Consider the following 55688-nt stretch of genomic DNA (forward strand, 5'->3'; position numbering starts at 1 on the left):
CCACCCCGGGGCCGGGCCGGGTGTCGATCCTGGAACGCCGCCGGGACAACGGAAGTCGGGCCGGGGCCTGCTCGCGGCCGGCATCGTGGCCGCCATGCTCGTCTCGGGTGGGCTCGGTGGGTGGATCGGTGCGACGGTCGCCGGTGGATCCGCGGCGGGGTTGTCCTCGCCCATCAGCGCGACCCAACCCGAGGGGACGGCGCCCGACGGCACCGTCGAGGCGGTGGCGGACAAGGTGCTGCCGAGCGTCGTGTCGATCGACGTGCGTTCCCAGACGGGCCGCGGCGAGGGGTCCGGGGTGGTGTTGACCGCCGACGGCCTCATCATCACCAACAGCCACGTCATCGGCGCAGCTCAGGCCGGGGGCCAGATCCAGGTGCGCTTCGACGACGGCTCCAAGGCTCCCGCGAGCGTCGTCGGCACGGACCCGGCCACCGACATCGCGGTCATCAAGGCGGAGACCTCCCGCCCGCTCACCCCCATCGCCCTGGGCACCTCGGCGACGTTGACCGAGGGACAGGCCGTGGCCGCGGTGGGGTCGCCACTGGGGTTGTCGGGCACCGTCACGACCGGCATCGTCTCCGCGCTGAACCGCCCGGTGCGGGCCGGCGGCGCCCAGTCGGACCAGAGCACGGTGATCGACGCCATCCAGACCGATGCAGCCGTGAACCCGGGCAACTCGGGCGGCGCGTTGGTCAACATGAACGGCGAACTGGTCGGGATCAACTCGGCCATCGCGTCGTTGGGATCGGGCAATTCGGGATCGATCGGCCTGGGCTTCGCCATCCCGGTGGACCAGGCCCGGCGGATCGCCGACCAGCTGATCAAGCAGCAGTACGCGACCCGCGCGGTGCTCGGGGTCTCGGTCAGCGACTCGCCGGAGGGCGACGGCGCGCTGGTGCGTGCCGTCGAGCCGGGTGGGCCCGCCGAGCGCGCGGGGATCGAGCAGGGCGCGGTCATCACCGGGGTGGGGGAACGGCTCATCGAGGGCGGCGACGCGCTCGTCGCGGCCATCCGGTCCCAGGCACCGGGGGACACGGTGACCGTCACCTATGCTTCTCGTGAGGGCGATTCGCCGAACACCGTAGACGTGATGCTGGGAGAGGCCAGATGAGCACCAGATTTGACCCGCGGGCTCTGCCCGGAGGCCGCAAGCTCCCCACCGGTATGGACTTCGACCCCGCGGCCGTCGAGCCGGTCGAGCCGCAGATCGCCGGACGCGCCATGGTCGTGGTGGTGACCGACCGCCTCAACGAGCGGGAGGACTCCATCGGTCCGCTGGTCACGGAGCTCCTCGAGGAGGAGGGGTTCCTCGTCGGTGGTGTCGTGGGCGTGGCGTCGGACGAGGCGGAGGTGCGCAAGGCCCTCGAGACGGCGGTGGTCGGTGGATTCGACTTCGTCGTGACGGTGGGGGGCACCGGGGTCGGTCCCCGGGACATCACGCCCGAGGTCACCGAGGAGATCCTCGACCAGCGACTGCCCGGCATCGCCGAGGCCATCCGGTCGTCGGGTCTCACGGCCGGCGCGGTCGACTCGATCGTCTCGCGCGGCTACGTGGGGGTGTCCGGCAGCACGGTGGTCGCCAACCTCGCGCCGAGCCGCGCGGCCATCCGCGACGGGATGGCGACGCTATGCCCGCTCGTCTCGTACGTGGTGGCGCAGTTGTCCGCCTTCGACGAACTGTGACGGATCCGCGGCCGGTGGACCGGGCGCGACTCGACGAGGTGTTCGGGGAGACCCTGCCCGAGACGACCTCGGACGAGGCGCGCACCGCGGACAGTCGGATCGACGACGACTGGTGGCGCGATCAGCGTCCGCCGCATCACGGCTGACTCCACGGCGACGAAGCGCCACCGCCGGCAGACGCCGACGCCCCGCCGGCCATGACGGCGCCGACGGGGCGTGGGACGTAGACCGTGGAACGCGGACCGGAGTCGATCAGGCGTTGCTCGACGGACTGTCCGGCTCCGACGGGTGCGTGAGCGGGCGACCGGCGAGCAGGTCGCGGATCTCCACGAGGAGGTCGTTGTCCGAGGCGGGGGCCTCGATGCCCTTGCGCTTGGCGGCGGCCTCCTTCATCTTGTTCATCGGCCCGACCAGGACGAAGTAGATGATGGCCGCGATCAGCAGGAAGTTGATGATCGCGGTGATGAGCATCCCGAAGTCCATGACGGTCGCGGGATTGTTGTCCCGGAGTTGGACGGCGAAACCGATCTCGTTGTTCCCGCCCAGCAGAGCGATGAGCGGGTTGATGATCGCGCTGGTGAACGCGTCGACGATGGTGGCGAACGCGCTACCGATGACGACCGCGACCGCCAAGTCGATCACGTTGCCCTGCATGATGAATTCCTTGAATCCCTTGAGCATCGTGCGCCCCTTTCCCAGGCGGGTTCTTTCAGATCCGGCGACGATACCACCCGGCCAAGTCTCCTGACCTCATCTCAACCGTGGACCACGACGGCCAGCGGGGTCCCGGCGGCCGTCGCGGCGAGGCGGGCGGCGTCGGCCTCGGGGACCTCGACGAGGAGCGAGCGGGCGCCGGAGCGTCCCACGGGGGCGTCCCGTACCCGGGCGGCGTGGGCGGCGAGGGCGGGTGCCTGCCCCGGGGCGAGGTCGGCGGTGCCGACGAGGTCGACCAGGTCGCCGGGTCGGAGCAGGTCGGCCACGGTGGGGTCGGCGAGCGGGACGGGCACCACCCGGACCGGCCCGCGCGCGGGATCGTCGCCGGGCCCCGCGTCTGCGGCGGCCGGGGCGGTGGGGTCCGCCGGGTCCGGGGCACCGGATCGGTCCACGAACGGTGCGGCCACCACTAGCGCGGCCGCGAGCCCGATCCGAACCGCGCGGCGCCGCCGCCACCGCCCGGGTGTGGTCACCGAGGCGATGGTGCGGCGCATGGGGTCCCCCGTCGGTCGGTGCGCTCGACTCGAGCGCCGGGTCGGTGGGCACCGGGCGGGCCGGTGCCGTTCGATCAGACCGTAGCGGCGCGGCGGGGCGGCCATGCCGCTCCGGGCGCGCGGAGGTGCGACGCCTGTGGAGACGGCCGGGGGTGTGGATAACCGCGCGGGGAGAACCGGCGGGCGGTGCCCCGGCAGGTGACGACGACGGTGCCGGTTACGACGACGACGAGGTCGACGACCCCGAGGAGGAGCCCGAGCCGGTGGATGCGCCGGAGCCGGAGCCCGAGCCGGATCCCGAGGAACCGGACGTCGAGGAGCTGCTGTCCGACGAGCCGGAGCCCGAGGAACCGCTGCCGGACGAACTGCCGCCCGATCCCTTGCCGGCCGATCCCTTGCCGACCGAGCCGCTGTCGCCGGAGGCCCGGCTGTCGGTGCGGTAGAAGCCGGAGCCCTTGAAGACGACGCCGACCGTGTTGAAGAGCTTGCGTAGCGTGCCGTCGCACCGGGGGCAGACCGTCAGCGAGTCCTCGTCGAAGGACTGCTGGATGTCGAAGGCGACGTCGCAGTCGCGGCACCGGTAGGAGTAGGTGGGCATCGGGCCTCCCGAGGAGTATCGGATAACGCCTTGGCACTCTACTCCGGCGAGTGCCAAGTTCCGAAGTCGAGAACCGCCTCCGGGGTGATGACGCCGTCGACCGGCCGGTCGTGTGGCTCGGCGGGGACGTGGTCGACGACGTTCTCGGAGTCCAGCAGCGCGAGCATCCTCGTGTGCGGGCCGGTCAACGCGAGGGACCGGTCGTAGTAGCCACCGCCCCGGCCGAGCCGGTTCCCGGACCGGTCCACGGCGACGGCGGGGACGAGGACGAGATCGGCACCCGAGATGAACTCCGGCCCGGCGGGCGGGGCCGACGGGACGGGGATGCCGAACCGTCCCGGGACCAGGTCCGCCGGCCCCGCGTACGCCGCCCACTGCAACGGGCCGACCACCGGCGAGACCGGCAGGAACACCCGCGCACCGCACCGGGTGAGTTCCTCGGCCAGACCCCGTCCGCCGGCCTCGTCGTCGTCGGGGACGTACGCGCAGACCACCATCCCGGCGATGACGACGCCCCCCAGGCGCCCGAGGATCCTCCGGTCGCGCTCGGCGCGCACCGGCGCCGGCACCGCGGTCCGGCGATCGAGGACCTCGCGGCGCAACCGCGTCTTGGCGACCGAGAGGGCGACGGTCTCGTCGGTGCGATCGGGCCGGTCGGACTGCATGACCCCAGTCTGCCGCGCGTGGCGCCACCCCGAGGGGGCGGGTGCGAGGTCTAAGGTGGTCGCCATGACGTCCAGTACCTCTGTCGACCCGCAGTTCCGGACCGCCGTCGTGCCGGCGGCCGGCCTGGGGACCAGGTTCCTGCCCGCCACCAAGACGGTGCCCAAGGAACTGCTACCGGTCGTGGACACCCCGGGCATCGAGCTCATCGCCGAGGAGGCCACCGAGGCCGGCGCCGGGCGGCTCGCGATCGTCACCTCCGAGCGCAAGGTCGGCGTGATGGCGCACTTCTCCGAGGACCAGGTCCTCGAGGACACGCTGTCCGACCGCGGCAAGGACGTCCTGCTGCACAAGGTCCAGCGCGCCCCCGGCCTCATCGAGGTCGTGGACGTGCGCCAGGACGAGCCGCTGGGGCTCGGTCACGCGGTCGCGCAGGTGGAGTCGGTGCTCGGCGACGAGGAGAAGGCGGTGGCCGTGCTGCTGCCGGACGACCTCGTCCTGCCGTTCGGGATCCTCGGCCGGATGTCGGCGGTCCGCGCGGCCCGCGGCGGCAGCGTGCTGTGCGCGTTCGAGGTGGATCCGGAGGACGTGTCGTCCTACGGCGTGTTCCGCGTCGAGGACACCGATGACCCGTCGGTGAAGAAGGTGCTCGGCATGGTCGAGAAGCCCGCCGCCGAGGACGCTCCGTCCAACCTCGCCGCGGCCGGGCGGTACGTGCTCGACCGGGCGATCTTCGACGCGCTGCGCCGGATCGAGCCGGGCGCCGGCGGCGAGCTCCAGCTCACCGACGCGATCGACCTGCTCATCGGCGAGGGACATCCCGTGCACGTGGTGGTCCACGACGGTACGCGGCACGACCTGGGCAACCCGGGCGGCTACATCAAGGCCTGCGTGGACTTCGCGCTGGACAACCCGGCGTACGCGGACGATCTGCGCGAGTGGCTCTCGGACCGACTGGGTTCCTGACGAGCGCCGTAGGTGAGGCGGGCCCGCTCGGCGGGCGGTGACTGGTACGGGAAGGGGACACTGGGTGCGCTCCGTCGAGGAACAGCTGGCGCTGGTGACGGCGGCCGCGGTCGCCCCGCGCCCGGTCCGTGTGGCGATCTCCGAGGCGCAGGGTCTGTTGTGCGCCGAGGAGGTCGTGGCGGAACGGCCGCTGCCGGCGTTCGACCAGGCCGCCATCGACGGGTACGCGGTGCGCAGCGTCGACGTGCGCGCCGGCGGGTCCACCGCCCAGGGCGGGGACGGTCCGGCCGGACCGGCGACACTGCCCGTGGTCGGTCAGATCACCGCCGGATCCCGCCAGCCGACCCGCCTCCAGCCCGGCCAGACCGTCCGAGTGGACACCGGCGCGCCGCTGCCCACGCTCGCGGACGCGGTCCTGCCGATCGGATGGGCCACCGCCGACGGGCGTCACATCACCCCCTCCCGCGCCGTCCGCACCGGGGACTACGTCCGACGGGTCGGCGACGACGTCCAGCCCGGGGACGTGGCGGTGCGCGCGGGCAGCATCATCGGACCGGCGCAGGTCGGCCTGCTCGCCTCGGTCGGGCGGGCGAAGGTGCTGGTCCACCCCAAGCCGCGGATGGCGGTCATCTCCGTCGGCGACGAACTCGTCGACGTCGACGGCCGGCCCGGTACCGGACAGGTCTACGACGTCAACTCCTACGCCCTCACCGCGGCCGGCCGGGACGCCGGCGCCGACGTCCACCGCGTGGGCATCGCCAGTACCGAACCGTCCCGCCTGCGCGAGGTCCTCGAGGGTCAACTCGTGCGCAGCGAGCTCGTCGTGGTCTCGGGCGCCGCCGGCGGTGAGGCGACCACCCGCATCCGCCAGGTCATGGCCGAGCTCGGCCAGATCGAGGTCAACCGGGTGGCCATGCACCCCGGTTCGGTCCAGGGGTTCGGGCGGCTCGGACGCGACGAGGTCCCCACCTTCCTCCTGCCGTCCAACCCGGTGAGCGCCCTGGTGGTCTTCGAGATCATGGTCCGCCCCCTCATCCGGATCGCCCTCGGCAAGCGCCAGCCCATGCGCCGCACCGTCCGCGCACGGACCGTCGCGCCGATCTCGTCGGTCGAGGGTCGGCGCGGCTACCTGCGCGGACAACTGATGCGCGACACCGACACCGGCGAGTACCTGGTCCGCGCCCTCGGCGGCGCCCAGGGGTCGTCCACCCACCTGCTGGCCTCGCTGGCGGAGGCGAACTGCCTCGTCGTGATCGACCCCGGCGTCACCGCGGTGCGTACGGGTGACGAGGTCGACGTGATGTTCCTCGCCCAGCGCGGGTGACCGGGCCGGCGACGTGAGCGGACCGTGGAGCGCGTTCGCCGCCGACACGGTGACCCGCCCCGGGTGGCCGATCGAGGCCGGGCCGGTGCGGGTGCGCGCCGGGGTCGTGACCCTGCGCCCGGTCCGCCGCCGCGACGCCCGGGACTGGGCGGCGCTGCGGTTGTTCGAGCGGGACCACCTCGAACCGTGGGAGCCCACCGTCGAGGGGCGCTGGCACGAGAACAACTCCGCGCGCGCCTGGCCCCCCGTCCACGCCCAGCTCAAGCGTTACGCCCGCGCCGGCGCGAGCCTGCCCGCCGCCATCGAGTTGGACGGCCGCTTCTGCGGGCAGCTCACCGTGGGCGGGATCGTCCGCGGCGCGCTGCACTCCGGCTGGATCGGCTACTGGGTGGGGCGACCCTTCCTCGGTGGCGGGGTGGCCACCGCCGCCCTGGCGCTGGGGGTCGACCACGCGTTGGGCCCGGGAGCACTGCACCGGGTCGACGCCACCGTCCGGCCGGAGAACACCGCCAGCCGCGTGGTGCTGGACCGGTGCGGTTTCCGCGAGGAGGGGCTGCTGCGGCGCTACCTCCACGTCGACGGGGCGTGGCGCGATCATCTCCTGGTGGCGCGGACCCGCGAGGAGCACGGCCGGGGCGCCGTCGCGGCTCTGGTGCAGGCGGGTCTGGCGCGACGCGCGTGACCGCGCGTCTGAGTATGTCCTGAGCATCGTGACCTGCGGCGCGCCGTCACTGGACGGGGCTCGGGCCCCGATACGGTGGGGACCTCACCACGACGTCCCGTGTCGGGGTAGACGCTCGAGGAGGCCTGATCGATGTCGAGCTCGCTGCTGATCATCCTGCTGGTGGTGGTCTGGCTGTTCGTCCTCGCGCCGATGCTCATCCGGTCGCGGAATCCCATCCGCCGCACCGGTGACGCACTGGCCCAGACGCGCACGCTCTACTCCGGCGGTTCCGGCCGACTGGTACCCAGTCGTGGCCGTGCCGCCGCCGACCCGGTCCAGGCCGAGGACGAGGACTCCCTCTTCGGTCTGCCCTCCGGGGCGGGCGCGACGGACGCCGAGTTGCTCGACACCGAGACGTGGGAGCACCTGCTCGAGCAGACCCTGCGCCGTGAGGCCGCCGGCCGCCGGGGCGAGGCCGTCCGCCGGGCGATGGAGGAGCGGCGCGCCGCGTTGGCCGGGGACCCGGCCGCCGAGGAGGTCACCTCCGAGATCCCGACCGTCTCCGTGGCCGACGAGCAGGACCCGGTCCGGGCGGTCGCGTCGGTCGACGAGCGGTCCGCCTCGGCCGTGGGCGCCCGGGTCGGCGACCGCCGCTCGAACGGCATGGGTTCGAACGGCGTGGGCGCGGCGGCCGCGGACTCGGCGGCCGCGGACTCGGACGTGTCGGGCGCGGAGGCGGACGACGAGACCCGGCGACCGGTGGTCGTCGACGGCGAGCTCGTCGAGGGCACGGCGGGGGAGCGGACCGCGGCTCGGACCGATCATGCCGAGGACGCCGCGGGTATCGACGAGGAGGCCGTGCTCACCCATCGTGGGCGCCGACGCCCGGCCGAGCCCGAGGTCGAGCTCACCGACGCCGATCTGAGCTTCGCCGAGCGGCGGCGCGGGCGCGGGGCCTACGACCCGATGGCGGACCGCGAGGCCGCCGAGCAGCGGGCCCACGCGCGCCAGCGCACCGCGCTCATCCTCGTGGCGTTGTCCGTCGTCACCGTGATCGCCGCGCTGCTCACCGTGCCCGCCGTCTGGTGGTTCGCCGGAGGCTCCGTTCTGCTGCTCGCCGCCTACCTCACCTACCTGCGCCGCCAGGTCAAGCTCGAGGAGAGCCTGCGCCGGCGCCGCGTCGAGAGGATGCGTCGCGCCCGGCTCGGTGTGGAGTCCCGCGAGGACGACGAGCTGTCCGTGGTGCCGCCCCGCCTGCGGCGTCCCGGTGCGGTCGTGCTGGAGATCGACGACGAGGACCCGGCGTTCGACGTCCTCGATACGTTCGACGATCACCTGGACTCCGACCCCGGGCACCACGATCACCGGCGTCGGCAGCACGTACCGCTGCGGCGCGCGGTGGGCTGATCGACGGCCCGGTTTGGTCGGGGGGCCGACCATCCTGGTAAGGTATTCCACGCTGCTCGAGAGGGCGGCATCGTCGCCCGCGAGGGTGACAACGTCGCCCGCCAGGGCGGCGAGGGGCTATAGCGCAGTTGGTAGCGCGTCTCGTTCGCATCGAGAAGGTCAGGGGTTCGATTCCCCTTAGCTCCACCCAAGGACTACGAGTTCTCAAGGCCGTTTCCGCGCAAGCGGGGACGGCCTTTCCGCTTTGGGGTGAGTTGGCTTTGGGGTGAGTTGGCGCTGGGGTGAGCTGGGGCAGTGGCCGTTCACTCTTTCACCGTCGTCGCACGCTTCTCGGCCGAGCCCGGCGATGTGCTCTCCCTCGCCTCCGACGCCGCGCGGTGGCACGAGTGGGCGCCTGCGCTGTTGCGCGGGCTCGGCCGACGTCACCCCGGCCGCGTCACGGTGCGCGCGCTGCCCGGCGGCGGCGGCGAGCTCGAGTGGGAGTGCTCCATCCGGACGTCCGATCGGTTCGTCGGCACGGTAGTAGCCAGGGTCCTCGAGGCCCTCGTCGCCCTGCTGGCGCGTCGGGTGGTCACCGAGGCCGACCGGCGGATCACCCTCACCCGCAGGCCGAGCCTGCGGGCCCGCCTCCAACGCCTCGGTCTGCAGCTGGTCATCCGACCCGTGTTGACCGTCGCCCCGTTCGACGAGAGGTGGATCCGGGCGATGCGCGCGGTGGCCACCGGCGCGTCGCGGGCCACGGGATCCCGCCGGGTGGCCCGACCGGCCGACGGTGCTCCCGTCCCCGGGCTCTGGATCGACGGGCCGGCGGATGCCCCTGGGTTGCTCGTGTTGCACGGTGGTGGCTATGTCGCCGGCTCAGCGGACACGCACGCCACCATGGCGACCACGCTCGCCCGGCTGTCCGGATCGACCGCCTACGTCCCCGACTACCGACTCGCGCCCGAGCACCGGTACCCGGCCGCCCTCGACGACGCCGAGGTGGCGTTCCGTCATCTCGCCGAGCGTGTCGGTGGCGCAGCGCGGGTCGCCGTCGCCGGGGACTCCGCGGGCGGCGCCCTCGCCCTCGGGCTGCTCGACCGCCTCCGCCGCAGTGGGGAGCGCCCGGCCGCCCTGGCGTTGGTCAGCCCCTGGGTCGACCTGGCCGGGCGCACCGGCCCGGGGCGGCAGGCCGGCGCGGCCCGGTGGAGTGGCGCGTTCGACCCGCGCACGCCGCCGAGGCTGGCCCGCGCCTGTCGCGACGCCTATGCCGGGAACGTCCCGGTCGACGACCCGGGGGTCTCACCCGCCCGGCGCCCCCTCGACGCGTCGGCGCCACCGACCGCGATCGTGTGCGGCGGCGACGACTTCGTGGTCGACGACGTCCGCCGCTTCGTCGAGGCCAGTCGCTCGCGTGGCGCGACGATCGACCTGAGGGTCTGGCCCGGGATGATCCATTGCTTCCCGGTCGTGGCGGGCACCCCGGAGGGCGCCTCAGCGCTGGCCGTGCTCGCGGTCCACATCGGGAGCGCGGTCGGCGGTGCCTCGGATCCCCGACGGGAGGACTGATGGGATCGGGGATCGTGACGACCGCCTGCGGCGTATCTCTCGTGGAGATCGGTGCGGGCGTCTGAAGCGGGTAAGGCCAACCTATGGTCTGCAGGTGGCGGGCGGTAGCGCCGCCCGGCGTAGGGTGCCTGCGGCGAATCACGACAAATGCGCTGGCCAGACAGGGGACGGGGCGGGTGGAACAGGTTATAGTTCTGCTCATGAGTCTCGCCCCCGGAACACCCGCACCCGATGTTTTCAGCCCCGGCAAGATCGGCAACGTGACGCTGCGCAACCGCATCGTCAAGGCCGCGACCTTCGAGGGGCGCTGTCCCAAGGGGCGCATCACCGACGAGCTCATCGAGTTCCACGCCGAGTACGCGCGCGGCGGCGTGGGCATGACGACCGTGGCCTACCTCGCGACCTCCCCCGAGGGCCGCACCGACAAGCACCAATACCACTGGGGAATGGACGACGGTGGCATGCTGCGCAAGCTCACCGACGCCGTGCACGCCGAGGGCGCCGCGATCTCCGCCCAGGTCGGTCACGCCGGGGCCGTCGCCAACGGGTCGTCCAACGGGCTGCCCCCGCTCGGGCCGTCCCGGATCCCGGCGCCCACCGGCCTGGCGATCACCAAGGCGTGCACGGAGGCGGACATCGACCGGATCGTGTCCGACCACGTCCGCGCCGCCCGCGGTGCGTATGAGGCCGGTTTCGACGCCATCGAGGTGCACTTCGGTCACAACTACCTCGTCAGCGAGTTCCTCAGCCCCAAGCTCAACCGGCGCAAGGATTCCTACGGCGGATCGCTGGAGAACCGCGCCCGCTTCGCCCGCCGCATCGGCCGCGCCATCCGCGACGCCATGGGCGACAAGATCGCGGTGACGATCAAACTCAACATGGACGACGGCGTGCCCGGTGGGTTCTGGATCGACGAGGCCCGCCAGGTCGCCCAGTGGCTCGAGCAGGACGGCTCCGCCGACGCGCTGGTGATGACAGTCGGCAGCTCCCTGCTCAACCCCATCTACCTGTTCAAGGGCGCCGCGCCCCTGGAGGAGTTCGCCGCCACCCAGCCCGCGGTGATCAAGATGGGCATGAAGGTCGTGGGTCCGAAGATGTTCAAGGAGTACCCGTACACCGACGCGTACATGTTCGACGACGCCCGGCAGATCCGCGAGGCCGTGGACCTGCCGATGATGCTGCTCGGCGGGATCGTCGACCGGCCGTCCATCGACAAGGCGATGGGGGCCGGTTTCGAGTTCGTCGCCATGGGCCGTGGCCTGCTGCGTGAGCCCGACCTGCCCAACAAGCTCAAGGAGGACGACCGACGCCGGTCGCTCTGCGTGCACTGCAACCGTTGTATGGCCACCATCTACAGCGGCAGCCGCTGCGTGCTGCGCGAGTACGTCCCGCCGATCCCCGCCCGCGGCGGCCACGACACCCTCCAGGCGACGAGCCCCACGCCACCCGTGTAGAGCGGACGCGCCCGCCCGTCCCCGCCTCACGTGCCCCGTCGGGCCGCTACGGTGATCACATCGGGTGGCCCGCCGCTTTTCGATCCGGGCCCGGACGTGGGGGAGTAGATGTCGAGGCGACGGATCAAGAACTACCGGGGCAGGGTCTGTGTGGTGACCGGCGCGGCCAGTGGGATCGGTCGCGCGGCGGCCCTCCGGCTCGCGGGCGAGGGTGCGCGCCTGGTGCTCACCGACCTCAACGCCGAGGGGCTGGCCGCCGCCGAGCAGGCCTGCCGGGACGCCGGTGCGCCCGTGCTCGTCGCCGAGGCGCTCGATCTCACCGATCACGAGGCCGTGATGGCGTTCGGGGAGCGCGTCGTGGCCGACAGTGGTGCGCCCGACGCGATCTTCCACGTGGCCGGCAACTCGGCCTGGGGCCGCCCGGATCTGCTCGAGCACCGAGTCTGGCGGTCGATGGTCGAGGTCAATCTCATGGGCACCATCCACGTGGTCGAGGCATTCGTGCCCGCGATGATGACCGCCCGCAAGCCCGCCGCGCTCGTCCTGGTCTCGTCCGCCGCCGGTCTGCTCGGCCTGCCGTGGCACGCCGCCTACAGTGCCGCCAAGTTCGGGATCCGCGGCGTCGCCGAGGTCCTGCGCTTCGACCTGGCGCCGTACGACATCGGCGTGCACCTCGTCTGCCCCGGCGGCGTCGACACCCCGCTCGTGGAGACCGTCGAGATCGCGGGCGTCGACAGGTCCGATCCCGAGGTGGCCAGGACCGTCGACCAGTTCCGGCGCCACGCGGTGACCCCGGACCAGGCCGCCGAGAAGATGCTCGAGGGCGTGCGCAAGGGGCGCTACATCGTCTACACCTCCCCGGACGTCCGCATCGGCTTCGCCGCGCAGAAGTTCGCCCCGCCGTTGTACCGGCTCGCGATGATGGCACTCCACCGTCGGCTCGCCAAGGCCGGCCGGGGCATCCTCCCGTGAGGGGGATGGAGACCCTCCGGGACGCCGCGATCCTCCTGGCCCGTGTCGGGCTCGGGGTGGTGTTCGCGGCCCACGGATGGCAGAAGTTCTTCACCCTCGGCCTGGGCCGGGTGGCCGAGCAGTTCTCGAGCTACGGCATCCCGCAGCCGGCCGTCACCGCCGCGATCGTCGCCGGAGTGGAGTTGGTGGCCGGGGCCGCCCTCATCGCCGGGCTCCTCACCCCGCTCGCGGGCATCCTGCTCGGCGTGGATATGGCCGGCGCGTTCTACTTCGTCCACGCGACCAACGGCCCGTTCATCACGCAGAACGGCTGGGAACTCGTGGTGGCGCTCGGGGTGGGGGCGCTGCTCGTGGCGGCGGTCGGCGCCGGCCGGTTCAGCATCGACAGGGTGCTGGGCGGCTAGCGCCGACCGGGCGGGGACGGCTGTCGCCGCCCTGGCCTCACCCCGAGGCCATCGCGCGCATCGCGGACACCGGGAGGCCGTCCGGGTACGGGGCGTCGATGCCGGCCTCGTCGAAGGCGTTGCGGATGCGGCGCCGCAGCTCCCGCTCGGTGGCCCACTGGGTGTTGGCCTGCGTCACCGCGGTCATCCGCAGGGACCAGAAGTCCGCGTCCAGCGCGTTCACGCCCTGGAGTTCCGGGCCCGAGATGAGGTTCGAGGCGATCGGCTCCTCGGCCGCCGCCTGCCTGGCGGTTTCGATGGCCACGGTGCACGCCCGGTCGACGTCGGCGGTGTAGGACACGGGGATCTCGAGGAACGCCACGCCGAAGTCCTGGCTGTAGTTGCCGACGCGCTGGATGTCGCCGTTGCGGCAGTACCAGAGCGTCCCGTGCAGGTCCCGCAGTGAGGTGACGCGCAGTCCCACGTGCTCGACCGTGCCCTCGGCCTCGCCCAGGTCCACCCAGTCACCGACGCCGTACTGGTCCTCGAAAAGCATGAACAGTCCGGAGAGGAAGTCCCGGACGAGGGCCTGGGCGCCGAAGCCCAGGGCGACGCCGACGATCCCGGCGGACGCGATGAAGGGCGCCACGTTGACGCCGACGATGGCCAGCGTCTGCAGCACCACCCACACGAGCACGGCGAACGAGACGATCGACTTGAGCACCGACCCGATGGTGGCCATCCGCTGTGCCCGCCGTTCCGCGCGCCGGTGCTCGGTCCGCACGTGTTCCGCGGAGCGTCGTCGACTGTTCTTCTTCAGGCTCGCGGCGGTGAGACCGCCACTCTCGTCGGCGGTGACCTCACCGCGGTCGCCGTCGGGGTCGAGGTCGACCGTGTGCGCGCCGGCGCGCTGGTCGGCCCGTTCCTGTCGGCGGCGCCGCCACGAGGACGGGGACGCGTTCTTCGACGGGGCGGTGATCCGGTCGATGCCCCGGTGGAGCACCCACCGCACCAGCAGCGCCAGCACGAGGTACAGGGCGATCATGACCGGCTTCTCGACCAGCCACTGTTGGGTCACGTCGCTCATAGGGAGATCGGCGAAGGGAAGGGATAGCTCGTTCACTGCCGCGACGGTACTGACCGCACACCGTCGGCGACACCTCGTCCCCGGCCGCGGGGCGCGGGGATCAGGCGGCGCCGAGCCGGTGATCAGCGAGCGCTCAGCGTGGGGGAGCTCTCCGTCAGCGCCAGGAAGGTAGCCAGAGCTGGTGGCTCCACTCGGTCTGCGTGATGGGCATCCCCGAGAGGATGGGCAGCGCGTAGATGAAGTTCACCGCGACCAGCGCGAGGTACAGGCTGACGATCGCACGGCCGATGAGCTGCCGCCGGGGGGAGTCGGTGGCCCTGCCCGCGATCTCGCCCAGCACGAGCGCGATCATCATGACGAAGAACGGCGCCATGACCGAGGCGTAGAAGAAATACATCTGGCGGTCGTGCTGGAAGAACCACGGCAGATAGCCGGCCATGTAGCCCACCAGTGGGAACGCGTAGCGGCCGTCGCGGCAGATGACGGCGCGCCAGAACGCCCACGCCAGGACGGGGATGGCCAGCCACCAGATGGCGGGGGTGCCCAGGAGCATGATCGCGCGCACGCACGAGGTCTCCCCGCAGCCGGCGATGCCCTCGCCCTGTTCGACGTAGTAGAGCATCGGCCGCAGGCTCATGGGCCAGGTCCACGGCTTGGACTCCCAGGGGTGTCGGTTCCCGGCGGAGGTGGTCAGGGTGGAGTGGAAGTCCAGGACCGACGACTGGTAGTACAGCCACGACTGCACCGCGTCGGGCAGCCAGTTGTCCTCGACCTCGTCGCCGACGACGTGCCGGTACACGGAGTTCTCGTTCGCGAACCAGGGCAGCCAGGTGAACATGTGCAGGATCGCCGGCCAGAGGACGAGGGTGAGGAAGGCCGGCACCGCGTCGCGTAGCAGTGCGCCCGCGAGGGGGCGCTGGACCCCGTAACGGCTGCGCAGGGCCCAGTCCCACGCCACGGTCATCAGACCGAAGAAGGCGATGAAGTACAGGCCGGACCACTTGACCCCGAGGGCGAGGCCCAGCATGACGCCGGCTGTGAAGCGCCACCAGCGGAATCCCAGTCGCGGTCCCAGGCTCGACAGGTGGAGCCTGCCCTCGAGGGCGGTCCGGTGCATGCGGGCGCGCATCTGGTCGCGGTCCACCAACAGGGCGCCGGCGGCCGCGACGACGAAGAGCACCTGGTAGATGTCCAGCATGCCGATGCGGGAGGTCACGAAGCTGACGCCGTCGAGGCACAGCAGCAGCCCGGCGACGAGGCCGAGCTGGGTGGACCGGGTCAGGCGCCGGGTGATGCGCATGACCATGAGCACCACGAGCACCCCGGCCAGGGCCGCGGTGAACCGCCAGCCCAGGGGGGAGTAGTCGAAGAGCATGCCGCCGATGGACTGGATCTGCTTGGCGACGGGCGGGTGGACGACCAGGCCGTAGGCGGGATTCTCCTCGATGCCGAGCTGGGCGACGTTGTACGACTGCGGTGCGTAGTGCTTCTCGTCGAAGACCGGGGTGCCCTTGTCCGTGGCCGAGGTCAGGCCCCAGAAGCGGGAGAGGAACGCCAGGACCAGGATGACGCCGGTGGCGATCAGGTCGCGGGTCGTGTCGACCGGGCCGGTGTCGGGGGCGGGCAGCGGGCGTCCTGGTGAGCGCACGCCGATGGTCGAGGTCACAGGCAGAGCATAGTGGGGACCGTGCGCCGGGCGGGGATGCGCCCGGCCACCGATAGGGTGGTCGTCATGACGTCCGGACGTGTCGTGTTGGCGGCCACCCCCATCGGGAACCCGGCTGACGCCTCGGATCGGCTGCGGCAGGTCCTGGCGACCGCCGACATCGTGGCCGCGGAGGACACCCGCCGGCTGCGTTCCCTCTCGACGGCCCTCGGGGTGACCATCGGGGGGCGGGTGATGAGTTTCTTCGAGCACAACGAGGCCGGTCGCGTGCCCCAGTTGATCGAGCGGGTCCGCGCCGGGGACGTGGTGGCGGTGGTGACCGACGCCGGGATGCCGGCGGTGTCGGACCCGGGGTACTCGCTGGTCGTGGCGTGCATCGAGGCCGGGCTCCCGGTGACGTGTCTCCCGGGTCCGTCGGCGGTCACCACCGCGTTGGTGCTCAGCGGGCTGCCGGTCGACCGCTTCTGCTTCGACGGGTTCCCGCCGCGGCGCCCGGGCCGACGCCGGACGTGGCTGGCCCGGCTGGCGGCGGAGGAGCGCACGTGTGTGTTCTTCGAGTCCCCGCACCGCCTGGCCGACACGCTCGCCGAGGCGGCGCAGGTCCTGGGCGCGGACCGCCGGGCGGCGGTGTGCCGGGAGTTGACCAAGACCTACGAGGAGGTCCTGCGCGGGACCCTGGGTGAGCTGGCCGAGCGGACCGCCGGCGGCGTGCTGGGGGAGATCGTCGTGGTGGTCGAGGGTGCCGACGCCGCCGGGTCGACCGCCACCCTCGAGGACCTCGTGGAGGTCGTCGAGGAGCGGGTCGAGGCGGGGGAGCGGCTCAAGGACGCCTGCGCCGCCGTGGCCGAGGGGTCGGCGGTGACCAAGCGGGACCTCTACCAGGCCGTGCTCGACTCACGCGCCTGAGGGGCGGGGCGGCTCAGAGCCAGGGCGCGGGCCCGCCGCCCCAGGTGAACGCCGCCTTGTGCACGCATTCGTCCCATTCGGCGTCCGGGTCGGAGTCGATGGTGATCCCGCCGCCCACCCCGAGTTCGCAGCGGCCGTCCGGCGCCACCTCGAGGGTGCGGATGGCCACCGCCAGGTCGAGGGTGTCGGCGGTCGCGAACCCGTAGGTGCCGCAGTGCAGGCCGCGGGACCGCGGCTCCCAGCCGGCGATGAGTTCCCGGGCACGTTGCTTGGGGGTCCCGGTGACCGACGCGGGCGGGAAGGTGGCGGCCACAAGGGCGTCGTGGTCCACCGAGGTCCGCGCCGTGACGGTGGAGACCAGGTGGTGGACGCCGGGCGCGGGACGGACGGCGAGCAGGTCGGACACCCTCACCGAACCCACGTCCGCCACACGTCCGAGGTCGTTGCGTGCGAGGTCGACGATCATGATGTTCTCCGCGACGTCCTTGGCGGAGGCGAGGAGCTCGGCGGGGTCGCGGTCGGCGGGCACCGTGCCCTTGATGGGGCTGGTGCGGACGTCGTCGCCGGTGCGCACGAGGAACTCCTCGGGCGAGAAGGCCAGCACCGCGCCCCACTCGCCCTCGAGGTACGCCGACCGCGCGGCGGGGGCGCGGCGGGCCAGGGAGAGGAAGGTCTCGAGCGGGTCCGAGCGGAGCCTGCCGTCGAGGCGCGTGCTCAGGCAGGTCTGGTAGACCTCGCCGGCGCGGATCGCCTCGAGGCAGTCCACCACGGCACGTCTGTGCGCGCGACGGTCGGGGGCGGCCCAGGTGAGGGGGATGCCGACCTCGTCGTCGTCGCCAACGCCCTCGTCGTCACCGGCGCCCCCGGATGACGGCGGCCCGTACCGTCGGACCACCTCGTGCGGGTCGGGGGCGGTGCCGTCGCCCCGCCACCGGCCGTCGGGGGCGAGCGTGAGCCTGCCGGTGGCCGTGCCGCGGACCGCCGCGGGCAGGAGGGGGGCGTCGTCCGGTACGTGGTCGGGGAAGGAGCGGAACCCGACGACGACGAGGTCGCCGGCCACCGAGAAGACCTGCTCGGGCCGGGTCGGCCGCAGGTCCACGGACGGGATGATCACCGCAGGGGAATCGCGCCAGTCGCCGAGGAACGCCGCCGGGGGACCGATCCCGAGGGCCCGCGACCGCTCGTGGAGGGCGCGGAGGAGCGCCGGCACGGTGGGGGTGGAATCGGGCACCGTCCGATCGTGCCACCCCGGGGCGTCGAACCCACGCCAGGGTCCGATAAGCGCGTTATTATCTTGCGCTCACCTTGGATTGTTGACAGGGTTCGACGTATGCCAAAGTCACGAGAGAAAGCTTTCGACGCGTCGAATGACGGCCCAGAGGACCCTGTGCGCGGGCCCCGTCCGGGCGTCGACTTCACGGTCCTCGTGCCCACCACGATCATCGCGCTCATCGTGGTGCTCTGGGGCTCGTTCTACACGAATTCGTTCGAGAACGCCGCCGGTGAGGCGTTCTCGTTGGTGGTGGACACGGTGGGATGGCTGTTCATCCTCGTCTCGACCACAGTCGTGGTCTACGCGATCTACCTGGCCCTGTCCCGGTTCGGCGGCATCCGCCTGGGCGGTGACGACGAGAAGCCGGAATTCTCCACGCGGTCGTGGATCGCCATGATGTTCGCCGCGGGTATGGGCATCGGGCTGATGTTCTACGGCGTGTCCGAGCCGCTCACCCACTTCCAGGAGCCGCCGCCGGGGCAGGAGCAGCAGTACGACGTGGCCATGGCCACGACGACGTTCCACTGGACCCTGCACCCGTGGTCGATGTACGCGATCGTCGGGCTCGCGCTCGCGTTGGCCGCCTACCGCTTCAAGCGCGGCCACCTCATCTCCCAGGCCTTCGTCCCGCTCATCGGCGAGAAGCGGGCCGCGGGGTGGATGGGGAGAGTCCTCGACATCGCGACCATCCTCGCGACGATCTTCGGCACCGCCGCCTCGCTCGGCCTGGGCGCCCTGCAGATCCGCGCCGGGCTCAACGAGACCGGCGCGGTCAGCGGTGGCGGCATCGCCCTGGTCGTGGGCGTCATCGTGGTCCTGGGCCTGGTGTTCCTCGCCTCGGCTGCCTCCGGGATCAGCCGCGGCATCCAGCTGCTGTCGAACATCAACCTCATCCTGGCGGTGTCGCTCGCGCTGTTCGTGGCGATCTTCTCCGGCGCGCTGTTCTTCATGCTCGACCTCATCCCCACCACGATCGGCACCTACTTCTCGAACTTCTTCGACATGGCCTCGCGCACCGCGGTGAGCGAGAACGGTGAGGCCGCCGAATGGCTCTCCGGGTGGACGGTCTTCTACTGGGCGTGGTGGATCTCCTGGTCGCCGTTCGTGGGCATGTTCCTGGCACGTATCAGCCGTGGGCGCACCGTGCGCGAGTTCATCATCGGCGTGGTCCTGATCCCCAGCACCCTGTCGGTGATCTGGTTCTCCATCTTCGGAGGCTTCGCGCTTTATCTCGAGGAGGCCGGACGCAGCGTCTTCGGCGACGGGGCACTCGAGCCGCAGCTGTTCAACCTGCTCCGCGAGCTGCCGCTCGCGCCCGTGCTCATGGTGGTGGCGATGGTCCTCATCGCCATCTTCTTCATCACCTCCGCGGACTCGGCGTCGATCGTCATGGGCGGAATGGCCCAGCGCGGCGTGGAGGAGCCGACCCGCTGGCTCGTCATGCTCATGGGATCGTTCACCGCCGCCGTGGCGATCATCATGTTGGTGGCCGGTGACGGTGGCGGCGACGCCCTGTCGAGCCTGCAGAACATGACGATCATCGCCGCCTCGCCGTTCGTACTGGTGCTGATCGCGCTGTGCGTGTCCATCCACAAATCGCTCTCGCGAGATCCCGCGGCCGAGGCGGCCTGACGCGACCCCGGGGGCGCGCCGGGCGTGCGGGTGTACGCCCGGCACGGCCCCCGCGGACGTGACCACTAGTCTGTAGCCCATGGCGAAGACAGTCCTGACCGCGGTCGCATGGCCGTACGCGAACGGCCCCCGGCACATCGGACACGTCTCGGGGTTCGGGGTGCCGTCGGACGTCTTCTCGCGCTACCAGCGGATGGCCGGCAACGACGTCCTCATGGTCTCGGGTACGGACGAGCACGGCACGCCGCTGCTCGTGCAGGCCGAGAAGGAGGGCGTGCCGGTCCAGGAGCTCGCGGACCGCTACAACCGCGTCATCGTGGACGACCTCGCCGGCCTCGGCCTGAGCTACGACCTGTTCACCCGCACCACCACGCGGAACCACTACGCGGTGGTGCAGGAGCTGTTCCGGGGCCTGCGCGCCAACGGCTACATGGTCGCCAAGACCACCACCGGTGCGGTGAGCCCGTCCACCGGGCGGACCCTGCCGGACCGCTACATCGAGGGCACCTGCCCCATCTGCGGTGACGACGGCGCCCGCGGCGACCAGTGCGACAACTGTGGCAACCAGCTCGACCCGGCCGACCTGAAGAACCCGGTCTCCAAGATCAACGGCGAGACCCCGAAGTTCATCGAGACCGAGCACTGGTTCCTCGACCTGCCTGCGCTCGCGGACTCGCTGGGGGACTGGCTCAAGGGGCGGAAGGACTGGCGACCCAACGTCCTCAAGTTCTCGCTCAACCTGCTCGAGGACCTGCGTCCGCGCGCGATGAGCCGCGACATCGACTGGGGGATCCCCATCCCGGTGGAGGGGTGGCAGAATCGCGGCGACAAGAAGCTCTACGTGTGGTTCGACGCCGTGGTCGGCTACCTGTCCGCCTCCATCGAGTGGGCGTGGCGCTCCGGCGAGCCCGAGGCGTGGCGGCGCTGGTGGACCGACCCCGAGGCCGTGTCCCACTACTTCATGGGCAAGGACAACATCACCTTCCACTCCCAGATCTGGCCGGCCGAGCTCATCGGCTACGACGGCCGGGGTGCCCACGGCGGCGAGCCCGGGGCGCTGGGCGCACTGAACCTGCCCACCGAGGTGGTCTCGTCCGAGTTCCTCACCATGTCCGGGTCCAAGTTCTCGTCCTCGCGCGGCGTGGTGATCTACGTGCGCGACTTCCTGGCCGAGTTCGGCCCCGACGCGCTGCGCTACTTCATCTCGGTCGCGGGCCCGGAGAACCACGACACCGACTTCACCTGGGACGAGTACGTGCGTCGCACCAACTCCGAGCTGGTCGGCGGCTGGGGCAACCTCGTCAACCGCACCGTGTCGATGGCGCACAAGAACTTCGGCGAGATCCCGCGGCCCGGCACCCTGTCCGACATCGACGCCGAGCTGCTGCGCGAGGCGGAGTCGGCCTTCGCCACCGTCGGCGCGCACCTCGAGCGCTCGCGGTTCAAGGCCGGCGCCACCGAGGCCATGCGCATCGTCGGCGCGGCCAACCGTTACATCGCCGCCACCGAGCCGTGGAAGCTGGCCAAGGAGCCCGACCAGCGCGAGCGCCTGGGCACCGTCCTGCACACCGCGCTGCAGGTCGTCTCAGACGCCAACACGCTGCTCACCCCGTACCTGCCGTCGGCCGCGCAGCAGATCCACGGAGCGATCGGCGGGCAGGGTGTGTGGGCCGCCGCCCCGCAGGTGCACGAGGTCACCGACGACATGCCGGTCGAGCTCGTCGGAGAGGGGCTGCCCGACGCCGGCCGCAGCTACCCGGTGATCATGGGTGACTACGCCGCCGAGCAGGCCCGGTGGGCGCGCACCCAGATCACCCCGGGCACCCCGCTGGCCAAGCCCAGCCCGCTGTTCGCCAAGGTCGACCCCGAGCTGGCGGAGACCGGCCCCAGCTGGGCGCCGATCCAGCAAGAGGACTGAGGCGACCGTATGGGTAAGCGCAAACCCCGGCCCACCCCCGTCCTGCCCGAGTCGCTACCCGGGCTCGTCGACGCGCACACGCACCTCTACTCCTGCGGTCACCGCACCGCCGACGAGGTTCGCGCCGCCGCCGACCGCGCCGCACTCGCCGGGGTCGCGGCCCTGGTCACGGTGGGCGACGACCTGGCCGAGTCCGAGGCCGTCGTGGCCGCCGCCGACGCCGACGAGCGGGTGTACGCCGCCGTGGCCGTGCACCCCACCCGGGCCGCCGAGATCACCGACCCCGAGCGCGGCGAGCAGGTGCGGGCGCGCCTGCGCGAGCTCGCCGCCCACCCGCGGGTCGTCGCGGTGGGGGAGACCGGCCTCGACCACTACTGGGTGGGGAAGATGGACGGCTGCGCCGACCCGGCCGAGCAGGAGGAGTCGCTGCGCTGGCACGCCGTGCTCGCCGCCGACCTGGGCAAATGCCTGATGATCCACAATCGCGAGGCCGATGACGACCTGCTGCGTGTGCTCGCGGAGGTCGCCGGACCGGGCTCGGGCATCCCGCACGTGATGCTCCACTGCTTCTCCTCGCCGCTGGAGGTGGCGCGAGAGGCGCTGGACCGCGGCTACGTGCTGTCCTTCACCGGCAACGTCACGTTCAAGGCCAACGACCACCTGCGCGAGGCGGCCCGCCTGGCCCCGGCCGGGCAGCTGCTCGTGGAGACCGATGCCCCGTACATGGCTCCCGAGCCGTTCCGGGGCGCCCGCAACGAGCCCGGCCTGGTGGGCTACACGGCTCGGGCGATCGCCGAGGTCCGGGGGCAGACGCCGGAGGACTTCGTGTCTGAGGTCGCGGACACCGCCCGCGCCGTGTTCGGCCTGACCGTCTGACGGGCGGGCCCGCCCGGGCCGACAACCGGTGTGGCGCGTGGTACTCGTGAGGTCCGAGGTGCGAATGTAACGAAACGTGACCTGAATACCTCGTCGTCGTCGGCTCGTTCCCGCATGTCACGAGGGTCACGTTGCCGCGGCGCTGTCCGCTCGTTACGCTATCGTGATGAAACGCGAACGGCTGTACGGCAGTTCGCGGAGCTACCCGAGGAGAGAACCCACAAGTGGTTGACGACGCACGGACCGACACCCCCACGGGCGCCCGACCCACCGCGACCCGGGGCATGCTCGCCCCCGTCAAGCGACTCCACGAGTCCCGCTCCACCATGCTGCGGCTGTCCGTCGCCGGGATGCTCACCACCCTCGTGGTGGGTGGGGTGGCGGCGCTCGACCAGCGCACGCAGTACACCCTCGAGGTCGACGGCGAGCAGGTCGAACTGGTCACCTTCAGCTCCGACGTGCGCGCCGCGCTCGCCGACGCCGGCTACAGCGTCGACGACCGGGACGTGGTGATCGCGCCCGGCGACAGCATCGACGACGGCGACACCGTCACCCTGCTGCGCGCCCGGCCCGTCACCGTCGAGGTCGACGGTCGCAGCGAGCAGGTCTGGACCACCGCCACCACCGTCGCCGACCTCGTGGCCGAGCGCGACGACGTCCCGCCCCGCAGCTACGTCAGCCCGCGCATCGACGCGGACGTCCCGCTCGACGGCACCACCGTCTCCGTGGTGACCCCGCGCGAGGCGCTGCTGTCCGACCACGGCGGCCCCGCCACCCCGATGGCCTCACCCGGTGAGACAGTCGGGCAGTTCCTCGAGCGCGCCGGCATCACCCTCGGCCCGCTGGACACTGTCACCCCGGCCCCGGACGCCCCCGTCGAGCCCGGCACCGAGGTCACCATCACCCGCGTGGCCGTCGCTGAGGAGACCGCGGTCGAGCAGTTCAAGGCCCCCGAACAGACCACCGAGGACCCCGAGGCCACCGAGGGCGAGCGCACGGTCGTCGATCCCGGTGCCCCCGGCGAGCGCGAGGTCGTCTACACAATCACCCGCGTCAACGGTGTCGAGACCGAGCGCGCCCGCGGCGCGGAGAAGGTCCTCACCGAGGCCCGCCCCGCCATCGTCCGCGTGGGCACCAAGCCCAAGCCCGCCGCGCCGGCCGTCTCGAACGGCGGCGTGTGGGACTCGATCGCCCAGTGCGAGTCGGGCGGGAACTGGAGCATCAACACCGGCAACGGGTACTCCGGCGGGCTGCAGTTCGCCGCCGGCACCTGGACCGGCCACGGCGGCGGCCAGTACGCGCCCAGCGCGCACCTCGCCACACGTGAGCAGCAGATCGCGATCGCCGAGAAGGTCCGGGCCTCGCAGGGCTGGGGCGCCTGGCCCGCCTGCACCTCCAAGCTGGGCCTGCGCTGACCGGCCCGGACGCGACCTTCCGCGGGCAGGCCGACCCTCTCGGCCCGCAGGAGGTGCGCGCGCTCGCGGAGGAACTGGGCATCAAGCCCACCAAGACCCTCGGACAGAACTTCGTCCACGACGCCAATACGGTCCGCAAGATCGTCACCGCCTCCGGCGTGGGCCGAGACGACACGGTGATCGAGGTCGGGCCGGGCCTCGGGTCGCTGACCCTGCCGCTGCTCGACGCCGCCGGCCACGTGGTGGCCGTGGAGATCGACCCCGTGCTGGCAGGGCGCCTGCCCCGGACCGTCGCAGAGCGGGCCCCGCAGCTCGCCGACGCACTGACCGTCGTGGGCGCCGACGCGCTCGCGGTCTCCGGCGCCGACCTGGGCGGCCCGGGGGTCCCGCCGCCGACCGCGCTGGTGGCCAACCTGCCCTACAACGTCTCGGTGCCCGTGCTGCTGCACATGCTCGCCGAGGTGCCGACCCTGCGCACCGCGCTGGTGATGGTGCAGCTCGAGGTGGCCGACCGCCTCGCCGCCGCCCCCGGCTCGCGCGTCTACGGGGTGCCCAGCGTCAAGGCCGGGTTCTTCGGCACCGTCCGCCGGACCGGCACCGTCGGCCGCAACGTCTTCTGGCCCGTTCCCAACGTCGAGTCGGGCCTGGTGCGGATCGACGCCTACCCCGAGGCCCCGTGGGACCTGGGCGAGGCACACCGGAAGCGGGTGTTCGCGGTGGCCGACGCCGCGTTCGCCCAGCGTCGCAAGACCCTGCGCGCCGCCCTGTCCGGGTGGGCGGGCTCCGGCGCGAACGCCGAACTCGCGCTGACCGAGGCCGACGTCGACCCCAAGGCCCGCGGCGAACAACTCACCACCGCCGACTTCGTCCGGATCGCCGAGGCGTCGGTGCGGCTCGGGATCGGACCGGCGCACCGCGAGCCGTAGGCTGGTGGTCATGCCCCGCGACGCCTCCACCCCTGCCGGCGCGCGCGCCGTGACGGCCGTCGCCCCCGCCAAGATCAACCTCCACCTCGGCGTGGGGGACGTGCGCGGCGACGGCTACCACGACCTGCTCACCGTGTACCGGGCCGTGGACCTGTGGGAGCGGGTCACCGTGTCGCTGGTGGACGCCGCCGACGACGACAGCGAGGTCGTCGTCACCGGGCCCGGGGCCCCGCAGGTGCCGACGGACCGGACCAATCTCGCCGCCCGGGCCGTCGACCTGCTCCGCGAGGAGGCGGGATCGGACGCCCGGATCGCCATCCGGATCCACAAGGGCGTCCCCGTGGCCGGCGGGATGGCAGGCGGCAGCGCGGACGCCGCCGCCGCGCTCGTGGCCACGGACCGGCTGCTCGGTCTGGGACTCGGCCGAGCGGCGCTGGAGGAGCGGGCCGCGCGGCTGGGCAGCGACGTGCCCTTCTGCATCCGCGGCGGCACGGCGTTGGGCACCGGCCGCGGCGAGAAACTCGCCACGCTGCTGCACGCCCGCGCCGAGCAGCACATCGTGGTGGCCCTGGCCGACGGGGGACTGTCCACCCCGACGGTGTTCGCCGAGCTCGACCGGCTGCGCGCCGAGCGCGACCCTGCTGATCCCGGGCGCGACCCGGCTGATCCCGAGCGGGGCCTGCCGCGCGCGGGCGGGGTCGACCCTCTGGTCGTGGCCCTCGCGGGCGACGACCCCGCCGCCGTGGCCGGGCTGCTCGCCAACGACATGGAGGCCGCGGCGCTCTCGCTCATGCCCGCCCTCCGCCGGACCCTGCGCGTCGGCCGGGAGGCCGGGGCCCTGCACGGCATGGTCTCCGGCTCCGGCCCCACCTGCCTGTTCTTCTGCACCGACCGTGACCACGCGATCGCCGTCGCCGCCGAGATCAGCGAGCACGGCGTCGCCCGCGAGGTCCGCGTGACCCGCGGCCCGGTCGGCGGTGCGCACATCGTCGACGACCCCACAGGAAAGTAGAGATGGCCCCCACCAACCTCATCAACCTCGAGCAGTGCTCGGTCTCCTTCGGGATCCGGCAGGTGCTCGACAACGTCTCACTGGGCGTCAACGCCGGCGACCGCATCGGCGTCGTCGGCCTCAACGGGGGCGGCAAGACCACCCTGCTGGAGATCCTCACCGGCGTGGCCGAGCCCGACTCCGGGCGCGTCTCGCAGGTCAGCGGTCTGCGGATCGCCGTGGTCACGCAGCGCACCGAGCTCGCCGCCGACACGGTGGGCCAGGCCGTGGTCGGGAGGCTCGGCCTGGCGGTTCACGAGTGGGCCGGCGACGCCCGTGTCCGCGCGGTGCTCGACGGCATCGGCATCCACGACCTGGGATTGGACACGCCCGTCGCGGACCTGTCCGGCGGTGAGCGGCGCCGGGTGTCGCTCGCCGCGGCGCTCGTGCAGGATTTGGACCTGCTCGTGCTGGACGAGCCGACCAACCATCTCGACGTCGAGGGGGTCCAGTGGTTGGCGGACCACCTGGTCGCGCGATCGAGTGCGCTCGTCGTCGTCACCCACGACCGGTGGTTCCTCGACACCATCGCCACCCACACCTGGGAGGTGGTCGACGGCCACGTCGAGCAGTACGAGGGTGGTTACAACGACTGGGTGTTCGCGCGCGCCGAGCGCGACCGCCAGGCCGCGGCCACCGAGTCGCGTCGTCAGAACCTCATGCGCAAGGAACTCGCATGGCTGCGCCGCGGCGCCCCGGCGCGGACGTCCAAGCCGCGCTATCGCATCGAGGCGGCCGAGGCGCTCATCAAGGACGTGCCGCCGCCCCGCGACTCACTACAACTGTCGAGCTTCGCCGCGCGGCGCCTCGGCAAGGTCGTGATCGAGCTCGAGGACGTGCGCCTCGACGCCCCCGACGGCCGCACCCTCGTCGACGACCTCACCTGGCGACTCGCCCCCGGCGAGCGCGTGGGCCTGGTCGGTGTCAACGGTTCCGGCAAGACCACGCTCCTGCGCGCGCTCGCCGGTGAGGCCCCCCTCGCCGCGGGCAGCCGCAAGGAGGGCAAGACCATCCGGATCGGGTGGCTGCGTCAGGAACTCGACGACCTGCCGCTGGATCAGCGGGTGCTCGAGGCGATCGAGGACGTCGCCGCCCGGGTGGCGTTCGGCAAGGACGAGCTCACCGCCTCCCAGCTGGCCGAGCGGCTCGGCTTCTCCCCGGCCCGTCAGCGCACGCCCGTCGGCGACCTGTCCGGTGGCGAGCGACGACGCCTGCAGCTCACGCGCGTGCTCATGGCCGAGCCCAACGTCCTGCTGCTCGACGAGCCCACCAACGACCTCGACATCGACACGCTGCGCCAACTCGAGGACCTGCTCGACGGCTGGCCCGGCACGTTGGTCGTCATCTCACACGACCGCTATCTCGTCGAGCGCATCTGTGACTCGGTGTGGGCGCTGCTCGGCGACGGCCAGCTCACCAACCTGCCGCGCGGCATCGACGAATACCTGGAGCGCCGTCGTGTCGCCGGGGCGGCGGGCGACTCGGGCAAGGTGTCGCGCTCCACGCCGGGCGCCGGGTCTGCTTCGGCTGGCGGTTCTGTGGCTGGCGGTTCTGAGGCTGGCGGCGCGGACGGGTCTGCCACGGCTCCCGCCCTCTCCGCAGCCGAGGAGCGGGCGCTCACCAAGGAGATGTCGAAGATCGAGCGGCAGATGGGCAAGCTCGACAAGCGCGAGGCCGAACTCCACAAGGCCATGGCCGATGTCTCGGCAGGGGCGATGGACACCGAGAAGCTGGCCGCCCTGGACCGCGAGCTCAAGGACGTCTCCGCGGAGAAGGACACGCTCGAGGAGCGCTGGATGGAACTGGGCGAGCAAATCGAGGGTTGAGTCGCCCGGCCGGCCGACCTAGGCAGCCGACTGCGACCCCGGTTCGCGCTCTGCAGCGTGGAGTCGCTGTTCCGCCTGAGCGCGCAGGTACCTCCGTTCGGAGGCGCGACGGTGCCGGGTGTGCGGTTGGCGCTGCGATCCGGGTATGCCGTCTCCGGTTCTGCCGGCTTCGGCGGCCTCCTTCTGTAGCCGGGAGCGTTCGGGGTGTCGCGGTGCGCCGAACTCCGCCAATGGGCCGGTGGGGGTGGTGATGACGCGTGTCCCGGGGTCCTTGTCGGGATGGTTCGGACCATGTATCCACACGTAGTCCCCGTCAGTACTCCGGTAGTAGGCCCAGATGCCATCGGTCTTGAGGCGATGGTGGGTGCGGCAGATGCTGCCGAGGTCGTCGCTGGTGGTGTATCCGCCGCGTTGGGGATCGTCGTGGTCGAAGGGGATGATGTGGTCGAGGTCCGTCTTGTCCGCCGGGGTCTGGCAGCCGGGGAAAACGCAGGTGCCGTCGCGACCCCGACAGAAGCGGGCCAGTGCCTCCGAGGGGCTGTACCGGCGGGAGGCCTCACTGTCCGGGTCCGCGAGCGTGTCGATCGCGTCGAGTCTGCGCCTGGCGAATCGCTGCAGTTCATCGGACGTGAAGCGACTGACGGGGCCGTAACCTGCCACGAACAGGCCCCGGAAGTCCGCGTCCCCGTCGTCGTAGGCGTGGATCACGACCCGGCGGGCCGCGGCCATCCCGTCCGGGTCCGTGGGGTGGTCTCCGTCGGGTGCGGGCAGACAGGTCCAGCCGCGGCTCAGGGCGAGGAGGCCGGCGGCCCGGAGCTGCCCGATCGACCGGGGGTCGTCTGTTGCGGCGGTGCGGACCAGGGCTTCGATTCGCTCGGTGATCTCCAGGCCGTCGACGGCTGAGAGGGTCGCGGTGAGCAGCGCGAGATCGCCCGTGACCGGCGTCATCCTCACGTTCTGCTCTCGCCGAGCCTGTTGTGCGCGGGCGTCCGCTCCCACGGGGTCGCAGCTCGCGACGTGCTTGCTGAGCATCTTGCGCAGCGGCCCGATCCTGGGCGGGTGGGTTCGGCGCCTCGTCGGTGCGAGTCCCTCGCTGATGCGGCGGTCGAGTTCCGGCATGAGACGGTCCTCCACCAGGGCGGTCTCCTCGGCGATGGCGTGGGCCGCGTCGACTCCGATCCACCCGGTCGTCAGCAGTGTCGCGGTGAGAGGCAGCCGCTCGGTCAGTTCTATGGCGGTGGCCACCAGCCGAAATGCCCCGAGGCGGGACAAAGCCATCGAGGCGCTCACCATGGTCGCCGCCGTGTCCAGAGGATCGCGTCGCTGGTCGCTCCGGGTGGACCTGGATACGCAGTCGTACGCATAGGCCACGGTGCGGCCTTCGGCAGCGTTGATCGCCCGTTGCGCGAGATAGCCGCGTCGCTGTCCGGGGTCCCATCGGCTGAAGGCCTCGGGCACGACGACGTCGGTGGCGGGGGTCGGGACCGTCGTGAATCCCGGAGGGACCACGAACTGCGAGTGGGCGGTGTCTGTTGTGTTCATGGTTCGACTGTATGTTCGAGGTACGACATGGTCGGGAGAAAAAGCTGGCGCGGTCGTGACCTGCGGTGCCCTGGATGCCCCGTTCAGGGCGCCGCAGGTCAGACGGCACTGCGGTTCAGATGGCACTGCGGTTCAGGCGACGCCTCAGGTCAGACGGAGGCGTGGACTGCAGCCAGTAGCGCGTCAGGGTCCGTGAGGTCCGGCAGGACGGTGTGGGCGCCGGCGGCGCGGAGGTCGTCGGCGGAAACCCTGCCGGTGGCGACAGCCACGCAGACGGCACCCGCGTCGCGCGCCCCGCGGACATCGTGCACGTGATCGCCCACGACCACCGACCGCCCGGGGGTCACGTCCACACCGCGGGCCCGGGCGGCGGCGAGGGCGTCGCGGACGAGGTGGGCGCGGTCCGCGTGGTGATCACCGAACGCGCCGAGTCCGGGATCGGGCAGCCCGTCGAAGCCACAGAGCCGCAGCTTGAGCAGCGCCGTCCGCCGCATGTTGCCGGTGACGATCCCCTGGTGCAGTCGCGGGTCCGCGGCCAGGGCGGCGACAGCCTCGTGGGCGCCGGGCAGGGGACCGCCACCACCGGCCAGGAGATCCTCCCCGAACGTTTCGCAGCGCCGGGCCACGGCGTCCATGAGGGAAAGGACCACCTCGTCGTCGTCGACACCTATCCCGTTGATCTCGAGCAGATCGGTGAGGATCGCGCGGTCGGTCCGTCCGGCGAAGGACGCGCCCATGACGGGGTCGCGGCCGAGGAGGTCGGCGAGCGCCGGGGTGATCATGCGGGTCCCGAAGCCGGCGGGGTCGAGGAGGGTGAGGTCGAGGTCCCACAGGACGAGTACGTCGCTCACGTCCCGAACGTCTCCAGCAGCGGCGCCAGCCAGGTGGTGAGGAAGGTGCGGAGGTCGTCGTCGGAGCGGGCCTCGGGCGAGTCCAGGCACAGCACCGACCAGCCCACGTGCACGCCCACCTCCGCGACCAGGTCCAGGCGGCCGGCCAGTTGCGGGAACCGCTCGGCGGCGGGGACGAGGAGCGCGACCGCGTACTGGCGGGCCCGTTCGGCGGAGCCGGGGTCGAAGATGGGGTTCGAGCCGCCGCCGAGCGTGAGCGCGCGCAGCAGGGGATCGTCGAGGATGCAGTGGCGGCCCACCACCACGATCTCCACGATCAGCTCGAGGGGCGTCGTCGCGGCGTCGAGCACATCGGTGAACGCGCCGGTGAGCATGGTGAGTCGCTCGGAGACGGCCTGCGAGACCAGGTCCTCGCGGCTGCCGAAGATGGAGTAGACGGTCTGGCGGCTGACCTCGGCCTGCTTGGCGACCGCGGCGATCGTGACGCCCCCGAAACCGGCGCGCCCGATGACGGCTCGGGTGGCGTCGAGGATGGAGTCGCGGGAGCGCACCCCGCCAGTATCCCGGACGCCGCCGGACGCCGTGTCTAAGAGACGGCGCCCCTAGAAGACAGCGGTGACGTCGACGGAGTGTTTGCCACCGTTGTTAACCCCCAGGGAGCCTTCGCCGTTGGTGTAGGACGGGCGCATCTCGCCGCGCAGTTCCGCCAGGGCGTAGTCCCAGTCCATCGGCATGGGGATCTTGCGCAGGGGCAGGCCGGCGTCGCGGACGCGCTGGGCGAAGACGCGGGAGGCGACGTACCGGGGCGCGGCGACGAGCTCGTCGGGGGCCTCGGCGAGGCGCAGCATCCGGGAGACGCGTGGGTAGTACTCGCGCTCCATCTCGTGCCAGTCGATCGCGCCGGGGAACCACGTGCGGAACAGCTCCTCGGTGGGTTGTAGCGCCATGCCCTGGTAGATGAGGGAGCCGCCGCCGACGCCGGTGGCGCAGACGGACGTCATGTTCTCGCCGACGGACGCCTCGAGCAGGCCGGTGTGGCGCGGGAGGTCCACGGGGCGGCCGAACACCTCGGCCGGCGAGCGGAACCACAGGGCGCGCTCGTCGGGGGAGGTGGCGCTGGGGAAGGTGGTGGAGTCCGGTCCGGTGGGCCAGTGGCGGCCTCGTTCGACGACGACGACGGCGACGCCCGCCTCAGCGAGACGAAGCGCCGAGATGCCGCCGCCGAATCCGCTCCCGACCACGATGCACCGGTGGTCCTGCACCTCGTGGGGGATCCGTCCGGGTGCGGGGGAGTGGGTCGCGACGCCGGCGGAGTCGGTCGGCTGGGCGGCAGCCGTGGGGTCGGTGGCCAGGGCGGCGATCCCGGCCGCGGCGACGGTGCCGAGGAAGCCCCGGCGGGAGAGGTGCGGCATGGGCGTGAAACTAGACAGTGTTGACGAAAACTGTCAACATCGTCGTCCCGGCCGAGGAGGCCGGGTCGGGTCCGTAGGCTCGGGCCATGAGCAGCAAGAAGGCCTCCGGTAAGAGCGGCAGCAAGAGCGCGTCCAAAAGCGGTGCCAAGAGCGGTGCGAAGAAGAAGGACCTCCTGCCCAGCGGTCTGGAGAAGCTGCCGAAGAAGGCCTACGAGGCCGAGCTCGAGCGGCTGCAGGCGGAGCTGGTCGAGATGCAGGCCTGGCTCCGGGAGACCGGCAACCGGATGGTGGTGGTTTTCGAGGGGCGCGACGCCGCGGGCAAGGGCTCGGCCATCAAGCGGATCACGCAGTACCTCAACCCGAGGCACGCCCGGATCGTGGCATTGCCCGCCCCGACGGAGGTGCACAAGACGCAGTGGTACTTCCAGCGCTACATCGAGCACCTGCCGGCGGCCGGGGAGATCGTGATCTTCGACCGGTCCTGGTACAACCGGGCCGGGGTGGAGCGGGTGATGGGTTTCTGCACACCCGACGAGTACCGGCGGTTCCTGCACCAGGCTCCGATCTTCGAGCGGCTGCTGGTGGAGGACGGGATCATGCTCCGCAAGTACTGGTTCTCCGTGTCCGACGAGGAGCAGGAGCACCGGTTCCGGTCGCGCCATGACGACCCGATGCGCCGCTGGAAGCTCTCGCCGATGGATCTGGAGTCCATCACCCGGTGGGAGGACTACAGCCGGGCCAAGGACGAGATGTTCGTCCACACCGACATCCCCGAGGCGCCGTGGTTCACGGTCGAGTCCGAGGACAAGAAGCGCTCGCGGATCAACGTCATCTCGCACCTGCTGTCGACCGTGCCGTGGGAGAAGCTCGACCCGCCGGAGCTGGAGATCCCCGAGCGGCCGAAGGGTGCGGACTCGAACTACGACCGCCCGCCGCGCGAGGAGTTCAGGTACGTGCCGGACGTGGCCTCGCAGTTGTTGGAGGGCTGAGGCGGCGGGCCCGCATCGGGGGCAGCGAAGTAGGAATTCCTAGTATCCGTGCGACGGTCGGTGGGCGGCCTGACACTATGGGGTCATGAGCGAATTCGTCAGCAGCCGGCGTGATGGCCGGATACAGCACATCGTCCTGGACCGCCCCAAGGCCCTGAACTCGCTGGACCTGTCCATGTGCCGGGCCCTGCACACGGCGCTGGACGAGGCGTCCAAGGACGAGGGCGTCGAGGCCGTCATCACCACGAGCACCTCGGAGAAGGCGTTCTGTGCGGGTGGCGACATCCGCGCGCTGCGCGACGCCGCGGCCGCCGGTGAGCACGAGAGGAACCACGAGTTCTTCTCCGAGGAGTACGCGATGGATCTGGCGTACCACACGCATCGCGTTCCCACGGTCGCAGTGATCCACGGGGTGGCCATGGGCGGAGGCCTGGGAGTCTCGATCAACGGCTCGCACCGCGTGGTGACCAAGAAGGTCATGATGGCCATGCCGGAGACGGCGATCGGCTTCATCCCGGACGTCGGCGCCAGCCACTTCCTGCCGCGCCTGTGCGGCGGCGGCGCGCGCGGCCTGGCCGTGGCGATCTACCTCGGCACGACGGGCGTGCGGATGAACTCCGCCGACGCCCTCTTCACCGGCCTGGGCACCCACCTGATCGACGACGACGAGCGCAACGCCTTCGTCGACGCCGTAGCCGCCATCGGCTTGGCCGACGCGCTGAAGAGGTTCGGTCTCGAGCGCTCCGAGGCGGGGGAGTCCGCCATCGAGGCCCGTATCGAGCGCATCGAGGACGTCTTCTCCCGCGACACCGCGCAGGAGATGATCGCGGCGCTCGAGTCCGGTGAGCAGGACGAGTGGGCCACCACCACGCTCGAGATGTTGCGGTCGCACTGCCCCACGTCGATCGTCGCCACCATCGAGCTGCTGCGTGCCGGCGCGAAGGCGGAGGACCTGCGCGAGTGCCTGGACAACGAGCTGGCCCTGGGCGCCTGGATCACCGCTCGCCCGGACTTCGTCGAGGGCGTGCGGGCCGTCGTGATCGACAAGGACCGCAACCCCACCTGGGACCCAGCGGACCTCGACTCCGTGGACGTCGACGCCATCCGCTCGGCGCTCGCCGGGAACTGATCGGTTTCGCCGCGAGCCGATCGGGATACGCTGAGCGGCGTCCGGTGCACGGGGCGCCGCGCGTGAGGAGGGCCATGAGCACCAGCGTCGACGGCGTGCGGGACCCGGACGTGGGGGCTCCGCACGAGGAACCCAAGGGCTGGGGCATCGCCGGCGTCACGGCGGTGTCCCTCGCGGCCCTGTTCGTGGTGGTGTGGGGACTGTCCGAGCACGCGAGCCTGCTGATGCCGGCGTTCCTGGCGTTGAACCTGGTCATCGCCGCCCAGCCCCTACAGCGGCTGCTGCAGCGGGCAGGGCTGCCCCGCTGGGGGGCGATGATCATCGTCCTGCTGGTGCTCTACCTGCTGCTGGCCGCGCTGGTCGGGATGCTGGTGTGGGCGTTGTGGGTCGCGGCCGAAGAGATCCCGCAATACCAGGACAAGTTCATCGAACTGTACGAGCAGACGATCGCGTTCCTCGGCACCTTCGGCGTGAGCGAGGACCAGGTCACCTCGAGCCTCCAGGGAGTGGACCCCACCACGATCGTCGGCACCCTGCAGAACGTCGCCGGTCAGTTGTCCTCGGCCGGCGGTCAGCTCACCGTCCTGGTCATCGCGCTGACATTCCTCGTGTTCGACGTCCCCGGCATCACGAGGCGTCGCGCGGTCATCGCCCGGCAGCGGCCCCGGCTCGCCGACGCCCTCGGGTCGTTCACGGACGGCGTGAAGTCGTACTGGATCGTCTCCACCGTCTTCGGCCTCATCGTGGCCGTGATCGACACGGTGGCCCTGATGATCCTCGGCGTGCCGCTGGCGCTGGTGTGGGGCGTGCTCGCGTTCGTCACCAACTACATCCCCAACATCGGCTTCGTGCTGGGACTGGTGCCGCCGGCACTGTTCGCGCTGCTCACCGGGGGGCCGGTCGAGGCGATCTGGGTGGTGGTGATCTACAGCGTCGTCAACCTGGTCATGCAGAGCTTCATCCAGCCCAAGTTCACGGGCGACGCCGTGGGGCTGACCCCCACCGTGACGTTCCTGTCGTTGGTGTTCTGGTCGGCGATCGCCGGCGCGCTGGGCGCGATCCTCGCCGTCCCGCTGACACTGGCGGTCAAGGCGTTCCTGGTGGACGCCGATCCCCGGATGGCCTGGCTCTCCACGTTCCTCACGACCCCGGACGCGGACGCCAAGCGGGACCGGCGGCGCGCGGCGCAGCTGGAGGCGGCCCGGTCGGCGTAGTCCCGGCCGGACGGTCAGGCAGCGGGCTCGGTGGGCTCTGCGGGCTCGGTGGGCTCGTCCCCGACGCGGGTGAAGGTGCCCAGGCCGTTGCCGTCGAGGAGTTCCACGGTCACCGTGTCGCCGTCGAAGGTGACGCTGCCGCGGGAGCCGGGCGGCCAGTTCTCACCGACCGGGCTCACGGCGAAGGTGTCGCCGTCCCAGTGGTCGAGCGGCCAGACCTGCGGTCCCGGGCCCACGTCCAGCGCGAGTGCGGGGCCGGCGACCAGCGGATCGTCCGACTCCGGGCCATCCGGGTCCCGGTCAGCCTGTGAAGCGACGCGGCGGATCTCGATCTCGCCGAAGTAGTCGTTGCGGTAGACGCCCACCAGCTCGTCGGCCGGGCGCGGCGGTGCGGGGGCGGAAGGTTGCCGAGTGGAGACCAGGTCGCCGACGGGGGCCAGCAGTGGGCCGAACGCCTCGCCGTACAGCTCCCGCCACTTCAGGGTGGGGTCGCCGAACTGCGCGTAGTCCGCGAATCGCGAATTGATGGTCTCCGCCACCCCGACGGGCGAGGCGTTGGTCAGGGTGATGATGCCGAGGTCCAGCGACGGCATCATGAGCATCGCCGTTCCGGCGCCGAGCGCGAACGCACCGGAGTGACTCCACTCGACGCGGCCGGAGGAGCTGGTGGAGATATTGAACCCGTAGCCGTAGGTCCCGGTCCGGTCCGCCGCGGACTGCGGGGGTGAGGACACGGCCTGCGGGGTCAGAGCCTGTCGGAGTGCGTCGGAGGGGACCACCTGCGAGCCGCCGGGCCCGGCGCCGTCGGCGAGCACCATCGACATCCACCGCGCCATGTCCGAGACCGACGAGCTCAGGCCCCCCGCGGGGGCCTGGGCGTCCGGGTCACGCGCGGGATCGGCCGGGACCCAGTCGCCGGACGACTCGCCCGACTCGTCGGCGGCGGCGCGGACATGGCCGACGACGCGGTTGTCGCGGTCGAGCAGGTCCTCGTAGGAGTAGGAGGTGTCGTCCATGTCGAGGGGGTCGAAGAGCCGCTCGCGGGCCAGCTCCGGCCACGGGGTGCCGGCCGCGACGGCCACGGCTTCGGCTCCGGCGGTGAGCCCGAAGTTGGTGTACGCGTACGAGGCGCGGAATGGTTCCAGCGGCAGGTGGCGCAGTCCGTGCAGGATCGCCGGGCGGTCATACCCGAGGTCCTCCAGGTCGTCGCCCGCGTGCTCGGGTAGCCCGGAGCGGTGCGCGAACAGGTCGCCCACCGTCACGTCGGCGGTCACGCCCGGATCGGACAGGGCGAACCACGGGAGGTGCTCGCGCACGGGCGTCGACCAGTCGATCTCGGTCTCGGCGGTCTCCGCGGCCACGACGGTGGCGCTGACCGGCTTGGAGACCGACGCCATGGGGAACACCGTCCGCGCGTCGACCTCCTCGCCGGTCTCGGTGCTGCGCACGCCGAACCCCTCGGCCAACGCCACCTCGCCACCGTGCACCACCGCCACTGCGACGCCCGGGATGCCCGAGGCCTCGAGCTCCTCCTCGACGATGTCGGTCACCTTGCCGATCGCGTACTCGACCCGGTCGTCCGAGACCTCCAGTCCGGAGTAGGCCGCGGGACTCTGGCCGGGCTCCGGGTCGGGGACCGGGGTGCCGCATGCCGAGGCGGACATGGCCACGGTGAGCCCGAGCGCCGCTGCTCCGGCGATCCGCGGGCGGCGCGAGCGACGGGGAGGGGACGGGTCCGGGGTCATTGCCTCAGGTTAGTCGTCCGGCGCCGCGAATCGCCGCAACAGCGCAGGACGAGCCGGTGGTCAGCGCGCCCGTTCCCAGTTGGCGGTCCACGCCTCGGCGCCGCCCATGAGTTGACGCTCCAGCTCGGCCCGGTCGGGCCCGGCGCGGTGCAGCACGTCGGCGGCCCAATCGGCGTAGAGGCCGTACTGGGCGACCCCGTCGGTGTTGAGGTCGTACACGCGGTCACCGAACCGCCACCGGTCCATCACCTCGCCGCTGGGCGCGGTGAACGGGTACACGAGCGGGTCGCTCGCCGCGCTCGGCCGGGGCTCGGCGAGGGCGGCCAGGCCGTTGACGTCGGAGCCGAAGCCGTAGCCGGTGAACGGCCGGGCGGCGCCGGCGGTGTTCGTGCGCCACTGCTCGAGGAAGCCGGTCTCGAAGTTCTCGGTGGCCTCGGCGGGCCAGGCAAACGCGGCCACGAACCCGCCCTGCTCGTGGACCCGGCGAGTGTTGCCCTGCGTGGCCCAGGCGTGGTCCACGACCAGGCCTGTGTACCCAGCCTCAGCGGCGATGTCGAGGGTGCGGTGGGCGGTCTTGACGCCCATGTGGTCGATGTTGATCACCATGCCGCGGGCCATCATCCCGCGGATCGCGTGCTCGCCCAGTGGCGTCAGCCCGCGCACGTTGCACAGCGGAGCCTCGGGGTAGACGGGCAGTGCCGCGCCCGCCGGGGCGTCCGAGGAGGCCACCGTCAGGCCGTCGGCGACGGGCGTGGAGGCCAGGGGTTGGGCGTGGTCGGCGTCGGGACCGGTGCACGGCTCGGTCTCCCAGAACCGCTGGGTGCCCAGTTTGTTGCCGATGTTGACCGCGAGGCCGGCCAGTTCCTCGTCCATGCGGGCGCCACCGAGGGCGTTGTCGAACTTGTGTACCGGGAACACGGTCGACACGCCCCACGAGGCGAACTCGTCGAGACCCCGGTCGATGTCCTCGGTCGTGCACATCGGCACGTCGTCGACCACCCGGCACCCGAACGGCTCGGATGCCTCGACGCCCAGCGTGACGGCGAGTTTCCCGTCCGCGGCGATCGCGCGGACGTCCTCCGGCGAGCGGGCGATCCGGAACCAGCCGCGCCCGGGGCCACCGTGCTCGGCGTCGATATGGGCCTCCATCCGCTCGAGGTAGTCCACCTGCCGGCGCAGCTGCGCCATCTCGTCGCACGGGGAGCGCGCGGGCACCCCGATCCCGGCCAGGGCCTCGCAGAGCACACGGTTCGCTACGAGGTGGTTGTTGAGTACCCGGAGCCCGCCGCGCCACGCCCGCTCTATACCGGTGTAGTAGGCCTGTTCGTGCAGTTGGGAGTCGTGCGACGGCCACTGCGCGAAGGTGGGGAAGCCCTGAGTCCCGCCGGGCAGGGCGGTGCCCCCGAGCGCCGATTCGAGCAGCGCGAAGTGCCCGGTTCCCGAGTGGCTGGGGCAGTCCGCGAGCGCCTCGCCGAGGCCGCCGGGGGAGAACGGCTCGCCGCAGCGCAGTGCCCCGCCGAACGCCTGCGACGCCGCGAGGTGCGCGTGGGCGTCGACCATTCCTCTGATGGGGGAGCCGTCGGTCGGGGTCGCCGCCCGGGTCGGTGCGGCGTTCAGGGGGGCGAGTAGGGCGACGACGACGAGGAGTGCCGTCGCGGCCCACGCACGGCCTCCGGGATGTGCTGCCCTCGTCGTCGTCCCTTGTGCCACCATGGCGTGACACTAATCCCACTCCTCGGGCAGGGGAGGGGGTTTCGCCCGCCCGGCGGGGCGACCGGCCGGCCGGGCAGGGCTCGCGTCAGAGCTGGCGCGCCACCTCGGAGGCGACCAGGTCGAGGTGGTCCAGGTCGGACATGTCGAGCACCTGCAGGTAGATGCGCCGGGCGCCGATCGCCGCGTACCGGCCGATCGTGTCCACGACCTCGTCCGGGGTCCCGGCGGCGCCGTTGGCTCGCAGTTCGTCGACGTCGCGGCCGATGGCGTCCGCACGCCGGGCGATCTGTGCCTCGTCGCGTCCGCAGCACAGGACCAGCGCGGCCGAGCGGATGATCTCCTCGGGGGCGCGGCCGCGCTCGGCGCAGGCCTCGTCGACCCGGCGGTACTGCGTGGCCACGGTGTCGAGGTCGGCGAACGGCACGTTGAACTCGTCGGCGAACCGGGCGGCCAGGGCCGGGGTCCGCTTCCTGCCGTGACCGCCGACGATCACCGGCGGGCGCTGCTGCACGGGCTTGGGGAGGCCGGGGGAGTCCAGCATCTCCACACGCTTCCCGTGGACGGAGACCGTCTCGCCGGCGGGCGTGGACCAGAAGGTCTCCAGCGCCCCGAGGGTGTCCTCCAGCAGGTCGAACCGCTCGCCCAGCGGCGGGAAGGGGATGCCGTAGGCGGTGTGCTCGTCGGCGTACCAGCCGGCGCCGAGTCCCACGTCGAGGCGGCCGCCGGACATCTCGTCGACCTGGGCCATCGAGATCGCCAGCGGGCCCGGGTGGCGGAACGTCACCGAGGTGAGCAGGGTGCCGAGCCGGATGGTCGAGGTCTCGCGGGCCAGGGCGGCGAGGGTCAGCCACGCGTCGGTGGGGCCGGGCAGGCCACTGATGTCGCCCATCTTGAGGTAGTGGTCCGACCGGAAGAAGGCCTCGTAGCCGAGGTCCTCCGCCGCGCGGGCGACGGCGAGCTGGTCGGCATACGTCGCGCCCTGCTGGGGCTCGACGAAGACGCGGAGGCTGACCGAGGGGTCGGCTCCGGGAGAGGGCGTGGCTGCGGTGGCTGCGGGATCTGCTGGCATGACTCCCAGGATGCCCGTCCGGCGGGCGGGCGGGCTAGTTGGTGTCGGCGACCAGCGGCTCGATGGTGAGGTGTTCCATCTCCTTGGTGATGTACTGCAGCCGCCACTTGTCACCGAACAGGGCCAGCAGTTCGCCGTCGGTGCGCTGGAAGACCTCGACCCCGCGCTGGCGGCCGAGTTCGCCGGCCGACTCTGCGTCGGTGCGGCGGGCGATCGTGTACGGCAGGTTGTCCACCACGACCTCGACGTTGAACTCGGCCTTCATCCGGGCCGTGACCACCTCGAACTGCATGGGGCCGACCGCGGCCATGACCGGGTTGGCGTCGCCGCGGGTGTCGTTGCGCAGGATCTGCACGACGCCCTCGGCGGCCAGCTGGTCGATGGCCTTGCGGAACTGCTTGTACTTGCCCAGCGACTGGGCGCGGACCACCGCGAAGTGCTCGGGGGCGAACTGCGGGATCGGCGGGAACTGCACCTTCTTACCGCTGTAGAGGGTGTCGCCGGGGGCGAGGGCCGTGGCGTTGACCAGGCCCACCACGTCGCCGGGGTAGGCGGTCTCCACGGTGGTGCGGTCGCGGCCGAACACCGTCAGCGCGTACTTGGTGGTGAACGGCTTGCCCGTCTGGGCGTGCTGGACCACCATGCCGCGCTCGAACTCGCCGGAGACCACGCGCATGAACGCCAGGCGGTCGCGGTGCGCGGCGTCCATGCCGGCCTGCACCTTGAACACCATGGCGGAAAACGGCTCCGAGGTCTTGCGGGGCTCGCCCGAGACGGTCGGCCACTCGCCCGGCGCCGGGGCCAGCTCGACCAGCGCGTCGAGGATCTGGTGGACGCCGAAGTTGAGCATCGCCGAGGCGAAGATCACCGGGCTGGTCTCGCCGGCCAGGTACAGCTCCTGGTCGTGGTCCTGACCCATCGCCGAGAGCAGCTCGGACTCCTCGACCGCGGTCTCCCACACGTCGCCCTCGCGCTCGGCGGCGGTGTCCGGGTCGTAGTGCTCCTCGGGCGCGATGGTCGAGCCACCGGCGGTGCGGGTGAAGTGGACGTACTCCTCGGGGGCGCCGTCGTCGCCGCGGCGCAGCAGGCCGCGGTAGTCGCCGGCGATGCCCACGGGCATGAACAGCGGGGTGGGCACCAGGCCGATCTGCTCGGTGATCTCGTCGAGCAATTCGAGCGGCGCCCGGCCGGGTCGGTCCCACTTGTTGATCACCGTGATGATCGGCAGACCGTTGTGCTTGCACACCTGGAAGAGTTTGAGGGTCTGCGGCTCGAGGCCCTTGGCGGCGTCGATGAGCATGACCGCCGCGTCGACCGCGGTGAGGACGCGGTAGGTGTCCTCGGAGAAGTCGGCGTGGCCGGGGGTGTCGACCAGGTTGATGACGTACGGGTCGTCGCCGGGGTTCGAGCCCTCTGGCGCGTAGGTGAACTGCAGTGCCGTGGAGCTGACGGAGATACCGCGGGCCTTCTCCATCTCCATCCAGTCCGACACGGTCGAGCGGCGGCCCGACTTGCCGTGGACCGCGCCGGCCTCGGTGATCACCCGGGCGTGCAGCGCCAGCGCCTCCGTGAGCGTGGACTTGCCGGCGTCCGGGTGGGCGATCACGGCGAATGTCCTGCGGCGCGCGACTTCGGACGTGACGTCCCCGGCGGCGTCCGCATCCGTGGCGTGCCCGCCCGTTCCGGTGTCCTCGGCGGTCTCGGTCACGCGCACTCCTTCTGGCAGTCGACGGCCCTCGTCGTCGTCACCCAGCGTACGTCCGCCCACGGGTGAGCACACAATCCGGCGGTGCGACCCGCGAGGTCGGTGTGGTGCGTGAAACGCGAGGTCAGGCGCGGCGCCGGCGGGGATCGAGCCCGCCAGTCGATAGCTTTCGTAACGAGTGAGCGTGCCCCGACCGATGAACCGTGAACGACGCGACGCGCGGCCGGGTGTCGTACCCGGTCGCTACGGTGCGCACGAGCCGCGTCACGGGACGCGCGGAGGCAGGAACTGGCATGGGCGAGAGCAGTGACAGGCACGAACTCGAGGAGCGCAGGGCCGCGCTCCGGCGGCTGATGCCGGTGACGGAGCGGCTGCGCGGGCTGGACGGCGTGACCTGGGCGGGCGGTCGGCGGGACCGCAACGGCGCGTACCTGGTGCGGTACCCGACCTACGACGAGGACACCCTGGCCGTGATGGAGGAGTTCGGCGGGGGAGTGCTCACCCGGCACGGCTACCTCGACGAGTTGGAGCGGCGCGGATTATCGGACGGCTCCCTGACCGACCTCACCGGGTTGGCGGAGCAGTCGGACGAGGACCTGACCCGCGCGCTGCTCACCTGGGTGGTCCGGTCCGAGCGGTTCTACGACGGCGCGGTCGCGGAGGCGCTGCGGGAGGGGTCGTTGGTGGCGCTGCTCGACCGGCTGCGGGAGCTCTATGAACTGTGATGTCCGAGCACTGTGATGTCCCCGCGCTGTGATGTCGGGTCAGGGCCGGTCGCGCAGGACGGCGAGGTAGCGGCGGGTGATCCGCTCCTGTTCGAGCCGGGCGACGGGTGCGCCCAGCCGGGCGAGCAGGGTGGCGTGCGCGGATTCGCCGGTGAGGGTGAGCGCGACGGCGTCGGTGACGGGATCGTGCCGGACGAGGAACGTCTCCCATCCACGCTCGGGGTGGCCGGGTAGGGCGCGGTAGGTGAACCCCCGCGCGTCGGGGCGGTCGATGACTTCCGTGACCTCGCAGGGGGCGGTGAGCCGTAGCCACGCGCCCGGGCCCGTTCGCGGCCGGAGGGTGACGGTGCGGCCGGGGGTGGCGGGCCTGGTGGCGTCGACGACGAGGCCTGCCCGCCGGTGCAGGTCCCAGGTGACGAGTGCTGCACCCGCGCGGCGGAAGAGCTCGGCTCCGGAGCCCAGGTGGGCCTCGCGCTCGAACCGCCGGGAGCGCGTCACGCGGAGTGGACCTGGTTCTGGGCCGTCTCCAGCCCGTGCTCGAGAAGGAGTTCCACGGCGTCGGCGGCGTCCTGGATGAGGAACGCCACATCGGGTTGCTCGAGCTTGGAGAAGCGCTTGAGTACGAAGTCAGCCACCGCCATGCGGCCCGGCGGACGGCCGACCCCGGCGCGGACGCGGATGTAGTCGCGGGTGCCGAGTGAGCCGGACAGCGAGCGCAGGCCGTTGTGGCCGCCCTCGCCGCCACCGCGCTTGAGGCGGACCTGCCCGAAGTCGATGTCGATCTCGTCGTGGATCACGATGATGTCGGTGGGCGTGACCGAGAAGTACTTGGCGACCGCGGCGACCGGCCCGCCCGAGAGGTTCATGTAGCTGCGGGGGCGGGCCAGGACCACGGGCTTGTCGGCGAGCCGGGTCTGGGCGATCTCGCAGTTGGTCCGCTTGTGGGTGGAGAAGCTCGCCGGCATCGGCAGGGCGCGGGACGCCAACTCCTGCAGGACGTCCCAGCCGATGTTGTGGCGGGTGCCCTCGTAGTCGGGTCCGGGGTTGGCCAGACCCACGATGAGCGTGGGGCCGGGCGTGGGGCCGGGCGTGGAAGCGGTAGTCACGGGGCCATGATCCCAGACGGCGTCGGCCCGCCCGGGCGCACCTGTCCGATCAGTTCCGCAGCTCGGTGCGGGCGGTGTCGAGGACGGCGGCGGTGAGGGCGTCGAGGTCGGGTGACTGCAGTTTCCAGTGCTGCCAGAACAGGGGGACGTCGAGGAAATGGTCGGGGGAGACGTCGACGATCTCGCCGGAGACCAGCCATGGGGTGGCGAGGTGCTCGGGGATCAGGCCCCAGCCCAGCCCGGCGACGATCGCCCGGACGTGATCGTGCGAGCTGGGGATGAAGTGCCGCGGCCCGGTGGGTTCCCGGCGGGCCAGGCGGCGATAGTGGTTGTTTTGGTGGCCGTCGCTGCGGTCGAAGTCGACGATGGGCGCCCGGCCGAGCGCGGCGGTGGTCGAGCCGTCACGCAGGTGCCGGGCGACGAACCCGGGGCTCGCGCAGGCCAGGTACCGCATGGACCCCAGGGGCTGCGAGCGGCAACCCTGGACCGGCCGGGACTGGCTGGTCACCGCGGCCATCACCTCGCCGCGCCGCAGCAACTCGCTGGACAGGGACTCGTCCTCGCGGCGGATGTCGAAGACCACCCGGCCGGCCGCGTGGACCTCGGTCATGGCATCGAGAAACCAGGTCGCCAGCGAGTCGGAGTTGCACGCCACGGCCAGGACCACATGCTCCTGGGCCGACGCCGGGTCGTCGAGCTCGCCGGCGAGGGATTCCTCGAGGTGGAGCATCTGCCGCGCTGTACGCAGCACGATCTCGCCGGAGGCGGTGGCAGAGATCGGGCGGTCGCGACGGACGAGGATCCGCCCCGCCGACTCCTCGAGCGCGCGGACCCGCTGGGACACCGCCGACTGGGTGATGTGCAGGTGGGCGGCGGCGGCCTCGAACGAGCCGAGGTCCACGACGGCGGCGAGGGTGCGGAGGTGGTCCAGCTGCAGGGTGTTCATAAGCATGGCTAATGTTAGTGCAGAAAGTGCAGTGGCACTACTGATGAAACCGGGCCTACGGTGACGTCGTGACCGCTACTTCCACACTTCTCATGGGCGTCGGCATGGGCCTCGGGCTCATCGCCGCCGTCGGCGCGCAGAACGCCTACGTCCTCCAGCGTTCGATCCGTGGCGATGTGGCGATGGTTCCCATCGTGGCCTTCTGCGTGGTGTCCGAGGCCGCGCTCATCCTGCTCGGGGTGGCGGGCGTGGGGGTGCTCATCGAATCGGCGCCGGCGGCGATCACGGTCATGAAGTGGATCGGGGTCGTGTTCCTGCTGGCCTACGGGGCGTTCGCCGCGTCCCGCGCGATCCGGCCCGGCGACGGGTTGCAGGTCGACGGCAACGCGCGGGTCCCGTCGACGCTCGGGGCGCTGGCGGCGTGCGCGGCGTTCACCTGGCTCAACCCGCACGCCTACCTCGACTGCGTGGTGTTCCTCGGCACGCTCGCCAACCAACAGGGGACCGACCTGCGCTGGGTGTTCGCGGCTGGGGCCTTCATCGCGGGCGTGCTGTGGTTCTCGCTCATCGGGTTCGGTGGCAAGGCGTTGCGGGGGCTGTTCGCCAGGCCCGGGGCGTGGCGGGTGCTCGACGCCGGCATCGCCGTGATGATGCTGGTCCTGGCGATCGGCCTCGTCCGCGGCTGATGCCGAGCCCTCGGCGTGGAGGGGCCGGGCCGGCGAAATACGGGACGGGCCCGGCACGACGCTGTGGTCGTTCCGGGCCCGTGGCCGGGTGCCGCCGGTCAGGCGGCGTCCGCGTGATTCACGCGGGGGAGGATCAGCCCTCCTCGGCGGCCTTCGCGGCGTCCTCGGCGGCCTCGCCCTGGGGCGCAGCCTCCTCGTCGTCCTCGAGGTCGGACTCGGACGGCGCCTCGATGACGTTGACCAGCAGGGTCTCCGGATCGGAGACCAGGGTGGCGCCGGCGGGCAGCGTGATGTCGGCGGCGGTGAACTGGGTGCCGGCCTCGACGTCCTCCACCGAGAGCGTGAACTCCTCGGGGATGTCGGTGGCCTCGACCTCGATCTCGATGTAGTCGGCGTCCGTCGTGACCAGGGTGCCGGGGGCGGCCTCACCCTCGAGGACGACGTAGACCTCGACGACGACCTTCTCGCCCTTGCGCACGACGAGCAGGTCGGTGTGCTCGATGATGCGGGTCAGCGGGTGCACGTCGATCTGCTTGGGCAGCGCGAGCTGCTCCTCGCCCTCGATGTCGAGGGTGAGCAGGGAGTTGGTGCCGTGCGCGCGGAGCACGGCGGCGAACTCGAGCGCGTCGAGCAGCAGGTGGCGGGGCTCGGTGTGGTGGCCGTACAGCACCGCGGGGACCTTGCCCTCACGACGGGCGCGGCGGGCGGAGCCCTTGCCGAACTCGGTGCGGGTGGAGGTCTTGAGGTTGTTGATTTCCTTGGCCATGATCGCCTTTTCGTCGGGTGGGAGAGCGGGACGCCCTACGGGTGATGACCTCCTCGGCGATCGAGACGATCGCCGGGCCGGTCCACCGGGACCACGCCGACAATGATCGCGTCGATAACGGAGTGACCCGGGTTGATGCGGGTCCTCCCTCGCCGAGATGACCCGACCAGCCTAGCGCCGAGGGGTGCGGGGCCCAAAATCGCAGCGAACCCGCCGCTCCCGGACAAGGGTGCGGCGGGTTCGGACGCGGCGACGGCGCACCGTCAGCGGCGGGGCGTCAGAGGATCTCCTCGACCGCCGCCGTGGGACGCGCGAGGCGGGTGCCCTTGTCGGTGACGACGAAGGGCCGCTCGATGAGCCGGGGATGGGCGACCATCGCCGCGAGCAGGTCGTCATCCGAGGCGTCGATGAGGCCGAGCTCGGTGAACTCGGCTTCCTTGACGCGCACCGCCTCCCGCACCGTCAGGCCGGCGTCGGAGATGAGGGTGCGCAGCTGCTCGACGTCCGGGGGAGTGTCGAGATACTTGATGACCGTCGGCTCCACACCCCGCTCGCGGAGCAGCTCCAGCGCCTGCCGGGACTTGGAGCAGCGGGGGTTGTGGTAGATCGTGGCGCGCCCCGCCGGGTCCGCGGTCATGTCAGGCGTTCCCGTTGAAGAGGCTGGTCACCGACCCGTTCTCGAAGACCTCGTGGATGGTCCGGGCCAGCAGCGGCGCGATGGACAGCACGGTGAGGTTCTCGAACCGCTTCTCCGGCGGGATCGGGAGCGTGTCGGTGGTGATGACCTCCTTGGCCCCGCAGTTGGCGAGACGCTCGGCGGCCGGATCGGAGAAGATGCCGTGGGTGGTGGCGATGATGACGTCGCCGGCACCGGCGTCCTTGAGGACCTTGACGGCGCCGGCGATGGTGCCACCGGTGTCGATCATGTCGTCCATCAGGACGCAGGTCTTGCCCTCCACGTCACCGACCACGCGGTTGGACTTCACCTGGTTGGGCACGTTGGGATCGCGGGTCTTGTGGACGAACGCGAGCGGCGCGCCGTCGAGGGCGTCGGCCCACTTCTCGCCCACCTTGACGCGGCCGGCGTCGGGGGAGACCACGACGATGTTGTCCGTCCCGTAGTGCTGCCGGACGTAGTCCGAGAGCTGGCCCTGGGCGTGCATGTGGTCCACGGGACCGTCGAAGAAGCCCTGGATCTGGTCGGTGTGCAGGTCGACCGTGATGATGCGGTCCGCGCCGGCGGCCTTGAGCAGGTCCGCGATGAGACGGGCCGAGATCGGCTCGCGGCCGCGGTGCTTCTTGTCCTGCCGCGCGTACGGGTAGAACGGCAGGACAGCGGTGATCCGCTTGGCGCTTCCCCGCTTGAGCGCGTCGATCATGATGAGCTGCTCCATGATCCACTTGTTCAGCGGCGCCGGGGCACTCTGCAGCACGAACGCGTCACAGCCGCGGACGGACTCCTCGAAGCGGACGAAGATCTCGCCGTTGGCGAAGTCCCTGGCGGTCTGGGGGGTGACCTCGACGCCCAGTTCGGCGGCGACCTGGTCGGAGAGTTCGGGGTGCGCGCGCCCCGCGAAAAACATCAGGTTCTTCTGGTTGTCGATCCACTCGCTCACTGCGTGAGTCCGTCCTTCTGGGTGTCGTTCCGGGCACGACGGGCGGCCTCTGCAGAACCGGAATCGGGCCGGTTCTCTATCACCCAGTCGTCGATGTTCCTCTGCCGTCCGCCCGAGACCGCGAGGGCTCCGGGTGGGACGTCGTCCTTGATCACGGTACCCGCGCCCGAATAGGCCCCGTCTCCGACGGTCACAGGTGCGACGAACATGGTGTCCGAACCGGTGCGGCAGTGATCGCCGATCACTGTACGGTTCTTGTTCACCCCGTCGTAATTGACGAACACGCTCGACGCCCCGATGTTGGTGTGCTCGCCGATCGTCGCGTCGCCCACGTAGGTCAGGTGCGGCACCTTGGTGTTCGCCCCGATCGTCGACTTCTTGACCTCGACGAACGTGCCGATCTTGCTCCGTTCGCCCAGGTCCGCCTCGGGCCGCAGGTAGGCGAACGGGCCCACCTCCGCGCCAGCCCCGATTGTGGCGCGCACCGCATGTGAACGCACGACCGTGGCACCCTCGCCGACCACCGTGTCCTGCAGCGTGGTGTCCGGTCCGACGGTCGCACCGTCGCCGATCTCGGTGGCGCCCGTCAGATGGGTGCCCGGCAGGATCGTCACGTCGCGGCCCGTGGCCACGCCCACGTCGAGCCACGTGCTGGACGGGTCGACGATCGTCGCGCCGCCCCGCATCGCCGACTCGCAGAGGCGACGGTTCATCTCGCCGGCCAGGGCTGCGAGCTGCACGCGATCATTGACGCCCGCGACCAGATCGGGGTCCTCGACACGGTGCCCGCGGATGAGGCCGTTGTCGCGTCGCGCGAGCTGGATGACGTCGGTGAGGTACAGCTCGCCCTGCGAATTGTCCGTGCCCAGCTGCCCGAGCTTGTCCCGCAGGACGAGGGCGTCGAAGGCGTAGATGCCGGAGTTGACCTCGTCGATCGCCCGCTCGTCCTCCGAGGCGTCCTTGTGCTCGACGATCCGCAGCACCTCGCCGTCGTCGTTCCTCACGATGCGGCCGTACCCCGTGGGGTCGGGCGCCGTCGACGTCAGGACGGTGACCGCGGCGCGCGGTCGCAGGTCGTGGCGCGTCACGACCTCGCGCAGGGTGTCGGCGTCGAGCAGGGGGATGTCCGAGGTGGTGACGAGCACGGTGCCCGAGAAGTCGGCAGGCAGTCCCGACATGCCGGCCGCCACGGCGTCGCCCGTCCCGTTCTGCTCCTCCTGCACCGCGGTGGAGACCGGAACGCCGAGCTCGGCCGACAACTCGTCGACGGCCGCCGAGACCTGGTCGCGCTGATGGCCGACGACCACGACGATCGCGTCCGGTTCGAGTCCCGCCGCGGCGTGCAGTGCGTGGCCGAGCATCGTCCGCCCGCACACCCGGTGCAGCATCTTGGGCGTGGCGCTCTTCATGCGGGTGCCGGAGCCGGCGGCCAGGACGATGACCGCGGTCTGCGTGTGTTCGGGCGCTGAACGGTCGGTCTCGGGTGTGGTCATCAAGTCTCCTCGGCGCGCGGCGCGCACGGTGGTGGTGATGGATGGGTCCGGGTACGTCCGGCGAGCGGACAGGGTCCCAAGGCGGACAGAGCCCCAAGGATAGAGGGTGACTCCGACGATTCGAACCGTCTTGAGGCGGAGTAGCCTGCCCCGCGTGTCAGTCCTGAGGCGCCAGTTGGCGGATACGCGGCCACTGCGGCAGCCGGACTTCCGCAGGTTGTGGCTCGCCAACATCGTCACGGTCATCGGGGCGCAGTTGTCGATCGTCGCGGTGCCGCAGCAGGTCTTCGAGATCACCCGCAGCTCTGCGTATGTGGGGCTCACCGGCGTGTTCGCGCTGGTGCCGCTCGTGGTGTTCGGCCTGTGGGGCGGTGCGCTGGCCGACGCCCTCGACCGGCGTCGCCTGCTCATGGTCACCACCACCGGGCTGATCGTGACCTCACTGCTGTTCTGGGCGCAGGCCGCGGCGGGCAACCGGAACGTGTGGGTGGTGATGATGCTGCTGTCGGTGCAGCAGGCGTTCTTCGCGGTCAACCAGCCCACCCGCTCGGCGATCATCCCCCGGATCGTCCCCTCCGACCAGCTGGCCTCCGCCTCGGCCCTGAACATGACCGTGATGCAGTTCGGGGCGATCGTCGGGCCCCTGTCCGCGGGCATCCTCATCCCGGTCCTGGGACTGTCCACGATGTACCTGTTCACCGCCGTCGCGCTGCTGGCCACCCTGTACGCGGTGTTCCGGCTCCCGCCGCAGCCGGTGGCGGGGGAGCGGGGATCGGTGGGGCCGCGGTCGGTGATCGACGGGTTCGCCTACCTGGCCACCCGCCGCATCCTCCTGGCCTCGTTCCTCGTGGACATCGTCGCGATGGTCTTCGGCATGCCGCGGGCCCTGTTCCCGCAGATCGCCACCGAGTCCTTCGGCGACCCCGCGACCGGCGGGACCGCCCTCGGTCTGTTGTTCGCCGCGATGAGCGTGGGCGCCGTGGCCGGCGGGGTGTTCTCCGGGTGGATCCCGCGCGTACGCAGGCAGGGCCTGGCGGTGCTGGTGTGCGTGGCGCTGTGGGGCGCGGCGATGGTCGCGTTCGGGGTGTTCGTGGGCGCGGCCTCGCCCGGCGGCTCCGCGTGGTGGCTGTGGCTGGCGCTCGCCGCGCTGGCGTTCGGCGGAGCCGTCGACATGATCTCGGCCGCGTTCCGCCAGGCGATCCTGCTGGATTCGGCCACCGACGAGATGCGCGGCCGTCTGCAGGGCGTGTTCATCGTGGTCGTGGCCGGTGGCCCGCGGATCGGCGACGTCGCGCACGGCGTGGCGGCGGCCTCGGTCGGCACGGCGGTCGCCGCGTCGGGTGGTGGCGTGCTGGTGGTGATCGGCGTGGTGATCTGCGCGATCGCTTTCCCGGCGTTCTTGCGCTACACCGTCCGCAGCGCGGTCGAGCGGAGCACCAAGGGTTAGACCGCCGGGTACTGCTCGCGGCGCAGGAACCGCGCCAGGTGCACCGCGTTGGACGACAGCGTGGTGATGGTCGAGGCCACGGCCGACGGCGTGGAGTCGAGGTCCTTGTAGTCCACCGGGTTCATGGCCTCGTTGTTCCAGTAGGTGCAGCCCTGCGCCGGGATCGTGAACCCGATGTCGTTCAGGCCCTGGAACATGTCGGCGACGATCTTGTGCGCGCCGTCCTCGTTGCCCACCACCGCGACCACGGCGACCTTGCCGAACATCGCGGGACGGCCCTCGTCGTCGGCGGCCGACAGTTGCGCGTCGAGACGCTCCAGCACCCGCTGCGCGATGCTGGACGGATTGCCGAGCCACGTCGGCGTGGACAACACGAGGACGTCGGCGGTTCGGACCTTCTCGAGGATGGCGGGCCACTCGTCGCCGTCGCCCATGTCGTCGTCGACCCCCGGACGGACGTCGAAGTCCGCGACCCGGACGGTCTCCCCGGTCACGCCGTGACCGGCGAGTTCGTCGAGGACCTGCCGGGCGATGAGGTCGCTGCTCGACTCGGCGGGCGAGGCCTTGAGCGAGCACACCAGGGCGAGTGCCTTGAGATCGGTGTCCATGCCCGGACGATAGGTCCACCCCACCCGCCGGACAACCGGTTCCGCGGGCCCGCGCCACCATGACCGGTGGAGGGCCGCGGGTGCGCCCCCTACGGTGGGGCCACTACGGCTGACGAGCGGAAGGGGCACGCGTATGACCACGGACAGGACGGTGGCCGACCTCGTCGTCGAACGACTGGTGGCCTGGGACGTCGAACGGATCTACGGCTACGCCGGAGACGGCAACAACCCACTGCTCGGCGCGTTGCAGCGCGCCGAGATCGCCCCGACGTTCGGGCGGGCCCGCCACGAGGAGTCGGCGGCGTTCATGGCGGTGGCCGACGCCAAGTACTCGGGCGCGGTCGGGGTGATGACCTCCACGCAGGGCCCCGGCGCGATACACCTGCTCAACGGCCTGTACGACGCCAAACTCGACAGCGTGCCCGTGGTGGCGCTCGTCGCGCAGCAGCACACCAGCGTGCTCGGGTCGGGCTACCAGCAGGAGATCAACCTCGGCAACGTCTTCGCGGACGTGGCCGGGCCGTACCTGCAGACGGTGTCGACGGCCGAGCAGGCGCCCATGGTGATCGACCGGGCGTTCCGCTCCGCGTTGACGCACCGGACCCCCGTCGTCGTCATCCTTCCCCACGACGTGCAGAACGCCGAGTCCCCGGAGCTGGGCGAGGACCTCGACCAGGAGCACGGGGTGGTGGTCACCGCCCCCGAATGGACCCACGGGGTCACCACCCCCCGCGACGACGACGTGGCGCGCGCCGTGGAGGTGCTCGACGCGGGGGAGCGGATCGCGATCCTGGCCGGGCGCGGCGTCGCCGGTGCGCAGGCGGAACTGATGGAGCTCGCCGAGCGCCTGGACGCCGGCGTGACGATGAGCCTGTTGGGTAAGCCCTACGTGGACGAGTCCTCGCCGTTGGTGGGCGGGACCATGGGCCATCTGGGGACGACGGCGAGCGCGCGCATCCTCCAGAACTGCGACACCCTCCTCATCGTCGGATCGAACGACCCCTGGACCGAGTTCTACCCGGAGCCCGGGCGGGCGCGGGCCGTGCAGATCGACCTCGACCCGGTGCACCTGGCCAACCGGTATCCGATCGAGGTCGGCATGGTGGGCGACGCCGCGGCCGCACTACGCGAACTCACCGGACGCGTGGCCGACCGCGACCGCTCCGCCTGGCGCGGCGACGTGGAGAAGTGGGTGGGGCAGTGGTGGGAGATCTCCTGCATGCGCTCCGAGGTGCCGGCGCGCGGGCTGAACCCGGAGCTGGTCGCGCGGCGACTGGGCGAGCGCCTGCCCCACGATGCGCGGCTCGCCGTGGACGTGGGCAGCAGCGTCTACCACTACGTCCGACAGATCAGCCTGCCGACGACCGTCCCTGCGCACCTGTCGAGCACGCTGGCGTCGATGGGCTGCGGGATCCCGTACGCGATCGCCGCCAAGGCCACCGCGCCCGCCAAGCCCGTCGCGGTCCTGGCCGGCGACGGGGCAATCCAGATGCTGGGGATCAACGAGCTCATCACCGTCTCCGAGGCGTGGCCGAGCTGGGAGGACCCGACGATGGTGATCGTGGTGCTCAGCAACCGGGACCTGGCGGAGGTGAGCTGGGAGCAGCGCGAGAGCGAGGCCCAGCCGCGGTTCGCCCGGTCGCAGGACGTGCCGCCGTTCGACGTGGCCGGTTACGCCGAGCTGCTGGGGCTGCGCGGGGTGCGCGTGGACGACCCCGACCAGCTCGTTCCCGCCCTGGAGGAGGCGTTCCTCGCGGACCGGCCGACAGTGATCGATGCGATCACCGACCCGGACATGCCGTTGCTGCCGCCGTTCCCGCACGGTAGGGAGATGGCGGAGTCGATGCGTACGGGCCTGCTAGCGGAGGGTGCTGCCGGAGAGCACGCCCTCGAGCTGCTGGAGGCCTACGCCCGGATGGAAGAGGAGCGATTCACGTGACCGGAACGAACGTACCCGGGCAACCCGGGCAGGACCCGGCCTTCCAGCCCGATGCCGAGGTGGAGAAGAAGCCGCGGCGCGCACGGCAACCGGCGTTGGCGGTGTTCGCGATCATCGCGATCCTGTTGCTGGTGCTGGCCGTGGGGATCTTCGGCGGGATCTTCTAGCTCCCCCGCCAGGACTCGAACCTGAAATGCCTGAACCAAAATCAGGAGTGTTGCCGATTACACCACGGGGGAACGGCCCGCGAACGGGCCGTCACCAGTCTGGCACATGAGATCGGGCCCATCGGTGCGCACCTGCGCACCGATGGGCCCTGGCCGCCGTGAGCAGCAGTGTTGCCGCCGGTCGGGGGGGAGCGGAATTCGCGCGTGGCTATCCTCGGGGTATCAGAAAAAGGGGTGGGGCATGACGGGCGTGGGCGTACCGACACCGAGGACCAGGATGTCCGCCGCCAAGCGGCGGCAGCAGCTGGTGGAGGTCGGCCGACGGATCTTCGCCGAGAACGGCTACGACGCCGCGACGGTGGAGGACATCGCCGCCGCGGCGGGGGTGTCCAAGCCGGTGGTCTACGAGCACTTCGGAGGCAAGGAGGGGCTCTACGCGGTCGTGTGCGACCGCGAGCTCGCCTACCTCGGCGCGGAGATCACCGAGGCGCTGCAGGGCGAGGGGTCGCGGCGGCGCATCGAGCGCGCGGCGATGGCGCTGCTGCGCTACGTCGAGGAGCGCACGGACGGCTTCCGCATCCTTGTGCGCGAATCGTCCCCGGTGGGTGGGGGCTCGTATTCGACCCTGCTCAACGACGCCACCGCCAGCGTGACCTACATCCTCGAGGAGGAGTTCGTCGCCCGCGGGTTCGACCCCATCACCACCAGTGTGTACGCGCAGGCCCTGGTCGGGATGGTCTCCGGGACCGCCCAGTGGTGGCTCGACGCCCGCACGCCGCCCAAGGAAGAGGTCGCCGCGCACATCGTCAACCTCTGTTTCAACGGCCTCTCGCATCTCGATCCCTCGCCGACGCTCGAGGTCGACGTCCTCGAGAAGTACAGCGGGCCGAGTCACCCCGGTGGCACACCGCAGGGCCGCGACATGCGCCCGGGGCCCGGAAGCCCGTAGTAGGTCGCTCCCCGGCCCTTGCCGGGGGCTGAGGGTGGCGCGGTTCAGGCTGCGACGGCCACCCGGCCATCGAGCCGGTCGGAGTCGGCGCGGAGTCGGAACGCCACGGCGGCCATGACCGCGCCGACGGCGAGACCGAACCAGCCGGCGAAGGTGACGACCGTGTCGACCGCCGCCGGGCCCACGACGCCCAGCCCGAGTCCCACCACCGCCAGCACGACACCGAGCGTCACCATGACCCACGAGTCGGGGATCTCGGAGCGCAGGGTCTGGGCTCCGTAGGCGACGAGGGCGCCGGAGGCCACCAGCCAGGCGGCGAACAGCAGGATCAACGCGGTGGCCGAGATGCCGGGCCAGAACAGGACGACCAGCCCGAGAATCATGAATCCGGCGCCGGCGAGGATGAGGCCACCGCGGCCGGGGGTCCGTTCCGGGAGTGCCACTCCGGTCGTCATGGTCATGGCGCCGTCACCGATGGCGAAGGCCGCCACGAGGAACACCGCGAGCGTCATGCCCGTGGTGGGGGAGGCCAGTGCGGTCGCGCCCAGGGCGATCGCCAGTGCTCCGCGGATGAGTTGGACCCACCAGTTCCGGGTCAGTGATTCGATCATTTCTCCACCTTTCCTGCGCTGGCGTCTGCCGTCGCGCGGTACTGTAGTGATCACTACAGTAAGTCTGATCCGGGGCGATTCGCAATGAGTCGCCGGACACAGGGAGCGGGGGAGCGGATGGCGGGGAAGCCAACGGGGTCCACTGGCAGGCGCACCCGCGCCAAGGGCCGGGAGTCCCGGCGCCGGATCATCGAGGCGGCCGCCGAGGTGGCCGGTGAACGCGGGTATGAGGGGACCTCGATCGCGCAGGTCAGTAAGGCGAGCGGGCTCCCGGCGAGCTCGATCTACTGGCATTTCGCGGACAAGGACGCACTGCTGGCGGCGGTAGTCGAGGAGAGCGTCGAGCTGTGGCTGGGCCAGGTCACCCGCGGGGAGGGCGAAGCCCTGCGGGAGCGCGTGACCGCCTTCTGTCTGGGCGTGGCCCGGACGTTCCGCGAGTCCCCGGACTTCCTCCGGCTGGGCCTGATGCTGGCGCTGGAGCAGCGTCCCGTGGAGCCGGCCGCCCGGGGAATCTATCTGCGTCTGCGCGGGGACGCCCTGGAGCGCATCGCGGCGGAGTTCCGGCGGGTCCGTCCGCGGCTACCCGAGGCGGATGCCCGGGTGCTCGCCACCTATGCCCTCGCCGGAGGCGATGGGATCTTCCTCGCGTCCCTGACCGGGGACGCCGACGTCACGGAGCTGTTCCGGCTCCACACCGAGGCGATCGTGCACCTCGTCTCTCGAGCCGAGGCCGAGGCGCCGGCTTCGGAGCCGCAGCCGCAGCCGCAGCCGCAGCCGAAGGCGGACTAGTTGCAGCCGGCCATCAGGTGCGACGGAAGACCTCGAGGAGGAAACGCTCCTCGCGATGGTGGACGAGCCGCGTGAGGTCGGTGCGGCGTGCGAGTGCGGCGTGGACGTCCTCGCCGTGGCAGGCGTGGTCGTCCGACTGACCCAGCCAGTGGCAGGCCGCGACGGTCCCACCGGGTTCGGCCAGCTGCAGCAGCGCGGTGAGCAGGTCGTCGAGTCCGTCGACCGGCGTGTAGTAGAGGAACTCCGAGAGCACCAACAGGTCGCAGGACCGCCCGGGCCACGGGTCCAACGCGTCGGCGGTGCGCACGTGCACGTGGTCCAACCCCGCGCGGTCGATGCGCGCGCGGGCCTGCTCGGCGGCGGTGTCGACGACGTCCACCGCGTGCACCTCGTCGCAGTGCTCGGCGAGCATCTCGGTGAGCACCCCCACCGAGCAGGCGGGCTCGAAGCACACGCGGTACCGCTGTTCGGGGAGAGAGGCGACGAGGAGCCCGTAGCGCCGCAGTTCGTACCACGAGCCGGCGAAGTCCCAGGGGTCTGCCGACCCGGAGTACATCTCCTCGAAGTAGTGGCCCGGGGTGCTCACCAGAACACCGTCTCGGAGCGCGTGACCAGGCGGTCGAGGATCCAGTCGGGCAGGATCGCCTCGTCCCCCGGCCGATCGGACAGCGGAGCGACCTGGGTGACGAACTCCGCCACCGCCGCCTGCTTGGCGGCGAGCTCGGCGTCGGTGAGCACGACGCGACGCCGCCGGTCCCAGGGCACGCGCCGATCGCCGGGCTCGGCCCAGTGCCAGGTCCACACCGGGTACTCCGCCAGTCGCGCTCCGGTGGCGGCGCAGGCCCGGGCGGCCGCGCGTCCGGAGGCCTCGTGATCGGGGTGGCCGTCTCCGCGCCACGTGCTGAGCACCACGCAGTCCTCGCCGGGGACGTCACCGATCGCCTCGGCGATCGCGTCGGCCAGACGCGTCTCGTGCCCGCGGACCCCGCCGTCCGGCAGTCCGATCCGCACCGGCTCGGGAA

54 protein-coding genes, 2 tRNA genes and 1 pseudogene (1 of these 57 cut by a window edge) are annotated in these 55688 nt (G+C 71.5%); 30 read left to right on the forward strand and 27 right to left on the reverse strand.

Going from position 1 to position 55688, the window contains the following annotated elements; genetic code table 11:
* From J1M64_RS17240 to J1M64_RS17250, 3 genes are all read left to right on the forward strand, one after another.
* A partial coding sequence (locus J1M64_RS17240) for a S1C family serine protease (RefSeq protein ID WP_206474928.1) occupies positions 1-1114 on the forward strand: 1114 nt, incomplete at its 5' end.
* A 53-nt stretch (positions 1115-1167) separates the two neighbouring features.
* Positions 1168-1686, forward strand: coding sequence for a molybdenum cofactor biosynthesis protein B (locus tag J1M64_RS17245; RefSeq protein ID WP_200841576.1), 519 nt, complete (start codon positions 1168-1170; stop codon positions 1684-1686).
* A complete protein-coding gene (locus tag J1M64_RS17250) occupies positions 1683-1832 on the forward strand; it encodes a hypothetical protein (protein WP_182636204.1) in 150 nt (49 codons plus the stop codon). Before J1M64_RS17245 ends, J1M64_RS17250 begins: the two co-directional genes overlap by 4 nt.
* A gap of 106 nt (positions 1833-1938) precedes the next feature.
* Here J1M64_RS17250 and mscL read toward each other — a convergent pair whose 3' ends face one another.
* From mscL to J1M64_RS17270, 4 genes are all read right to left on the reverse strand, one after another.
* Positions 1939-2367, reverse strand: a complete 429-nt coding sequence (mscL, locus tag J1M64_RS17255; RefSeq protein WP_206474929.1) for a large conductance mechanosensitive channel protein MscL — start codon at positions 2365-2367, stop codon at positions 1939-1941.
* Between the two features lie 74 nt (positions 2368-2441).
* A complete protein-coding gene (locus tag J1M64_RS17260; RefSeq protein ID WP_241261747.1) occupies positions 2442-2873 on the reverse strand; it encodes a hypothetical protein in 432 nt (143 codons plus the stop codon).
* A gap of 238 nt (positions 2874-3111) precedes the next feature.
* Positions 3112-3492 (reverse strand): FmdB family zinc ribbon protein, encoded by a 381-nt coding sequence (locus J1M64_RS17265; protein WP_206474931.1) that lies wholly within the window; start codon positions 3490-3492, stop codon positions 3112-3114.
* A 38-nt stretch (positions 3493-3530) separates the two neighbouring features.
* Positions 3531-4157 carry a 5-formyltetrahydrofolate cyclo-ligase gene (locus J1M64_RS17270; RefSeq protein WP_206474932.1) on the reverse strand — a complete coding sequence of 209 codons (627 nt, stop codon included), beginning with the start codon at positions 4155-4157 and terminating at the stop codon, positions 3531-3533.
* A gap of 64 nt (positions 4158-4221) precedes the next feature.
* Between J1M64_RS17270 and J1M64_RS17275 the strand changes: the two genes are divergently transcribed.
* From J1M64_RS17275 to J1M64_RS17315, 9 genes are all read left to right on the forward strand, one after another.
* Positions 4222-5121 (forward strand): UTP--glucose-1-phosphate uridylyltransferase, encoded by a 900-nt coding sequence (locus J1M64_RS17275; RefSeq protein WP_067713277.1) that lies wholly within the window; start codon positions 4222-4224, stop codon positions 5119-5121.
* A 64-nt stretch (positions 5122-5185) separates the two neighbouring features.
* The gene (gene glp, locus J1M64_RS17280) at positions 5186-6445 is read left to right on the forward strand and encodes a gephyrin-like molybdotransferase Glp (RefSeq protein WP_067713280.1); all 1260 of its coding nucleotides are present in this window, start codon (positions 5186-5188) and stop codon (positions 6443-6445) included.
* 13 nt (positions 6446-6458) lie between these two features.
* Entirely contained in the window at positions 6459-7127 is a 669-nt protein-coding gene (locus tag J1M64_RS17285; protein ID WP_206474933.1) for a GNAT family N-acetyltransferase, read from the forward strand.
* Positions 7128-7259: 132 nt separating this feature from the next.
* The gene (gene glpR / locus J1M64_RS17290) at positions 7260-8516 is read left to right on the forward strand and encodes a gephyrin-like molybdotransferase receptor GlpR (RefSeq protein WP_206474934.1); all 1257 of its coding nucleotides are present in this window, start codon (positions 7260-7262) and stop codon (positions 8514-8516) included.
* Positions 8517-8629: 113 nt separating this feature from the next.
* Positions 8630-8702: transfer RNA gene (locus tag J1M64_RS17295), tRNA-Ala, on the forward strand.
* Positions 8703-8810: 108 nt separating this feature from the next.
* The gene (locus J1M64_RS17300) at positions 8811-10064 is read left to right on the forward strand and encodes an alpha/beta hydrolase fold domain-containing protein (protein ID WP_206474935.1); all 1254 of its coding nucleotides are present in this window, start codon (positions 8811-8813) and stop codon (positions 10062-10064) included.
* Positions 10065-10264: 200 nt separating this feature from the next.
* Positions 10265-11518 (forward strand): NADH:flavin oxidoreductase, encoded by a 1254-nt coding sequence (locus J1M64_RS17305; protein WP_067713288.1) that lies wholly within the window; start codon positions 10265-10267, stop codon positions 11516-11518.
* Positions 11519-11626: 108 nt separating this feature from the next.
* The gene (locus J1M64_RS17310; RefSeq protein WP_206474936.1) at positions 11627-12490 is read left to right on the forward strand and encodes an SDR family oxidoreductase; all 864 of its coding nucleotides are present in this window, start codon (positions 11627-11629) and stop codon (positions 12488-12490) included.
* A gap of 5 nt (positions 12491-12495) precedes the next feature.
* Positions 12496-12894 (forward strand): DoxX family protein, encoded by a 399-nt coding sequence (locus J1M64_RS17315; protein WP_206474937.1) that lies wholly within the window; start codon positions 12496-12498, stop codon positions 12892-12894.
* Between the two features lie 37 nt (positions 12895-12931).
* On the opposite strand, the gene J1M64_RS17320 is transcribed toward J1M64_RS17315, so the two are convergent.
* Positions 12932-13960 carry a mechanosensitive ion channel family protein gene (locus tag J1M64_RS17320; RefSeq protein WP_206475038.1) on the reverse strand — a complete coding sequence of 343 codons (1029 nt, stop codon included), beginning with the start codon at positions 13958-13960 and terminating at the stop codon, positions 12932-12934.
* A 154-nt stretch (positions 13961-14114) separates the two neighbouring features.
* A complete protein-coding gene (locus J1M64_RS17325) occupies positions 14115-15626 on the reverse strand; it encodes a dolichyl-phosphate-mannose--protein mannosyltransferase (RefSeq protein WP_206474938.1) in 1512 nt (503 codons plus the stop codon).
* A gap of 66 nt (positions 15627-15692) precedes the next feature.
* Here J1M64_RS17325 and rsmI point away from each other — a divergent pair, with 66 nt between their 5' ends.
* Positions 15693-16532, forward strand: a complete 840-nt coding sequence (rsmI, locus tag J1M64_RS17330) for a 16S rRNA (cytidine(1402)-2'-O)-methyltransferase (protein WP_119192043.1) — start codon at positions 15693-15695, stop codon at positions 16530-16532.
* A gap of 13 nt (positions 16533-16545) precedes the next feature.
* Here rsmI and J1M64_RS17335 read toward each other — a convergent pair whose 3' ends face one another.
* Positions 16546-17763, reverse strand: a complete 1218-nt coding sequence (locus J1M64_RS17335; RefSeq protein WP_206474939.1) for an aminodeoxychorismate synthase component I — start codon at positions 17761-17763, stop codon at positions 16546-16548.
* Between the two features lie 99 nt (positions 17764-17862).
* Between J1M64_RS17335 and J1M64_RS17340 the strand changes: the two genes are divergently transcribed.
* From J1M64_RS17340 to J1M64_RS17370, 7 genes are all read left to right on the forward strand, one after another.
* The gene (locus J1M64_RS17340; protein ID WP_206474940.1) at positions 17863-19437 is read left to right on the forward strand and encodes a BCCT family transporter; all 1575 of its coding nucleotides are present in this window, start codon (positions 17863-17865) and stop codon (positions 19435-19437) included.
* Positions 19438-19516: 79 nt separating this feature from the next.
* Positions 19517-21355 carry a methionine--tRNA ligase gene (metG, locus tag J1M64_RS17345; protein WP_206474941.1) on the forward strand — a complete coding sequence of 613 codons (1839 nt, stop codon included), beginning with the start codon at positions 19517-19519 and terminating at the stop codon, positions 21353-21355.
* A 9-nt stretch (positions 21356-21364) separates the two neighbouring features.
* Positions 21365-22231, forward strand: a complete 867-nt coding sequence (locus J1M64_RS17350) for a TatD family hydrolase (RefSeq protein WP_206474942.1) — start codon at positions 21365-21367, stop codon at positions 22229-22231.
* A gap of 224 nt (positions 22232-22455) precedes the next feature.
* Positions 22456-23646, forward strand: a complete 1191-nt coding sequence (locus tag J1M64_RS20015) for a resuscitation-promoting factor (RefSeq protein ID WP_206474943.1) — start codon at positions 22456-22458, stop codon at positions 23644-23646.
* Positions 23643-24572 carry a 16S rRNA (adenine(1518)-N(6)/adenine(1519)-N(6))-dimethyltransferase RsmA gene (gene rsmA / locus J1M64_RS17360; RefSeq protein WP_206475039.1) on the forward strand — a complete coding sequence of 310 codons (930 nt, stop codon included), beginning with the start codon at positions 23643-23645 and terminating at the stop codon, positions 24570-24572. Before J1M64_RS20015 ends, rsmA begins: the two co-directional genes overlap by 4 nt.
* A gap of 10 nt (positions 24573-24582) precedes the next feature.
* Positions 24583-25584, forward strand: a complete 1002-nt coding sequence (locus J1M64_RS17365; RefSeq protein ID WP_206474944.1) for a 4-(cytidine 5'-diphospho)-2-C-methyl-D-erythritol kinase — start codon at positions 24583-24585, stop codon at positions 25582-25584.
* Positions 25585-25586: 2 nt separating this feature from the next.
* Positions 25587-27449 carry an ABC-F family ATP-binding cassette domain-containing protein gene (locus J1M64_RS17370; protein WP_206474945.1) on the forward strand — a complete coding sequence of 621 codons (1863 nt, stop codon included), beginning with the start codon at positions 25587-25589 and terminating at the stop codon, positions 27447-27449.
* A gap of 18 nt (positions 27450-27467) precedes the next feature.
* On the opposite strand, the gene J1M64_RS17375 is transcribed toward J1M64_RS17370, so the two are convergent.
* From J1M64_RS17375 to J1M64_RS17390, 4 genes and pseudogenes are all read right to left on the reverse strand, one after another.
* Positions 27468-28991 carry an HNH endonuclease signature motif containing protein gene (locus J1M64_RS17375; protein ID WP_206474946.1) on the reverse strand — a complete coding sequence of 508 codons (1524 nt, stop codon included), beginning with the start codon at positions 28989-28991 and terminating at the stop codon, positions 27468-27470.
* 149 nt (positions 28992-29140) lie between these two features.
* Positions 29141-29842 (reverse strand): HAD hydrolase-like protein, encoded by a 702-nt coding sequence (locus J1M64_RS17380; protein ID WP_206474947.1) that lies wholly within the window; start codon positions 29840-29842, stop codon positions 29141-29143.
* On the reverse strand, positions 29839-30393 hold the full coding sequence (locus tag J1M64_RS17385; protein WP_206474948.1) for a TetR/AcrR family transcriptional regulator: 555 nt from the start codon (positions 30391-30393) through the stop codon (positions 29839-29841). The genes J1M64_RS17380 and J1M64_RS17385 overlap by 4 nt, the downstream gene beginning before the upstream one ends.
* Positions 30394-30450: 57 nt before the next feature.
* Positions 30451-31254 (reverse strand): annotated as a pseudogene (locus J1M64_RS17390) (twin-arginine translocation signal domain-containing protein); the annotation flags it as partial.
* Positions 31255-31340: 86 nt separating this feature from the next.
* On the opposite strand from J1M64_RS17390, the gene ppk2 reads away from it, so the two are divergent.
* The 3 genes from ppk2 to J1M64_RS17405 all read left to right on the forward strand — a co-directional run bounded on the left by ppk2 (position 31341) and on the right by J1M64_RS17405 (position 34586).
* Complete coding sequence (ppk2, locus tag J1M64_RS17395) at positions 31341-32243, forward strand: polyphosphate kinase 2 (RefSeq protein WP_241261667.1); 903 nt, start codon at positions 31341-31343, stop codon at positions 32241-32243.
* Between the two features lie 85 nt (positions 32244-32328).
* Positions 32329-33372: an enoyl-CoA hydratase/isomerase family protein gene (locus tag J1M64_RS17400; protein WP_206474950.1), complete on the forward strand. Its 1044-nt coding sequence runs from the start codon at positions 32329-32331 to the stop codon at positions 33370-33372.
* Positions 33373-33446: 74 nt separating this feature from the next.
* Positions 33447-34586, forward strand: coding sequence for an AI-2E family transporter (locus J1M64_RS17405; RefSeq protein ID WP_206474951.1), 1140 nt, complete (start codon positions 33447-33449; stop codon positions 34584-34586).
* Positions 34587-34600: 14 nt separating this feature from the next.
* On the opposite strand, the gene J1M64_RS17410 is transcribed toward J1M64_RS17405, so the two are convergent.
* The 4 genes from J1M64_RS17410 to J1M64_RS17425 all read right to left on the reverse strand — a co-directional run bounded on the left by J1M64_RS17410 (position 34601) and on the right by J1M64_RS17425 (position 40821).
* Positions 34601-36331, reverse strand: a complete 1731-nt coding sequence (locus J1M64_RS17410) for a serine hydrolase (protein ID WP_206474952.1) — start codon at positions 36329-36331, stop codon at positions 34601-34603.
* Between the two features lie 60 nt (positions 36332-36391).
* On the reverse strand, positions 36392-38044 hold the full coding sequence (locus J1M64_RS17415; protein ID WP_241261668.1) for a hypothetical protein: 1653 nt from the start codon (positions 38042-38044) through the stop codon (positions 36392-36394).
* 85 nt (positions 38045-38129) lie between these two features.
* Positions 38130-39113 (reverse strand): LLM class F420-dependent oxidoreductase, encoded by a 984-nt coding sequence (locus J1M64_RS17420; RefSeq protein WP_206474953.1) that lies wholly within the window; start codon positions 39111-39113, stop codon positions 38130-38132.
* A 34-nt stretch (positions 39114-39147) separates the two neighbouring features.
* Positions 39148-40821 carry a peptide chain release factor 3 gene (locus J1M64_RS17425; RefSeq protein ID WP_206474954.1) on the reverse strand — a complete coding sequence of 558 codons (1674 nt, stop codon included), beginning with the start codon at positions 40819-40821 and terminating at the stop codon, positions 39148-39150.
* 290 nt (positions 40822-41111) lie between these two features.
* Between J1M64_RS17425 and J1M64_RS17430 the strand changes: the two genes are divergently transcribed.
* Complete coding sequence (locus J1M64_RS17430; RefSeq protein WP_206474955.1) at positions 41112-41543, forward strand: DUF6508 domain-containing protein; 432 nt, start codon at positions 41112-41114, stop codon at positions 41541-41543.
* Between the two features lie 39 nt (positions 41544-41582).
* Here the strand turns inward: J1M64_RS17430 and J1M64_RS17435 are convergent, their stop codons facing one another.
* From J1M64_RS17435 to J1M64_RS17445, 3 genes are read right to left on the reverse strand one after another with little or no spacing between them, the layout of a single operon-like run.
* Complete coding sequence (locus tag J1M64_RS17435; RefSeq protein ID WP_206474956.1) at positions 41583-42041, reverse strand: DUF1990 family protein; 459 nt, start codon at positions 42039-42041, stop codon at positions 41583-41585.
* Positions 42038-42649, reverse strand: coding sequence for an aminoacyl-tRNA hydrolase (gene pth, locus J1M64_RS17440; protein ID WP_206474957.1), 612 nt, complete (start codon positions 42647-42649; stop codon positions 42038-42040). The genes J1M64_RS17435 and pth overlap by 4 nt, the downstream gene beginning before the upstream one ends.
* 49 nt (positions 42650-42698) lie before the next feature.
* Entirely contained in the window at positions 42699-43601 is a 903-nt protein-coding gene (locus J1M64_RS17445) for a LysR family transcriptional regulator ArgP (protein WP_374220867.1), read from the reverse strand.
* A gap of 62 nt (positions 43602-43663) precedes the next feature.
* On the opposite strand from J1M64_RS17445, the gene J1M64_RS17450 reads away from it, so the two are divergent.
* Positions 43664-44281 carry a LysE/ArgO family amino acid transporter gene (locus tag J1M64_RS17450; RefSeq protein WP_069389952.1) on the forward strand — a complete coding sequence of 206 codons (618 nt, stop codon included), beginning with the start codon at positions 43664-43666 and terminating at the stop codon, positions 44279-44281.
* Between the two features lie 133 nt (positions 44282-44414).
* Here the strand turns inward: J1M64_RS17450 and J1M64_RS17455 are convergent, their stop codons facing one another.
* The 4 genes from J1M64_RS17455 to glmU form a co-directional block, all read right to left on the reverse strand.
* The gene (locus J1M64_RS17455; RefSeq protein ID WP_067713359.1) at positions 44415-45047 is read right to left on the reverse strand and encodes a 50S ribosomal protein L25/general stress protein Ctc; all 633 of its coding nucleotides are present in this window, start codon (positions 45045-45047) and stop codon (positions 44415-44417) included.
* Between the two features lie 277 nt (positions 45048-45324).
* Positions 45325-45684: an arsenate reductase (glutaredoxin) gene (arsC, locus tag J1M64_RS17460; RefSeq protein WP_067713362.1), complete on the reverse strand. Its 360-nt coding sequence runs from the start codon at positions 45682-45684 to the stop codon at positions 45325-45327.
* 1 nt (position 45685) lies between these two features.
* Positions 45686-46663 (reverse strand): ribose-phosphate diphosphokinase, encoded by a 978-nt coding sequence (locus tag J1M64_RS17465; protein ID WP_067713365.1) that lies wholly within the window; start codon positions 46661-46663, stop codon positions 45686-45688.
* The gene (gene glmU, locus J1M64_RS17470; protein ID WP_206474958.1) at positions 46660-48156 is read right to left on the reverse strand and encodes a bifunctional UDP-N-acetylglucosamine diphosphorylase/glucosamine-1-phosphate N-acetyltransferase GlmU; all 1497 of its coding nucleotides are present in this window, start codon (positions 48154-48156) and stop codon (positions 46660-46662) included. The genes J1M64_RS17465 and glmU overlap by 4 nt, the downstream gene beginning before the upstream one ends.
* Before the next feature lie 163 nt (positions 48157-48319).
* Between glmU and J1M64_RS17475 the strand changes: the two genes are divergently transcribed.
* The gene (locus J1M64_RS17475) at positions 48320-49603 is read left to right on the forward strand and encodes an MFS transporter (RefSeq protein ID WP_206475043.1); all 1284 of its coding nucleotides are present in this window, start codon (positions 48320-48322) and stop codon (positions 49601-49603) included.
* On the opposite strand, the gene J1M64_RS17480 is transcribed toward J1M64_RS17475, so the two are convergent.
* A complete protein-coding gene (locus J1M64_RS17480; RefSeq protein WP_096907125.1) occupies positions 49600-50211 on the reverse strand; it encodes a flavodoxin family protein in 612 nt (203 codons plus the stop codon). The two genes, J1M64_RS17475 and J1M64_RS17480, sit on opposite strands and share 4 nt — an antisense overlap.
* A gap of 133 nt (positions 50212-50344) precedes the next feature.
* Between J1M64_RS17480 and J1M64_RS17485 the strand changes: the two genes are divergently transcribed.
* On the forward strand, positions 50345-52150 hold the full coding sequence (locus tag J1M64_RS17485) for a thiamine pyrophosphate-requiring protein (protein WP_206474959.1): 1806 nt from the start codon (positions 50345-50347) through the stop codon (positions 52148-52150).
* Positions 52147-52317, forward strand: a complete 171-nt coding sequence (locus J1M64_RS17490; RefSeq protein ID WP_167457817.1) for a hypothetical protein — start codon at positions 52147-52149, stop codon at positions 52315-52317. Before J1M64_RS17485 ends, J1M64_RS17490 begins: the two co-directional genes overlap by 4 nt.
* Here the strand turns inward: J1M64_RS17490 and J1M64_RS17495 are convergent.
* Positions 52318-52389 (reverse strand) — tRNA-Gln (locus J1M64_RS17495).
* A 205-nt stretch (positions 52390-52594) separates the two neighbouring features.
* Here J1M64_RS17495 and J1M64_RS17500 point away from each other — a divergent pair.
* Complete coding sequence (locus J1M64_RS17500; protein ID WP_067713378.1) at positions 52595-53266, forward strand: TetR/AcrR family transcriptional regulator; 672 nt, start codon at positions 52595-52597, stop codon at positions 53264-53266.
* Between the two features lie 44 nt (positions 53267-53310).
* Here J1M64_RS17500 and J1M64_RS17505 read toward each other — a convergent pair whose 3' ends face one another.
* Positions 53311-53877 carry an HdeD family acid-resistance protein gene (locus J1M64_RS17505; RefSeq protein ID WP_206474960.1) on the reverse strand — a complete coding sequence of 189 codons (567 nt, stop codon included), beginning with the start codon at positions 53875-53877 and terminating at the stop codon, positions 53311-53313.
* A 117-nt stretch (positions 53878-53994) separates the two neighbouring features.
* On the opposite strand from J1M64_RS17505, the gene J1M64_RS17510 reads away from it, so the two are divergent.
* Complete coding sequence (locus J1M64_RS17510) at positions 53995-54666, forward strand: TetR/AcrR family transcriptional regulator (protein ID WP_206474961.1); 672 nt, start codon at positions 53995-53997, stop codon at positions 54664-54666.
* 13 nt (positions 54667-54679) lie between these two features.
* Here the strand turns inward: J1M64_RS17510 and J1M64_RS17515 are convergent, their stop codons facing one another.
* Both J1M64_RS17515 and J1M64_RS17520 read right to left on the reverse strand, forming a co-directional pair.
* Positions 54680-55252, reverse strand: coding sequence for a trans-aconitate 2-methyltransferase (locus tag J1M64_RS17515; RefSeq protein WP_206474962.1), 573 nt, complete (start codon positions 55250-55252; stop codon positions 54680-54682).
* Positions 55249-55688: the 3' portion of a PIG-L deacetylase family protein gene (locus J1M64_RS17520; protein ID WP_206474963.1), read on the reverse strand. The gene runs 352 nt beyond the window's last position; the window shows 440 of its 792 coding nt (coding positions 353-792); the start codon falls outside the window, past its right edge — the gene reads right to left on this strand; the stop codon is at positions 55249-55251. The genes J1M64_RS17515 and J1M64_RS17520 overlap by 4 nt, the downstream gene beginning before the upstream one ends.

The organism is Dietzia sp. KRD202 (genome assembly GCF_017168155.1).
In the GTDB taxonomy this organism is placed as follows: Bacteria; Actinomycetota; Actinomycetes; order Mycobacteriales; family Mycobacteriaceae; genus Dietzia; species Dietzia kunjamensis.

Coding starts and splice junctions, on each gene's coding strand:
- J1M64_RS17245 (WP_200841576.1), top strand. CDS start 1,168: ATGGACTTCGACCCCGCGGCCGTCGAGCCGGTCGAGCCGCAGATCGCC.
- mscL (WP_206474929.1), bottom strand. CDS start 2,367: ATGCTCAAGGGATTCAAGGAATTCATCATGCAGGGCAACGTGATCGAC.
- J1M64_RS17265 (WP_206474931.1), bottom strand. CDS start 3,492: ATGCCCACCTACTCCTACCGGTGCCGCGACTGCGACGTCGCCTTCGAC.
- J1M64_RS17270 (WP_206474932.1), bottom strand. CDS start 4,157: ATGCAGTCCGACCGGCCCGATCGCACCGACGAGACCGTCGCCCTCTCG.
- J1M64_RS17275 (WP_067713277.1), top strand. CDS start 4,222: ATGACGTCCAGTACCTCTGTCGACCCGCAGTTCCGGACCGCCGTCGTG.
- glpR (WP_206474934.1), top strand. CDS start 7,260: ATGTCGAGCTCGCTGCTGATCATCCTGCTGGTGGTGGTCTGGCTGTTC.
- J1M64_RS17305 (WP_067713288.1), top strand. CDS start 10,265: ATGAGTCTCGCCCCCGGAACACCCGCACCCGATGTTTTCAGCCCCGGC.
- J1M64_RS17310 (WP_206474936.1), top strand. CDS start 11,627: ATGTCGAGGCGACGGATCAAGAACTACCGGGGCAGGGTCTGTGTGGTG.
- J1M64_RS17315 (WP_206474937.1), top strand. CDS start 12,496: ATGGAGACCCTCCGGGACGCCGCGATCCTCCTGGCCCGTGTCGGGCTC.
- J1M64_RS17320 (WP_206475038.1), bottom strand. CDS start 13,960: ATGAGCGACGTGACCCAACAGTGGCTGGTCGAGAAGCCGGTCATGATC.
- rsmI (WP_119192043.1), top strand. CDS start 15,693: ATGACGTCCGGACGTGTCGTGTTGGCGGCCACCCCCATCGGGAACCCG.
- J1M64_RS17340 (WP_206474940.1), top strand. CDS start 17,863: ATGCCAAAGTCACGAGAGAAAGCTTTCGACGCGTCGAATGACGGCCCA.
- metG (WP_206474941.1), top strand. CDS start 19,517: ATGGCGAAGACAGTCCTGACCGCGGTCGCATGGCCGTACGCGAACGGC.
- J1M64_RS17350 (WP_206474942.1), top strand. CDS start 21,365: ATGGGTAAGCGCAAACCCCGGCCCACCCCCGTCCTGCCCGAGTCGCTA.
- J1M64_RS17365 (WP_206474944.1), top strand. CDS start 24,583: ATGCCCCGCGACGCCTCCACCCCTGCCGGCGCGCGCGCCGTGACGGCC.
- J1M64_RS17370 (WP_206474945.1), top strand. CDS start 25,587: ATGGCCCCCACCAACCTCATCAACCTCGAGCAGTGCTCGGTCTCCTTC.
- J1M64_RS17375 (WP_206474946.1), bottom strand. CDS start 28,991: ATGAACACAACAGACACCGCCCACTCGCAGTTCGTGGTCCCTCCGGGA.
- ppk2 (WP_241261667.1), top strand. CDS start 31,341: ATGAGCAGCAAGAAGGCCTCCGGTAAGAGCGGCAGCAAGAGCGCGTCC.
- J1M64_RS17400 (WP_206474950.1), top strand. CDS start 32,329: ATGAGCGAATTCGTCAGCAGCCGGCGTGATGGCCGGATACAGCACATC.
- J1M64_RS17405 (WP_206474951.1), top strand. CDS start 33,447: ATGAGCACCAGCGTCGACGGCGTGCGGGACCCGGACGTGGGGGCTCCG.
- J1M64_RS17410 (WP_206474952.1), bottom strand. CDS start 36,331: ATGACCCCGGACCCGTCCCCTCCCCGTCGCTCGCGCCGCCCGCGGATC.
- J1M64_RS17415 (WP_241261668.1), bottom strand. CDS start 38,044: ATGGTGGCACAAGGGACGACGACGAGGGCAGCACATCCCGGAGGCCGT.
- J1M64_RS17420 (WP_206474953.1), bottom strand. CDS start 39,113: ATGCCAGCAGATCCCGCAGCCACCGCAGCCACGCCCTCTCCCGGAGCC.
- J1M64_RS17430 (WP_206474955.1), top strand. CDS start 41,112: ATGGGCGAGAGCAGTGACAGGCACGAACTCGAGGAGCGCAGGGCCGCG.
- J1M64_RS17445 (WP_374220867.1), bottom strand. CDS start 43,601: ATGCTTATGAACACCCTGCAGCTGGACCACCTCCGCACCCTCGCCGCC.
- J1M64_RS17455 (WP_067713359.1), bottom strand. CDS start 45,047: ATGGCCAAGGAAATCAACAACCTCAAGACCTCCACCCGCACCGAGTTC.
- arsC (WP_067713362.1), bottom strand. CDS start 45,684: ATGACCGCGGACCCGGCGGGGCGCGCCACGATCTACCACAACCCCCGC.
- glmU (WP_206474958.1), bottom strand. CDS start 48,156: ATGACCACACCCGAGACCGACCGTTCAGCGCCCGAACACACGCAGACC.
- J1M64_RS17480 (WP_096907125.1), bottom strand. CDS start 50,211: ATGGACACCGATCTCAAGGCACTCGCCCTGGTGTGCTCGCTCAAGGCC.
- J1M64_RS17485 (WP_206474959.1), top strand. CDS start 50,345: ATGACCACGGACAGGACGGTGGCCGACCTCGTCGTCGAACGACTGGTG.
- J1M64_RS17500 (WP_067713378.1), top strand. CDS start 52,595: ATGTCCGCCGCCAAGCGGCGGCAGCAGCTGGTGGAGGTCGGCCGACGG.
- J1M64_RS17505 (WP_206474960.1), bottom strand. CDS start 53,877: ATGATCGAATCACTGACCCGGAACTGGTGGGTCCAACTCATCCGCGGA.
- J1M64_RS17510 (WP_206474961.1), top strand. CDS start 53,995: ATGGCGGGGAAGCCAACGGGGTCCACTGGCAGGCGCACCCGCGCCAAG.